The sequence below is a fragment of the Thiothrix litoralis genome (assembly GCF_017901135.1).
Classification (GTDB): domain Bacteria; phylum Pseudomonadota; class Gammaproteobacteria; order Thiotrichales; family Thiotrichaceae; genus Thiothrix; species Thiothrix litoralis.
The window spans coordinates 3,158,556-3,213,671 of record NZ_CP072801.1 but is presented as its reverse complement, the minus strand read 5'-3'; the positions used below and the strand labels follow the sequence as shown (position 1 = coordinate 3,213,671).

General features: G+C 51.9%; 62 protein-coding genes and 1 tRNA gene (2 of these 63 running past the window's edge). 17 read left to right on the top strand and 46 right to left on the bottom strand.

The window, feature by feature from the left end; translation table 11 throughout:
* The 3 genes from J9253_RS15670 to J9253_RS15660 form a co-directional block, all read right to left on the bottom strand.
* A protein-coding gene (locus tag J9253_RS15670; RefSeq protein WP_210221840.1) for an ABC transporter substrate-binding protein crosses the window boundary here: on the bottom strand, positions 1-967 show its 5' portion. The gene continues 908 nt to the left of window position 1, outside the view; the window shows 967 of its 1,875 coding nt (coding positions 1-967); the start codon lies at positions 965-967; its stop codon lies beyond the left edge, outside the window.
* Entirely contained in the window at positions 967-1,917 is a 951-nt protein-coding gene (locus tag J9253_RS15665; protein ID WP_210221839.1) for a prohibitin family protein, read from the bottom strand. The genes J9253_RS15670 and J9253_RS15665 overlap by 1 nt, the downstream gene beginning before the upstream one ends.
* Before the next feature lie 147 nt (positions 1,918-2,064).
* Positions 2,065-2,295, bottom strand: coding sequence for a hypothetical protein (locus J9253_RS15660; protein WP_210221838.1), 231 nt, complete (start codon positions 2,293-2,295; stop codon positions 2,065-2,067).
* A gap of 205 nt (positions 2,296-2,500) precedes the next feature.
* Here J9253_RS15660 and J9253_RS15655 point away from each other — a divergent pair, with 205 nt between their 5' ends.
* Genes J9253_RS15655 through J9253_RS15645 form a run of 3 tightly spaced genes read left to right on the top strand, consistent with a single transcriptional unit; the run spans position 2,501 to position 4,734 of the window.
* Complete coding sequence (locus J9253_RS15655) at positions 2,501-3,085, top strand: YcjF family protein (protein WP_210221837.1); 585 nt, start codon at positions 2,501-2,503, stop codon at positions 3,083-3,085.
* A 16-nt stretch (positions 3,086-3,101) separates the two neighbouring features.
* The gene (locus tag J9253_RS15650; protein ID WP_210221836.1) at positions 3,102-3,686 is read left to right on the top strand and encodes a YcjF family protein; all 585 of its coding nucleotides are present in this window, start codon (positions 3,102-3,104) and stop codon (positions 3,684-3,686) included.
* Complete coding sequence (locus J9253_RS15645; protein WP_210221835.1) at positions 3,679-4,734, top strand: ABC transporter substrate-binding protein; 1,056 nt, start codon at positions 3,679-3,681, stop codon at positions 4,732-4,734. Before J9253_RS15650 ends, J9253_RS15645 begins: the two co-directional genes overlap by 8 nt.
* Before the next feature lie 43 nt (positions 4,735-4,777).
* Here J9253_RS15645 and J9253_RS15640 read toward each other — a convergent pair whose 3' ends face one another.
* From J9253_RS15640 to J9253_RS15595, 10 genes are all read right to left on the bottom strand, one after another.
* On the bottom strand, positions 4,778-5,509 hold the full coding sequence (locus J9253_RS15640) for a DUF4395 domain-containing protein (RefSeq protein ID WP_210221834.1): 732 nt from the start codon (positions 5,507-5,509) through the stop codon (positions 4,778-4,780).
* A 16-nt stretch (positions 5,510-5,525) separates the two neighbouring features.
* Positions 5,526-6,035, bottom strand: a complete 510-nt coding sequence (locus tag J9253_RS15635; protein WP_210221833.1) for a DsrE family protein — start codon at positions 6,033-6,035, stop codon at positions 5,526-5,528.
* Positions 6,036-6,070: 35 nt separating this feature from the next.
* A complete protein-coding gene (locus J9253_RS15630) occupies positions 6,071-8,338 on the bottom strand; it encodes an MBL fold metallo-hydrolase (protein ID WP_210221832.1) in 2,268 nt (755 codons plus the stop codon).
* 86 nt (positions 8,339-8,424) lie between these two features.
* The gene (gene soxZ, locus J9253_RS15625) at positions 8,425-8,733 is read right to left on the bottom strand and encodes a thiosulfate oxidation carrier complex protein SoxZ (protein WP_210221829.1); all 309 of its coding nucleotides are present in this window, start codon (positions 8,731-8,733) and stop codon (positions 8,425-8,427) included.
* Between the two features lie 17 nt (positions 8,734-8,750).
* Positions 8,751-9,206 carry a thiosulfate oxidation carrier protein SoxY gene (gene soxY / locus J9253_RS15620; RefSeq protein ID WP_210221831.1) on the bottom strand — a complete coding sequence of 152 codons (456 nt, stop codon included), beginning with the start codon at positions 9,204-9,206 and terminating at the stop codon, positions 8,751-8,753.
* Between the two features lie 144 nt (positions 9,207-9,350).
* A complete protein-coding gene (gene soxA, locus J9253_RS15615; RefSeq protein ID WP_210221830.1) occupies positions 9,351-10,205 on the bottom strand; it encodes a sulfur oxidation c-type cytochrome SoxA in 855 nt (284 codons plus the stop codon).
* A gap of 15 nt (positions 10,206-10,220) precedes the next feature.
* A complete protein-coding gene (gene soxZ, locus J9253_RS15610) occupies positions 10,221-10,529 on the bottom strand; it encodes a thiosulfate oxidation carrier complex protein SoxZ (protein ID WP_210221829.1) in 309 nt (102 codons plus the stop codon).
* Between the two features lie 17 nt (positions 10,530-10,546).
* Positions 10,547-11,002 carry a thiosulfate oxidation carrier protein SoxY gene (soxY, locus tag J9253_RS15605; protein WP_210221828.1) on the bottom strand — a complete coding sequence of 152 codons (456 nt, stop codon included), beginning with the start codon at positions 11,000-11,002 and terminating at the stop codon, positions 10,547-10,549.
* Positions 11,003-11,044: 42 nt separating this feature from the next.
* A complete protein-coding gene (gene soxX, locus J9253_RS15600) occupies positions 11,045-11,422 on the bottom strand; it encodes a sulfur oxidation c-type cytochrome SoxX (protein ID WP_210221827.1) in 378 nt (125 codons plus the stop codon).
* Between the two features lie 214 nt (positions 11,423-11,636).
* On the bottom strand, positions 11,637-13,055 hold the full coding sequence (locus J9253_RS15595; RefSeq protein ID WP_210221826.1) for a M48 family metalloprotease: 1,419 nt from the start codon (positions 13,053-13,055) through the stop codon (positions 11,637-11,639).
* 152 nt (positions 13,056-13,207) lie between these two features.
* Between J9253_RS15595 and gshA the strand changes: the two genes are divergently transcribed.
* Both gshA and J9253_RS15585 read left to right on the top strand, forming a co-directional pair.
* Positions 13,208-14,806 (top strand): glutamate--cysteine ligase, encoded by a 1,599-nt coding sequence (gene gshA / locus J9253_RS15590; protein WP_210221825.1) that lies wholly within the window; start codon positions 13,208-13,210, stop codon positions 14,804-14,806.
* Between the two features lie 239 nt (positions 14,807-15,045).
* On the top strand, positions 15,046-15,495 hold the full coding sequence (locus tag J9253_RS15585) for an RNA recognition motif domain-containing protein (RefSeq protein ID WP_210221824.1): 450 nt from the start codon (positions 15,046-15,048) through the stop codon (positions 15,493-15,495).
* 47 nt (positions 15,496-15,542) lie between these two features.
* Here J9253_RS15585 and J9253_RS15580 read toward each other — a convergent pair whose 3' ends face one another.
* The 3 genes from J9253_RS15580 to proC are packed head-to-tail and all read right to left on the bottom strand — an operon-like array spanning position 15,543 to position 17,264.
* Positions 15,543-15,833, bottom strand: coding sequence for a DUF167 family protein (locus tag J9253_RS15580; RefSeq protein WP_210221823.1), 291 nt, complete (start codon positions 15,831-15,833; stop codon positions 15,543-15,545).
* A 3-nt stretch (positions 15,834-15,836) separates the two neighbouring features.
* A complete protein-coding gene (locus J9253_RS15575; protein WP_210221822.1) occupies positions 15,837-16,385 on the bottom strand; it encodes a YggT family protein in 549 nt (182 codons plus the stop codon).
* A gap of 36 nt (positions 16,386-16,421) precedes the next feature.
* Positions 16,422-17,264 (bottom strand): pyrroline-5-carboxylate reductase, encoded by an 843-nt coding sequence (gene proC / locus J9253_RS15570; protein ID WP_210221821.1) that lies wholly within the window; start codon positions 17,262-17,264, stop codon positions 16,422-16,424.
* Between the two features lie 74 nt (positions 17,265-17,338).
* Here proC and J9253_RS15565 point away from each other — a divergent pair, with 74 nt between their 5' ends.
* A complete protein-coding gene (locus J9253_RS15565) occupies positions 17,339-17,665 on the top strand; it encodes a DUF3301 domain-containing protein (RefSeq protein WP_210221820.1) in 327 nt (108 codons plus the stop codon).
* A gap of 3 nt (positions 17,666-17,668) precedes the next feature.
* Here J9253_RS15565 and glnE read toward each other — a convergent pair whose 3' ends face one another.
* A complete protein-coding gene (gene glnE / locus J9253_RS15560; protein WP_228291590.1) occupies positions 17,669-20,389 on the bottom strand; it encodes a bifunctional [glutamate--ammonia ligase]-adenylyl-L-tyrosine phosphorylase/[glutamate--ammonia-ligase] adenylyltransferase in 2,721 nt (906 codons plus the stop codon).
* Here glnE and J9253_RS15555 point away from each other — a divergent pair.
* The 3 genes from J9253_RS15555 to J9253_RS15545 all read left to right on the top strand — a co-directional run bounded on the left by J9253_RS15555 (position 20,383) and on the right by J9253_RS15545 (position 23,620).
* Entirely contained in the window at positions 20,383-20,559 is a 177-nt protein-coding gene (locus J9253_RS15555; RefSeq protein WP_210221818.1) for a hypothetical protein, read from the top strand. The two genes, glnE and J9253_RS15555, sit on opposite strands and share 7 nt — an antisense overlap.
* A gap of 429 nt (positions 20,560-20,988) precedes the next feature.
* On the top strand, positions 20,989-22,143 hold the full coding sequence (locus J9253_RS15550) for an RNA-guided endonuclease InsQ/TnpB family protein (RefSeq protein WP_407701797.1): 1,155 nt from the start codon (positions 20,989-20,991) through the stop codon (positions 22,141-22,143).
* 523 nt (positions 22,144-22,666) lie between these two features.
* Positions 22,667-23,620: an IS110 family RNA-guided transposase gene (locus J9253_RS15545; protein ID WP_210221817.1), complete on the top strand. Its 954-nt coding sequence runs from the start codon at positions 22,667-22,669 to the stop codon at positions 23,618-23,620.
* A gap of 151 nt (positions 23,621-23,771) precedes the next feature.
* Here the strand turns inward: J9253_RS15545 and J9253_RS15540 are convergent, their stop codons facing one another.
* The 5 genes from J9253_RS15540 to J9253_RS15520 all read right to left on the bottom strand — a co-directional run bounded on the left by J9253_RS15540 (position 23,772) and on the right by J9253_RS15520 (position 31,379).
* Positions 23,772-26,885 carry a tetratricopeptide repeat protein gene (locus J9253_RS15540; RefSeq protein ID WP_210221816.1) on the bottom strand — a complete coding sequence of 1,038 codons (3,114 nt, stop codon included), beginning with the start codon at positions 26,883-26,885 and terminating at the stop codon, positions 23,772-23,774.
* Between the two features lie 215 nt (positions 26,886-27,100).
* On the bottom strand, positions 27,101-28,300 hold the full coding sequence (locus J9253_RS15535) for a type II toxin-antitoxin system HipA family toxin (protein WP_210221815.1): 1,200 nt from the start codon (positions 28,298-28,300) through the stop codon (positions 27,101-27,103).
* The gene (locus tag J9253_RS15530) at positions 28,287-28,532 is read right to left on the bottom strand and encodes a helix-turn-helix transcriptional regulator (RefSeq protein WP_038140858.1); all 246 of its coding nucleotides are present in this window, start codon (positions 28,530-28,532) and stop codon (positions 28,287-28,289) included. The genes J9253_RS15535 and J9253_RS15530 overlap by 14 nt, the downstream gene beginning before the upstream one ends.
* Before the next feature lie 77 nt (positions 28,533-28,609).
* A complete protein-coding gene (locus J9253_RS15525) occupies positions 28,610-30,394 on the bottom strand; it encodes an ABC transporter ATP-binding protein (protein WP_210221814.1) in 1,785 nt (594 codons plus the stop codon).
* Between the two features lie 85 nt (positions 30,395-30,479).
* Positions 30,480-31,379, bottom strand: a complete 900-nt coding sequence (locus J9253_RS15520; RefSeq protein ID WP_228291400.1) for a c-type cytochrome — start codon at positions 31,377-31,379, stop codon at positions 30,480-30,482.
* A gap of 216 nt (positions 31,380-31,595) precedes the next feature.
* Here J9253_RS15520 and J9253_RS15515 point away from each other — a divergent pair.
* Positions 31,596-31,671: transfer RNA gene (locus J9253_RS15515), tRNA-Arg, on the top strand.
* A gap of 122 nt (positions 31,672-31,793) precedes the next feature.
* Here J9253_RS15515 and J9253_RS15510 read toward each other — a convergent pair.
* From J9253_RS15510 to J9253_RS15455, 12 genes are all read right to left on the bottom strand, one after another.
* A complete protein-coding gene (locus tag J9253_RS15510) occupies positions 31,794-32,345 on the bottom strand; it encodes a recombinase family protein (RefSeq protein WP_210221813.1) in 552 nt (183 codons plus the stop codon).
* A gap of 230 nt (positions 32,346-32,575) precedes the next feature.
* The gene (locus J9253_RS15505; RefSeq protein WP_210221812.1) at positions 32,576-33,034 is read right to left on the bottom strand and encodes a hypothetical protein; all 459 of its coding nucleotides are present in this window, start codon (positions 33,032-33,034) and stop codon (positions 32,576-32,578) included.
* Positions 33,034-34,605 carry a YfjI family protein gene (locus J9253_RS15500; RefSeq protein ID WP_210221811.1) on the bottom strand — a complete coding sequence of 524 codons (1,572 nt, stop codon included), beginning with the start codon at positions 34,603-34,605 and terminating at the stop codon, positions 33,034-33,036. Before J9253_RS15500 ends, J9253_RS15505 begins: the two co-directional genes overlap by 1 nt.
* Before the next feature lies 1 nt (position 34,606).
* Positions 34,607-35,506 carry a toprim domain-containing protein gene (locus J9253_RS15495; RefSeq protein ID WP_210221810.1) on the bottom strand — a complete coding sequence of 300 codons (900 nt, stop codon included), beginning with the start codon at positions 35,504-35,506 and terminating at the stop codon, positions 34,607-34,609.
* A 52-nt stretch (positions 35,507-35,558) separates the two neighbouring features.
* Positions 35,559-35,747 carry a helix-turn-helix domain-containing protein gene (locus J9253_RS15490; protein WP_210221809.1) on the bottom strand — a complete coding sequence of 63 codons (189 nt, stop codon included), beginning with the start codon at positions 35,745-35,747 and terminating at the stop codon, positions 35,559-35,561.
* A 52-nt stretch (positions 35,748-35,799) separates the two neighbouring features.
* The gene (locus tag J9253_RS15485) at positions 35,800-36,345 is read right to left on the bottom strand and encodes a hypothetical protein (protein WP_210221808.1); all 546 of its coding nucleotides are present in this window, start codon (positions 36,343-36,345) and stop codon (positions 35,800-35,802) included.
* 56 nt (positions 36,346-36,401) lie between these two features.
* Complete coding sequence (locus J9253_RS15480) at positions 36,402-38,204, bottom strand: hypothetical protein (RefSeq protein ID WP_210221807.1); 1,803 nt, start codon at positions 38,202-38,204, stop codon at positions 36,402-36,404.
* Positions 38,205-38,214: 10 nt separating this feature from the next.
* Positions 38,215-38,562 carry a hypothetical protein gene (locus tag J9253_RS15475; RefSeq protein ID WP_210221806.1) on the bottom strand — a complete coding sequence of 116 codons (348 nt, stop codon included), beginning with the start codon at positions 38,560-38,562 and terminating at the stop codon, positions 38,215-38,217.
* Positions 38,559-39,068 carry a hypothetical protein gene (locus J9253_RS15470; RefSeq protein WP_210221805.1) on the bottom strand — a complete coding sequence of 170 codons (510 nt, stop codon included), beginning with the start codon at positions 39,066-39,068 and terminating at the stop codon, positions 38,559-38,561. The genes J9253_RS15475 and J9253_RS15470 overlap by 4 nt, the downstream gene beginning before the upstream one ends.
* Positions 39,065-39,256, bottom strand: coding sequence for a hypothetical protein (locus J9253_RS15465; protein WP_210221804.1), 192 nt, complete (start codon positions 39,254-39,256; stop codon positions 39,065-39,067). The genes J9253_RS15470 and J9253_RS15465 overlap by 4 nt, the downstream gene beginning before the upstream one ends.
* Positions 39,253-39,603, bottom strand: a complete 351-nt coding sequence (locus J9253_RS15460; protein ID WP_210221803.1) for a hypothetical protein — start codon at positions 39,601-39,603, stop codon at positions 39,253-39,255. Before J9253_RS15460 ends, J9253_RS15465 begins: the two co-directional genes overlap by 4 nt.
* Before the next feature lie 98 nt (positions 39,604-39,701).
* On the bottom strand, positions 39,702-39,869 hold the full coding sequence (locus tag J9253_RS15455; RefSeq protein ID WP_210221802.1) for an Arc family DNA-binding protein: 168 nt from the start codon (positions 39,867-39,869) through the stop codon (positions 39,702-39,704).
* A 115-nt stretch (positions 39,870-39,984) separates the two neighbouring features.
* On the opposite strand from J9253_RS15455, the gene J9253_RS21350 reads away from it, so the two are divergent.
* Complete coding sequence (locus tag J9253_RS21350; RefSeq protein ID WP_210221801.1) at positions 39,985-40,194, top strand: Arc family DNA-binding protein; 210 nt, start codon at positions 39,985-39,987, stop codon at positions 40,192-40,194.
* Positions 40,195-40,465: 271 nt separating this feature from the next.
* On the opposite strand, the gene J9253_RS15445 is transcribed toward J9253_RS21350, so the two are convergent.
* From J9253_RS15445 to J9253_RS15420, 6 genes are all read right to left on the bottom strand, one after another.
* On the bottom strand, positions 40,466-40,651 hold the full coding sequence (locus J9253_RS15445; RefSeq protein WP_210221800.1) for a hypothetical protein: 186 nt from the start codon (positions 40,649-40,651) through the stop codon (positions 40,466-40,468).
* Positions 40,632-41,153 (bottom strand): hypothetical protein, encoded by a 522-nt coding sequence (locus J9253_RS15440; protein WP_210221799.1) that lies wholly within the window; start codon positions 41,151-41,153, stop codon positions 40,632-40,634. The genes J9253_RS15445 and J9253_RS15440 overlap by 20 nt, the downstream gene beginning before the upstream one ends.
* Positions 41,154-41,183: 30 nt before the next feature.
* Positions 41,184-41,741 (bottom strand): hypothetical protein, encoded by a 558-nt coding sequence (locus J9253_RS15435; protein ID WP_210221798.1) that lies wholly within the window; start codon positions 41,739-41,741, stop codon positions 41,184-41,186.
* A 487-nt stretch (positions 41,742-42,228) separates the two neighbouring features.
* A complete protein-coding gene (locus tag J9253_RS15430; RefSeq protein WP_210221797.1) occupies positions 42,229-43,251 on the bottom strand; it encodes a tyrosine-type recombinase/integrase in 1,023 nt (340 codons plus the stop codon).
* Positions 43,244-44,590, bottom strand: coding sequence for an IS4 family transposase (locus tag J9253_RS15425; RefSeq protein ID WP_210221796.1), 1,347 nt, complete (start codon positions 44,588-44,590; stop codon positions 43,244-43,246). Before J9253_RS15425 ends, J9253_RS15430 begins: the two co-directional genes overlap by 8 nt.
* A 13-nt stretch (positions 44,591-44,603) precedes the next feature.
* Complete coding sequence (locus J9253_RS15420; RefSeq protein WP_210221795.1) at positions 44,604-44,861, bottom strand: DUF4102 domain-containing protein; 258 nt, start codon at positions 44,859-44,861, stop codon at positions 44,604-44,606.
* A 133-nt stretch (positions 44,862-44,994) separates the two neighbouring features.
* On the opposite strand from J9253_RS15420, the gene J9253_RS21180 reads away from it, so the two are divergent.
* The gene (locus tag J9253_RS21180; RefSeq protein ID WP_266097344.1) at positions 44,995-45,126 is read left to right on the top strand and encodes a hypothetical protein; all 132 of its coding nucleotides are present in this window, start codon (positions 44,995-44,997) and stop codon (positions 45,124-45,126) included.
* A 189-nt stretch (positions 45,127-45,315) separates the two neighbouring features.
* Here J9253_RS21180 and J9253_RS15415 read toward each other — a convergent pair whose 3' ends face one another.
* Both J9253_RS15415 and J9253_RS21175 read right to left on the bottom strand, forming a co-directional pair.
* The gene (locus tag J9253_RS15415) at positions 45,316-45,624 is read right to left on the bottom strand and encodes a transposase (protein ID WP_266097396.1); all 309 of its coding nucleotides are present in this window, start codon (positions 45,622-45,624) and stop codon (positions 45,316-45,318) included.
* A 17-nt stretch (positions 45,625-45,641) separates the two neighbouring features.
* Positions 45,642-45,785, bottom strand: a complete 144-nt coding sequence (locus J9253_RS21175) for a hypothetical protein (RefSeq protein WP_266097343.1) — start codon at positions 45,783-45,785, stop codon at positions 45,642-45,644.
* 297 nt (positions 45,786-46,082) lie between these two features.
* Between J9253_RS21175 and J9253_RS15410 the strand changes: the two genes are divergently transcribed.
* Positions 46,083-46,472 (top strand): SseB family protein, encoded by a 390-nt coding sequence (locus J9253_RS15410; protein ID WP_228291399.1) that lies wholly within the window; start codon positions 46,083-46,085, stop codon positions 46,470-46,472.
* Here J9253_RS15410 and cysQ read toward each other — a convergent pair.
* A complete protein-coding gene (gene cysQ / locus J9253_RS15405) occupies positions 46,464-47,255 on the bottom strand; it encodes a 3'(2'),5'-bisphosphate nucleotidase CysQ (RefSeq protein ID WP_210221793.1) in 792 nt (263 codons plus the stop codon). The two genes, J9253_RS15410 and cysQ, sit on opposite strands and share 9 nt — an antisense overlap.
* A gap of 121 nt (positions 47,256-47,376) precedes the next feature.
* On the opposite strand from cysQ, the gene J9253_RS15400 reads away from it, so the two are divergent.
* Positions 47,377-48,321, top strand: a complete 945-nt coding sequence (locus J9253_RS15400) for a DNA cytosine methyltransferase (RefSeq protein ID WP_210221792.1) — start codon at positions 47,377-47,379, stop codon at positions 48,319-48,321.
* A 68-nt stretch (positions 48,322-48,389) separates the two neighbouring features.
* Here J9253_RS15400 and J9253_RS15395 read toward each other — a convergent pair whose 3' ends face one another.
* The 3 genes from J9253_RS15395 to J9253_RS15385 are packed head-to-tail and all read right to left on the bottom strand — an operon-like array spanning position 48,390 to position 51,723.
* The gene (locus J9253_RS15395) at positions 48,390-49,058 is read right to left on the bottom strand and encodes a hypothetical protein (protein WP_210221791.1); all 669 of its coding nucleotides are present in this window, start codon (positions 49,056-49,058) and stop codon (positions 48,390-48,392) included.
* 41 nt (positions 49,059-49,099) lie between these two features.
* Positions 49,100-49,651 (bottom strand): ADP compounds hydrolase NudE, encoded by a 552-nt coding sequence (nudE, locus tag J9253_RS15390; RefSeq protein ID WP_210221790.1) that lies wholly within the window; start codon positions 49,649-49,651, stop codon positions 49,100-49,102.
* 14 nt (positions 49,652-49,665) lie between these two features.
* Complete coding sequence (locus J9253_RS15385) at positions 49,666-51,723, bottom strand: beta-propeller domain-containing protein (protein ID WP_210221789.1); 2,058 nt, start codon at positions 51,721-51,723, stop codon at positions 49,666-49,668.
* A gap of 50 nt (positions 51,724-51,773) precedes the next feature.
* Between J9253_RS15385 and yrfG the strand changes: the two genes are divergently transcribed.
* From yrfG to J9253_RS15370, 3 genes are all read left to right on the top strand, one after another.
* Entirely contained in the window at positions 51,774-52,442 is a 669-nt protein-coding gene (yrfG, locus tag J9253_RS15380) for a GMP/IMP nucleotidase (RefSeq protein WP_210221788.1), read from the top strand.
* An 83-nt stretch (positions 52,443-52,525) separates the two neighbouring features.
* Positions 52,526-54,901, top strand: coding sequence for a hybrid sensor histidine kinase/response regulator (locus tag J9253_RS15375; protein WP_210221787.1), 2,376 nt, complete (start codon positions 52,526-52,528; stop codon positions 54,899-54,901).
* A gap of 100 nt (positions 54,902-55,001) precedes the next feature.
* Positions 55,002-55,116, top strand: the 5' portion of a protein-coding gene (locus tag J9253_RS15370; protein ID WP_210221786.1) for a response regulator transcription factor. It continues 593 nt past the right edge of the window; only the first 115 of its 708 coding nucleotides appear in the window; its start codon is at positions 55,002-55,004; its stop codon lies off the right edge, out of view.

The following is a 55,116-nucleotide window of genomic DNA, read 5'->3' as shown; positions in this document are numbered from 1 at the left end:
GTAACATTAGGGAGTCGTAACCCTGGGCTGCGTTGAAGTCGGGCTCCACACTATACTTGTCTTGGTATCTCTTGATGAAATTTTGGATGATGGGGTTGTTTTTCTGTGGTGAATACACGTCCGGGATGATGGTATTTTGGCTGCTTTCCCCGGCTATTTGCAGATAGTCTTTAGAATTCAACAGGTCACTGCCAAGAACTGGCTGGTTGACGCCCATTTCCCGTAATTGCCGTACCATGGTGGCAGCAGGTGCGGGGGGGGCCGCAATGAATACAGCATCAAAACCTTTGCTGCTAAATTCAGAGATAATGGGACGGTAGTTGCTTTCCTTTTCAAAAAAGGATGAGCTGCTGATAATTTCGATATTTTGCTTAATGACGGTATCTTCAACCAGAAAAGCCAGTTCGCGGCTGATTTCATCACGGGCATAAAGCAGAACTATTTTCTGGTAGCCGAGGGTCTTTGCGACGCTGGAGAGTTGCTCCGCTATGACGGTATTGCCAGGAATCATGCGGAAGACGTATTGGAAATTATGCCCGGTCAGCCCTTTGGCTGTGGAGAAGGGCGGCATGAAAATAACTTGACTGCGTTCATAGATGACGGAGGCGGGGATGACGACGCCGGATTGGCGATGCCCCAATACAGCCGTAATTTTGGGGTTGGCGGTGATACGGCGGATGGTGGATTTGCTGGATTCAAAGTCCTCACCATCCTGTTCGATATGAACCTGTACATTGCGCCCCAGCAGTTTGCCGGGGCGCTGGTTGATTTCCTCTGCGGCCAGTAGTATGCCGTTGAGAAAAGCTGTCTTATTCGTATCCTGAATGGCGGCAATGTGGATGTCGCCCTGATTTTTTTTGCTGAAAGCGAGTCGTTGTTCCGCCATATGCTCATAGTCGGGGTTGCATCCGGTCAGCCATAAGGCTGGCAGACAGAGCAAAATGGGGAACAATAGCAGCCTGCGCATTATGGCTGGCTTCCTGTGGGTGGGCTGGCCGCTCCTGTTTCCGTTTCAGCGTCTTGCGGTTGGCTTTGGGTCTTGTTGGGTAGCGGGGATGTCTGGTCGGTATTCAGGATAAGTGGCAAGCCATCTTTACCACTGCCAATCACAACAACCTTGGCGTTGGGCGATTGCGCCAGCTCTTTGGTCGCTTCAATACCGCTGTTCCGCAGGATGGCTTCGGTCAGGGATTCGTTGATGAGGTTGTGGTATTCCCTTATCCCGTTCGCTTCGATTTTCAGCCTGTCCGCCTCTTTTTGGGCAGTTTGCAGACGGAATTCGTAGGACTTCATGTTTTCTTCCTGTTTGAGCTTATCTTCGATGGCAGTGACGATTTCCGGTGGTAGCGTAATGCTGCGGATAATGATGTCTTCCACTTCGACATAGTTGCGCCCCACTTCGTCCAGTGCGGTCAGGATGGCATTGGTGAGTAACCCAGCTTCATTGGTATAAATTTGTTCTGCCGTATAATTGCCCAATTGTTTGCGCATGACAGATTCGATTTGTGGCAGGATGACACGAGTCAGGTAGTCAGGGCCAATACGCTGGTGCAGGATGCCGAGTAGCTCGTATTCGGGGCGGTAGCGGATAGCCAGTGACAGCCGGACAGTTAGCCCCTTGTTGGTGATAACATCAAAATCATGGTAAGCAACCTGTTTGCGTACTTCATAGATGAAAAGGGTATCCAATGGGCTGAAAATGTGTAAGCCTTCTCCATAAATTTTGTCGATTTCTGTGCCACTGAAACGCCGAAACAAAATGCCAGCTTCGCCGGAGTCGATAGTGATAACAATTCTTTGCCAGAAGAAGACCGTCACCAAAGCGCCGATCAGAAAGAATACGATTAATAATGGTAACTTGCGGCGCAGCCACTGTCTGAGTTGTACGCTAACGCTGGGAATTTCGCTGTTTTCCACAAGGACACTCTAGTTTTTGTTAAGGATACATGGCGTAGGGATATGTATTTTAAACCCCAAATAATGATTTGACGTGATACAAAAACTCCCGCGAGGGGATAACCACAGGCGGGAGCACTGGGAGCACTAACAGATTGTGTGCTTTTATCAGGCAGCAGCCGGAGCGGCTTGCATGGAAACAACATCCTTTTTCCTGAACATTTTACCGATGGTGTAGTAAGCGCCTATTCCCAGCAAAGCACCGCCAGCGACAGCCATACCCATGGGATGGACGAGTACAAAAGCCTTTGCCGCAGTACCCAAACCACTCAGCGAATTGCCGATAGATGCTAGAGAACCGCTAGATCCTGCTGTTGCAGATGCTACTTCAGCTTCCATGATTTACTCCTTTTAAACAATAATTATGAAGAGTACATTATCGAGTTGGGCTGAAAATTAAGTCAAGCCGCTAGGGGGGTAATCGTATTCTAAAATTGTTAAGTTTTGTTAAGACGCGGGTGTAACACCTGGCATGATCTCCATATATGGTAAAATCAATGGCAGGTCGAGCAGGTTTATTGATTGATTTATGGAGATAAATTTAATGGCTCAGGAAGAATTGCTGGAAAAAACGGGTACGCACCGTGTAGACCCCGAGGTTGAGATGGCATCTGTGACGAGCCAGCTCAGTGATATTGCAGCCAACAATATTGTCAAAAATCACATGATTGCCAGTATTGCTTTGGGGTTAGTGCCCGTACCTCTGTTTGACCTTGCTGCCTTGATTACCACGCAGATGAACCTGCTGCGTAGCCTGAGTGAGCATTATGGGGTGGGATTCGACGACAGCAGCAGTCGACCCCTGATGATTTCGCTGATTGGCGGTTCACTGCCGGTCTTGGGCGTTTTGGGATTGAGCAGTTTTGCCAAACTGATTCCCGGTGTTGGTACTCTGATCGGCAGTGCTAGTCTAAGCATTAGTGCCGGGGCTGTGACCTATGCGGTTGGGCAAACGTTCATTATGCACTTCGAGGCTGGCGGTACGCTGGATGATTTTGAGCCTAAGCAGGCACAGGCATTCTTTAAGCGCGAGTTTGACAAGGGCAAGGCATTTGTGAAGGAAGTTCGGGATGAATTGAAAGATTCCCCTGCCGAAGCCAAGCCGGATGCGCAGACATCGACACACTAATCAGCAGGAATTCAGCATGGTGGATGATGAAGACATTGCCCAGTTTTTACCCTCTGACTCACCTTTGGTGAGGCAGTCTGAGGCGGTACGTCTACAAGCTGCGAAAGGCCGGGTGCGGGCTGAAAAAATAGATAGCATCATCAAAGCCAATATCATTCAGGCAGTAACGATGGGGCTGATACCGGTACCCTTGCTGGATGTACTGGCTCTGACACATATCCAGTTCAAGATGCTGGATGAGCTGGTCAAGCTATACGATATCCGCTATACCAAAATTGAGCGCTCTGTGGTGAGAGCATTTATATTGGGGAGTTTACCGGTAGCGACTGTTACCGGGTTGAGCAGTGTACTCAAAGTAATGCCGGGAGTCGGTTCTTTCATTGGCGGAGCCAGTGTTTCTGTCAGTGCGGGAGCTTTGACCTACGCGACAGGAAAAGTCTTTGCCCGCCATTTTGAGTTGGGTGGCACGCTGGATGATTTCAATCTTGAGAAAGCCAATCGCCAGTTTCGGCAGGAATTCCGTCACGGCAAGCAAGTGGCTCAGGAACTGGTCACAACACAAGCCTTAACTTTCACAGCAGAGTTCAAGGAAGATGCTTAAAATTCTTTTTGTCAGTCTGATTATTGCCTTTACGCTCGCCAAGCCGATGGATGAGCTGGATCTGGAAACGGAAAACCAGCAGAAAGTCGTGGTTTACAACTGGTCAAACTATATTCCGAAAGGTGTGCTGGAGGATTTCAGCAAAGAAACCGGTATCAAGGTGGAGTATTCCACCTATGACAATAACGAGATTATGTATACCCGGCTCAAATTGTTGAAAGGCAGAGGGTATGATGTGCTAGTACCCTCTACCAGCCTAGTCGGGAAAATGAGCAGGGAAGGTTTGCTACAACCACTGGATCATACCCAGCTTGAGCATTTTGAACAGCTTGACCCTGACTTGATAAACAAGTCGTATGACCCGGGTAATAAATTCAGTGTTCCTTATCTGTGGGGGACTACCGGCATTGCTGTTAATACTGATGTTGTGGATGTGGCTAAAATCAAAGGCTGGGCTGATTTATGGGACAGACAATGGCGTGGCAGGCTGTTGCTGACCGATGATATGCGTGAAGTTTTTAGTATGGCTTTAACGATCAATAAACATTCCCCTAATACGATTGACCCGGACGAAATCAAGCAGGCTTACGAGAAACTGCGCCGGTTGATGCCGGGTGTCAAGGTCTTGAGCGGGGAGCCCCGTGCCGAATTCCTATCAGGCAATGTGGATCTGGGACTTGTCTGGAATGGCGAAATTGTTGTTGCCCAGCAAGAGAAGCCTGCCTTGCAGTATATCTACCCCGAGGAAGGTGCTAACTTCTGGGTCGATAGTTTTGTGATTCCTGCCCGTGCAGCCAACGTGGAAAATGCCCACAAGTTCATCGACTACATGCTGCGCCCCGAAGTGGCTGCACGTTGTGTGAAAGAATTGGGTTACGCTACTCCCATTCTCGCTGCCAGAGCGCTGTTGGATACGGGTATTCGTAATAATCCGGTCATTTTCCCGCCGTCTGAAGTGCTCACGGGAGCTACATTTCAGGAAGATGTTGGTGACAAGGCCATGGATCTTTATAACCTGTATTGGGGGAAACTGAAAGCGGGGAAGTGATAGGGAAAGCTGCGTAGTGGGTTTGACCCACTACCCAACATCCTTACGGGTGCGGCTGGCTTTTGCTGGCAGCATCACCCCAATCAAGATTATTGCAAGCTTCGCACTCTTCCTCTAACACGCCCATCCACACCAGCAAGGCATGGACTTTGCAGCCAGCGCAAAAACCCAATACCGTTTCCATCCACATAAAGCCGAAGCAGACCCACACCATCACCAGCGGAATCCAGCGCGGCATGTAGTTTTCGGTAGGCGGTAACACTTCATGACCCGCAAGGCTATTCACCCAGCCCGCCAACACTTCAGGGTTAAAAAATACCAAACAGACCACAATGAAACTCGCGCCAATCGACCAAGCAAAGCGCTTGGGGGTTAACGGCTTCCACACCGGCCTGCTGCCTTTAGCCAGAAAACTGCTGAGTAGAATGGTCGGCGACAGACGTGAGGTTTTCACCGACATGCCCGCGAGCATTTCAAACAGCGCGTAAAACAACACCCAAGTCTGCGTGGAGTAGTCCAGCGTGCGCTTGATAGCTTCCACACCGTAGATAATATGCCCGTCAAAATCCGTTTCCAGCGTATCGGTGATCACGTCACCCGTGACCACCCAGCGTGAGCCGAAAATGGCAACATAGAGTGTTAATGCCATGTACATCGGGATAGCCATCAGCAGGCCAGCCCGAATCCGCACAGCCGTATCGTTAATATAAGGCTTCTCCTCATTGAGGTCGCGAAACCAGAGATTTTTGCAGCAAGATACAAACCAGTTAACCATTAGCGACACATCCTTGTTACGGTTTCAGTAAACGATAGCCTTGCGCTTCTAAACGGCCTGCTTCCGCCACACCTGACGGAATCACGTCTTCCGGCTTGGCATCGTACAAGTCCTCGAACTTGATCTTACGCCCCATCAAGGTGTTGTAGCACACCTCGAATTTCACGCCTTTTTCCTTCAGCTCAGTAATTTTCGTCGGTAATTTAGCATCGGCGTTCATCTCCACTTGCTTGGCTGTCGTCAGTAAACCGAGGCCGTCGCCGTTCATCACAATGATGGCATCGGTTTTCTTGCCAGTTGCATCCAGTGCCTTGATGTAATTGCTGACGTTACCCAATACGCCCATGTACTTATTTTCATCACCCTCCATACTGACATGGAAGATAACTTTTTCCGCACCTGCGTAATAATCATCGGCGACCTTGGGCGCTGGTACACCGGGGTCGAATTTCGCCTCCTCTGCGCTCGCCACCTGCGTCAGCAAGCTGCTAGCCATGAACATGCTGAATAGTATTGGTTTTAGCATGATTTTCTCCTCCTACGGTTGATAAAATTATCGTCTTATTCAAATTCCATTTCGCGAAACACCATGCCAGCATTAGCCAGCGATAGCTCGTCGAACGTATCAAGGTGGGCAAAAGCACTTTGGTCGATCTTATAGGCATCTTGTAAGGTGCCACCGTTTTCGAGCACCTCCCCGACCTTGGTGCGTAGGTATACCAAATAATCTTTAGTGTATTGCGTGACTTCCGCCAAGTTGGTGGGGCTGCCGTGTCCGGGAATAATGTGGGTGGGTTTGAGCGCCTCGAGTTTTGCCCAAGTGTCGATCCACGCATCAGTATCGGTATCTTCAAACAGGGGCAACAGGCGTTCATGAAATGCCACATCACCGCTAATCAGCAATTGCTTATCAGGCATCCATAACATAATGTCACCGGGGCTGTGTGCTGAACCGATACGTAAGGCTTGTATTTTCCATGAGCCAAGGCTTAAGTCCATGCTGTCTTCGCTGAGGATAACATCAGGCTTGGAAAGCTCGGTGCGGTAGGCTTTATCACGGCTACGGGCACGCATTAAGGCAATCAGGTCTGCACCACGTTGCTCGACTTCGTGCCATGCATCTTGGTGCATAATGACCTTCGCCCCCTGCTCCTGCCAATAATTCATACCAAGCATGGCGTGGCCTTGCCCATTCTCCAGCAGCACGTATTTGACGGGTTGATCGGTGCGTTGTTTGATTTCGTCGTGCAGGGCTTGTGCCAACAGGTAATTGTCACCAGCATTCATGACCACAACACCTGCATCCGTAATCACGAAGGAAAGGTTATTGTTGTGCCCGCTATTGTCGTAGGAAGGCGGAGCGGTTGCGCCAATCGCTGACCATACGCCGGGAATGACTTCGATGGGTTTGCTATAAAGGAATGAATCGAGGGCTTTGTCGTTTTCTTCGACGGGCAACCCAGCGTCTTTCCATGCAAAAAAGCCATCAGCGTAGTTTTTAACATTGGTGTAGCCAAGTTTCATTAAAGTATCAGCGGCGAGTGGGCTGCGTTGGTTTACGCCGCAATACACCACGATCGGGATATTTTTATCGGGTAACTGCTCGGTGGCGTGCATTTCCAGCCAACCGCGCATGAGGTTACGGTGACGTGGCGCATCAATACTGCCACCCAGTAGCGTGATTTCTTGTGGGGTACGAACGTCAATAAGCTGGGTTTCGGGGTGCTTTTGCAACAACGCCTTAAGTTCAGCCGTATTGACATTGGTGATGCGTTGATTGACCTCATCCAGCAGTTGCTTGGCTTGTTCGGTGAGAGCCGGGGCTTCACGCACGGCGGTGGCAGCGGGCGTGTCGGCACTGGCCTTTTCGGCCTCAGGCGGCTGCATCCCTTCCTGTTCCAGCGACAGGTAAACCTGATAAGCATTACGACGGTTAGCTTCTGCAAACGCTGGCATGTCGATAAACTCACCCCAGTCGGTGGCTTCATAGGCTTCATCAAACGGGGTCATATCTTCTACGGCCTTGCCCATTGTTTCACGCAAGAATTCGATGTAATGGGCGGTGGTTTTGATAACCTCTTGGGGTTTTTTGGACATCGGGCCGTGACCGGGAATCATTGCTGTCAGCTTGCCTTGCGACATTTCCTTGAGACGTTCCAGCCAAACTTTGGTATTGGCATCGCCGACATAGGGCACGCGGCCTTCAAAAATCAGGTCGCCGATCAGCAATACACCATCCGGCTCAACCAGCACGCTTTGGTCGCCGTCCGAGTGCGCTTTGCCATTGAAAATCAGTTTGAGGGTAACGCCACCGAAGTTAATCTCTTCATTGCCTTCCACATAACGGTCAGGCTTGACGAGGCGGGTATCAGCATTCACCCACGGGGCAAGCGAGGTACGGCGCTCTTCCAGTGTGGTGACGGCATTTTCGGAATTGAGGTAATCTTCTGCGCCTGCCGGAGCGATGATTTCCGCGCCCATGTCCTTGAACACTTGCAAACCGTAAACGTGATCAGCATGGTAATGACTGACAATGACCTTTTTCACCGGCTTGTCAGTGACTTTTTTGAGTTTTTGCAGGAAGAGCTGGGCAAGCGCAGGGGAACCGAGCGTGTCAAACAGGATCACTCCGTCATCGGTCACAATTGCCGCAGCGTTGGAAATAAAGCCGTGATTTTGGGTAGCTGCGCCGGGCGCACCCTGCACATAGTAAACGTGCTCGGAAACTTTGATGAGTTCCATCACGACCGGCGGAAGTTTGTCGTCAGCACGGGCATTCAGCCCCAGCAACAAACAGAAAATAGTGATAAATGCGGCAATGGCTCGCATGATTCCTCCGGCCTTGAATGAGAGGAAAATGACACAGTAGAGACGCAATAGCTTGCGTCTCTACGAATTAACCAACAGTAGCGGGTTTAGGCAACATCAGTTTCGGCGGAATCTGTCTCGCCTTTGTTGTCTGTCCACGCCAGTTTGATTTTGTCGCCTGCCTTGCCTGCGTAGCTGAACGCGAGGTAAGGGTTTTTGGAGACAGAGCCACCCCAGTTAGCCGTCAGGATGGTTTTATCGCCCGCCGTGACAATGATTTCCTTGATGAAATGCGCCGGAACCATTTCCCCGGTTTTTTTATCCTTGCGCTGCCCGGTTTCCATCGGGTGGGTCATCAGGGCTTTGACTTCGACCGCGCCGTCTTTGGCAGCCGCTTTGAGTTTAATGCTAGACATGTGTTTGCTCCTCTGAATTAGCCGCCGCAGCCGCCGATGGTGACCTTAACTTCCTGCTTCGCGGTGTAGGCTTTATCGCCTGCTTTGGCGATCGCGACCACGTTGGCTGTTTTGCCCATTTTGATACGGGTGGAAACTTCAGGGGACGTGCCTTCTGGCAGGATAAAAGTCGCTGCCAGTGGCGTTGGGTTGCCGTCAACCAGAATACTGATTTCGGTAGTACCCGCGACACCTGAAGTGACGGTCACAGGTACAACTGCGCCGTTTTCAGCAATTTCAGGGGCTTTGATTTTGATGTCACCGGAATCTTCCGGGGTGAGTGCCATGACTTTCAGCGCCTCTTCCATCGACTTGGCATCGAATGCACCGCCGCCTTCTGCCATAACCATACCCGGTGTCAACAGGCCAGCGCTGACCGCAAGACCAGCCGCACTGGCGGCAAGTGTGCCCTGCAAAAATGTTCTACGTTTCATAAATTCCTCTCTAGAGATGTGTTACCAACATTCAGGTGATAAGACGCAATCCGCCCTGAAAATATTCCGTTTTTTTGAAAAAATTTTAAAAAAAACCCGGCACGAGGCCGGGTCTTGTCGATTGTCAGATCGAACACAAGTGTGTTACTTACGTGAGCCAGGGCCGTTCCATTCTAGGCCGTTGGACATATAAGTCAGGAAGTATTCCAGTGCCTTATACTCGTCACTTTGTGGTTTGAGACTCGCGGCACGTACCATGGTATTGCAGCCCATGAAACGGTCATGCAAGGTGCGGGTCTCGCCCCAAGCAGAGCGGTATACCGGCCAATGGGTAACATGCCCCAAAGAAGGGCTAAGCAGATCGGCACGGATATATTTACCCGCGTTGTTGGTATGGCAATCGGCACAAGACATATTCAACTGACCACGTTTGGCGTAGTAGTAGTTTTGGCCTTTTTCATACCAGTCAACCGCTTTGCCTTCGGGTGTAGGCACAGCAATTTTGCCGCCACGATCTTCCATCGCGATGTAAGCCATCAACTGGGCAATATCACCTTTATTCAGTAACGGCTTGCCTTTTTTGTCGACGAAACCTTCACCATCACCCGCTTTCTTGCAAGCATCCAGCGCACCTTCTACGGTAACGATGGTGTCTTTTTCTGCATCATAGGCTGGGTATTTGCTACGAATCGCCTTAATATCACCCATGCAATCAGCATAGGTTTTACCATCTTTGAACGGTTTTTCCCACATCTCCTTGCCCGCATCAATATCGGGGTCATAGGGTGGGAACTCTTCCATGGACTGCCACTGCTCTTTCAAGCCTGCATCCAGGGCATAAGCACCGTCTTTGAAATCTTCAAAAGGCACATCTTTGAAGTTTGTTTTGAAATAATCCTGATAGGCTGTCAAGTCTTCTGCCGGGCCAGCTTGCACTGTACCAAACGCAGAAAATGTCAAAGCCAAGGCAACGGCTGCTGCGGTAAATGCTTGTTTCATAGGAACCTCCTCCCGTTAGGCAACATCAGTTTCGGCGGAATCTGTCTCGCCTTTGTTGTCTGTCCACGCCAGTTTGATTTTGTCGCCTGCCTTGCCTGCGTAGCTGAACGCGAGGTAAGGGTTTTTGGAGACAGAGCCGCCCCAGTTAGCCGTCAGGATGGTTTTATCGCCCGCCGTGACAATGATTTCCTTGATGAAATGCGCCGGAACCATTTCCCCGGTTTTTTTATCCTTGCGCTGCCCGGTTTCCATCGGGTGGGTCATCAGGGCTTTGACTTCGACCGCGCCGTCTTTGGCAGCCGCTTTGAGTTTAATGCTAGACATGTGTTTGCTCCTCTGAATTAGCCGCCGCAGCCGCCGATGGTGACCTTAACTTCCTGCTTCGCGGTGTAGGCTTTATCGCCTGCTTTGGCGATCGCGACCACGTTGGCTGTTTTACCCATTTTGATACGGGTGGAAACTTCAGGGGACGTGCCTTCTGGCAGGATAAAAGTCGCTGCCAGTGGCGTTGGGTTGCCGTCAACCAGAATGCTGATTTCGGTTGTACCCGCGACACCTGAAGTGACGGTCACAGGTACAACTGCGCCGTTTTCAGCAATTTCAGGGGCTTTGATTTTGATGTCACCGGAATCTTCCGGGGTGAGTGCCATGATTTTCAGCGCATCTTCCATCGACTTGGCATCGAATGCACCGCCGCCTTCTGCCATAACCATACCCGGTGTCAACAGGCCAGCGCTGACCGCAAGACCAGCCGCACTGGCGGCAAGTGTGCCCTGCAAAAATGTTCTACGTTTCATAAATTCCTCTCTCCAAGAATTCAGTGAATATTATTTAATAAGTTACAGGGTTGAAATGAAGTCAACGACCTTATCAAGCTGCTCATCGTTCAGGATACCCATCGGGCCGAACGGAATCATGATGGTATTGGGGTTAGCAACACGGGAATCATAGATTTGCGCTTTCAGCTTGGCTTTGTCCGGGAAACGGGCAGCCATCGCAATCAATGGCGGGCCAATATTACCCGGCAGCTCGCCGCCCGCGATCATGTGACATGCCAGACAGTTACCTATGGCACGGTCAAAGGCCAAGTCCTTACCGGTTACTTCTTTTTTGGCTTCTTTTGCATCATCCGCTGCATACGCAGACGAGAATCCTGCCCCCAGAGCCAACACGGAAACCGCTGTTGACATAACTAAAATGCGAAAAAGTTCCCGCATAACTACCTCCTCTCTAACAGAACCATTATGATCAAAATAACATATCACTATTGAAGTAAAGTGCTGCTCTCCTCATGTCCACAATACTTGAGATATATCAATAGCCGGACTTGGAGCTTAACCGATTGTGGTAAAACACGCAAAAAAACTTTAATGAAACCAATTACTTAAAATAAGAATATAATAATATTCTTATTTGGCATGAGCAGACAAACTAAAACCTATCCAGTTGCTTTTGCCGGGATTCCATCTGTTCGATGTCACGCGCCATGGCTTGCAAACGAGCGCTGGTCTGTGCCGGGCTACCCGGCAAGCGCGAGGCTTGCTCAAGAATGGCACGAGCGTGCTTGTATTCCCCCATCCGCAAGCTACGCTCGGCAGCAGAACGGTAGGCTTCGACTGGCTGCCCTGCCTGTTCGGCGACACGCTGGCGAACTTCAAGGAATTCCAGACTGGTTTGTTCGGTCAAGCGGGTGCGGTTCATGAGTTGCCAAGCCTTTGCCGCCTGCTGGTTGGCAAGCAATGCTTCCGCCAGTAACACCAAAATATCCTCCTGACCGGGGTAAGCATTGGCCAGCGGGGTCAACAGGGCTTCAGTATCTGCGTAACGTTTCGAGATATTGAGGGCTTCAGCAATCGCCAAGGCAACCGGTAGCTCCCGCGATTGTGTGCCCAAGGCTTGCAACACCGCTTTGGCGTTGCCACGGCGCAACTGGCTGACGGCCTGGGCATATTGCGTCAGTTGCGGGTTGCCTTTGGTGGCGGGCGGGGAACCGGGCGCAGTCATGGCTCGCAGTTTTTCCCGCGCATACAGGTAATCGCCATCCTCGCGCACCGGGCGCTTGCCCAACTGGTTGGCGCGTTCGCGGGTATCACTGAGGCGGTCAATGCTTTGCGGGTGGGTACGCAAATACTCGGTAATATCGCCATTCAGGTCAGAGGTGCGCCGATCCAGCTTTTCCATAAACAGCGGCATGGCCTGCGGGTTCAACCCCGACCCGGCAAGGATGCGCAAGCCGGTGCGGTCGGCTTCGGTTTCCATCTGGCGGCTAAAGCTCAATTGACGATGGAGCTGGGTGGCAATAGTGCCGGTAATAATCGCCTGGGCAGCTTCCGGGCTTTTGCTGGCAGCGGCAGCACCCGCGAGAACACCCAGCCCGGTAAGCAAGGGATTACCTTTTTCCCCGGCCATCATCCGCGCAATGTGGCGCTGCGAAACGTGGGCAATTTCATGAGCGATCACTGCCGCCAACTCACTTTCCGAATCGGTATTGATAATTAACCCCGAGTGGATAACCACCACCCCACCCGGCATGGCGTAGGCATTGATTTCAGCGTTCTTGACGATCAGGAAATAGTAATTGCCACCACCGGGCGCGTGTGCTGCCAAACGATTGCCCAAAGCGCGTAACCAGCCGCTAAGTTCAGGGTCTTCCACCACCGGCTCGCTGCCGCGCAACTCGCGGATCAGCTTGAGGCCGAGGACAGCCTCTTCAGTACTGCTCAGCGTATTGTTAGCAGGGTCGCCGAGATCGGGAAGATTCATGCTGGGTACGTCCAGATCGAGGGCTGCGTAAGCGCTGGCACTCAAGGCAAGCGTGATCAGGCTGGTCAATATCAGGTGTTTCATCATCAAACTGGCTTCCGTATGCGATGCCTTAACTATAATAGCAATGCGCTGGAAAGTATGTTTTCCCGTGCCGAAGCAGGTATTCGGTCACGGGAAATTTGCATTATGGTGGTTCTATGCTGTAATCCCCGTTTGGCCTGAACAGGAACCTGCCCGTGTACCATCTGCTGGAACAACGCCTGCGCGAGATTGACACCAATCAACTGTACCCTTACCTGCGCAATGCCCGCACGGGGCTGGAAAAAGAAAGCCTGCGCGTCACCCCCGATAACCGTCTTTCCCAGCGTGATCACCCCAAAGTACTCGGTTCTGCCCTGACCCATCCGTGGATCACCACCGATTACGCCGAATCCCTGATTGAATTGATTACCCCACCGCAGGAACGGGCGGCGCAAGCGCTGGATTTCTTGCTGAATATCGAAACGTTTGTGTACCAGCAACTGGATGACGAACGCCTGTGGACGACCAGTATGCCCTGCGTGCTGGCGGGTGAAGACGACATCCGCATTGCCGAGTACGGCAACTCCAACGCCGGGCGCATGAAGCATATTTATCGCGAAGGGCTGGCATGGCGTTATGGCAAAGCGATGCAAGTCATCGCCGGGATTCACTTCAACTACTCCATCGACGAGGCTTTCTGGCAACCCTGGCAGCAAGTGCAAGGTGATCAAGGTGAGTTGCGTCCCTTCCGCGATGCACAATACATGGCACTGGTGCGTAACCTGCAACGTTACGGCTGGCTGATCATTTACTTATTCGGCACTTCCCCGGCAATTTGCAAAAGCTTCCTCGGCAATCGCCCCGCCCCAGAAGGCATGGAGGCTTTCAACGAATACACCCTGTACGAGCCGTTTGGCACCTCCTTGCGGATGGGCAATATCGGTTACACCAATAGCAAGGAAAACAAAACCGGCGTCAAGGTGTGTTACAACACACTGGAAACTTACATCAGCAGTTTACGCCGCGCCATTACCACGCCCTGCCCCATCTACGGGGAAATTGGCGTCAAGGTCGCAGGCGAATACCGCCAGTTAAACGCCAATACCCTGCAAATTGAAAACGAATACTACAGCACGGTACGCCCCAAGCAGCCCTTGCAAGGTTTCGAGAAGCCGACCGATGCACTGGAAAAACGCGGCATTGCCTACGTGGAATTGCGCTCTATTGATGTCAACGCCTTCCACCCCGCCGGGTTAACCCGCCGCCAACTGTTTTTCCTCGAAGTCTTCATGCATTTTTGCCTGTTACAGGAAAGCCCGCTGGTCTCTGCCGAAGAGTTTGAGGTCATCAACCACAATCAGATGCTCACCGCGCATCGCGGACGTGACCCAGAAGTGCGCTTAAGCTGTCTGGGCAAGAGTGTATTGCTGCGTGACCATGCACGGGACTTACTGCAAGCCATGCGCCCAGTGGCGGAAATGCTCAACACCGTCCACGGGGAAGACTGTTACACCGATTGTCTGGATAGCCAGATCCAGCTTGCTTACAACCCCGACCTTACCCCGTCAGCGCGGATGCTGGAAGAAATGCACGCCAAGCAGGAAAGTTTCTTTGAATTTGCCCAGCGAAAATCTGACGAGCACCGTGATTATTTCTTGAAACGTGAGCTTGATCCGGCGTTGGCAGAGGAATTTCAACAACTCGCGGCAACCTCGTTAATCCGCCAGCAAGCTATTGAAGACAGCGAAGAAATGGATTTTGACAGCTTCCTGAATGCCTACCTTTCGGGGACTTTGGCTGACATAAAAAATTAACCAAACAATCATCCGATTTTTGTTACCAGCAACAGAAAACTGGGGTACACTCCAAATGACTTGCCTGATACTTGAAAGTTTCGTGCGTTTTGCCATCCGCTGCCACGTTTTGACTTGCAGGTTTCACAGCGCATAACCCATCGAACCACAGTGGTCGATCGTTATCAGGTAATTTGGTGTGACTGATTATCTATAACGTAAATTCCCGAGCAGCACACGCTTTTATGAGATGACAAACAGTGAATATTTACGTTGGCAACCTGCCCTATAAAATTACCGAAAACGACTTGCGCGACCTGTTCTCCGCTTATGGCGAAGTAACCAGCGTTAGCATGATCAAAGACAAAATGACGGGGCAATCCAAGGGCTTCGGTTTTGTTGACATGCCTGACGGTGCTGAAGGCAATGCAGCTATTCAAGGTCTGAACGAGCAAGCTGTTCAAGGCCGTAACATCAAAGTTAACGAAGCAAAACCACGCGAAGATCGTCCACGTGACGGCGGTGGTCGTGGTGGTTTCGGTGGCGGCAGCCGTGACGGCGGCGGTAGCCGTGGTGGTTTCGGTGGCGGCGGTAGCCGTGACGGTGGTGGTAGCCGTGGCGGTTTCGGCGGCGGTAACAGTGGCGGTAACAGTGGCGGTGGCCGTGGTGGCGATCGTGGCGGTTTCGGCGGCGGCGGTGGCTACCGTTAATCTCCATTAAGCGATAACTGTTTCGCTGGGCAGGCTCAAGGTTTCCTTTAGCCTGCCTTCTCAATACCTGCCGGTAAGCAAGCCGGGCATTCGATAGACAAATGTTTATTTCTGCCGGTTTCGCCGTTGATGATCTGCACCTTTGATTTGGCAACACCACACATTTTTGCCACAAATTTCACAAGGTGTGCGTTAGCTTTGCCATCCACGGGCGGGGCTGTAATCCTGATACGAATCCGATCTTCCTGCACTTCAGCAAACTCATCCCGACTCGCTTTGGGCTGCACCCGCACAAACAGGTGCAACACCTCATTTTCCCAGCGGTAAAAGTCCGCCATGTCTTACAAGCCGATTGACTGAAGCACAATCAACACCACATACAACAGCAGGATAGCCACCATCGGTGACAGGTCTACCATACCAATGGTCGGTACCACGTTACGGATCGGGCGTAACAAAGGATCCGTCAGGCTATGCAACACATCCGCCAGCGGATTACCATAACTGTTCCCCACCCAACTCAGCACGGCCTGAATGATCAGCGCGAAGATGTAAATATTGATAACGGTGCGCAACAAATCCACGACCGCATAGACCAACACCACCGGTAAACTGGCATCACTGCCCTGTAAAGCCACCAGCAGGAGAACCTGAATAACTTTCAAGCCCAGCGCCAACACAATCGCCGCCGTATCCAGCTTGCCAATCGCCGGAATAAGACGCCGTAACGGCACCAACACCGGGTTAGTAATCTTGACCAGAAATTGTGACAGCGGGTTGTAAAAATTAGCGCGTGACAAGGCCAACAGGAAACGGATCAGCACCGCCCCGATATAAAGCGAGAATAAGGTTTGCACCAAAAAAACGCCGACATTCTGTAAGGCTTCCATGTAAAACGATCCCCAATAAATATGGATGAGTAATGATTAACTGTTGGCGGCTGCCAATTCTCGGGAACGGCTTTCTGCCGCCTGTAAAGCCTGTACGAACAAGTCCTGCAAACCACCACCGGTCAACACCTTGAGGGCTGCCTCGGTCGTACCGCCTTTAGAGGTGACCTTCTGACGCAGTTCGGCTGGCATATCGCCACTTTCCAGCGCCAGTTTGGCAGCGCCCAAGGCGGTTTGCATGATTAGCAAGTGCGCGTCTTCCGCACGGATTCCCAATTGTTCAGCGGCGGTTTGCATCGCCTCCATCACCAGAAAGAAATAGGCCGGGCCACTGCCAGAAATCGCCGTGACTGCATCCAGCTTGATTTCATCGTCAAACCACAAGGTAATACCGACCGCACGCAGGATGCTTTCCGCCACGCTACGCTGCTTTTCAGACGCCTGCGGGTTGGCGTAAAGACCCGTTGCACCGGCCTGCACCAATGCGGGCGTATTCGGCATACAACGCACAATCGCCTGATTACCGCCCAGCCAGCGGTTCAGCGCTGCTTCGCGGATACCGGCGGCGATGGAAATAAACAACGGGCGGCTGCGTTGAGCCGCTTCAGCCAGCGTTTCGGTCACGGCACGCATGATTTGCGGCTTGACCGCTAGCACTACCACATCCGCGCCTTGCATGGCTTCGAGATTATCAGTCGTGGTCAGCACATCCGGCCAGTGCTTGCGGATAGCATCGAGTTGTTGCTGATCAGGGTCAGCCACGCGCAAGACGACGTTCGCCTTGTCTTGTAACAGGCCAACAATCAGGCTGCGAGCCATATTGCCAGCACCAATAAAGGTAATGGTGGTGGGTTTTTGTGTGATTTGAGGTATGTCCATGTGCGCTCTTTACTTTGTGTCGGTTAGCGGATTTCCGTAATAATGGGTACATTCTACTATTTTCAAGGACAATAATGGAAAATCTGCTTTTACTGGGGTTACTTGGCTTGGGTTTTTGGTTCTGGATCGACTCAATGAATGCCAAAGAACGGGCGGTCGCGGCTGCCATACGTGCCTGCCGCGAGATTGACGTGCAGTTATTGGATCAAACCGTGGCGCTGGAAAGCATGAAGCCTGCCCGCAACCGTCAGGGGCATCTGGTCTGGCGGCGCATTTACGGCTTTGAATACAGCAAGCGCGGGATTGAACGGCGGCACGGACGAGCCATCCTGCGTGGTCGTGTGCTGGAACAGGTGCAAGTCGACCGGGACGATGGCACAACGATTGAGCAGTATGAATAACACCTACACCTGCAACATCCACTCTTTCCAAGCCGCCTGCACCACTGCCCGTTCCCGTGCAAACTGCCCCGCCTCTACCGTCGCCCCCTGTTCCTGCAAGGCCAGTTCATGCAGGCGATCACGCAAGCTGCGGTAAGCATCGGCCAAGGCTTCCGCCTGCACTTCCGGCAAGATGCCTGCCTGATGCAGGGATTTCAGTTGGCGGATATTGTCACTCCAACGCACCAGTTGCGGGTGTTCGTGCGCATGGGCAAGGATCAGGAATTGCACGATGAATTCGATGTCGGTAATGCCGCCAGGGTCTTTTTTCAGGTTGAACACGCTGGCATCCTTACTACCGACGCTTTCCCACATTTTCTGGCGCATGGTGCTGACTTCCTTGCGTAAGGCAGCCTTGTCACGCGGTTGGCACAGCACAGCGTGGCGTACCTGCTCAAATTGCGCCCGTAAGCTTGCCGAACCCGTCACCACACGGGCACGCAACAACGCCTGATGTTCCCACACCCACGCTTTTTCCTGCTGATAGGTGCGGAAGGCATTCAGGCTACTGACCAGCAAGCCGGAAGCACCACTGGGGCGCAAGCGCGTATCGGTTTCATACAAACGCCCTGCCGGGGTGAAGGTGGTCAGGGTATGGATAATCTTTTGCGCAAAACGCGCGTAGAACACCGCATTTTCCAGCACTTTGTTGCCGTTGGTTTGCTGCGCCTGTCCTTGGCTGTCGTGCAGGAAAATAATGTCGAGATCCGAACCATAACCCAGTTCCAAACCACCCAGTTTGCCGTAGCCGATAATGGCAAAACCGGCCTGATGGGTTAAACCTTCTAGCTGGTAACACGGCACACCTACTTGCGCGGTCATCGTCTCCCACACATGACGCTGGGTTTCTTCCAACACTGCTTCGGCAACCCAAGTGAGCTGGTCGGACACCTTCATCAGTGGCAACACCCCAGTGATGTCGGCCGCTGCGGTGCGTAATACTTGCGCCTGCTTGAACTGACGTAAGCGTTCCATCACCTGTTCGGTATCGTTGGCGTCAATGCGCCCCAGTTCCAGCCGCAAAGCTGCCCCGAGTTCCTCCCGGTTGAGCGGGGCGTAAAGCTGGTGCGGGTCGAGCATCTGATCGAGCAGAATCGGGTGCAAGGTCAACTCGCTGGTAATCCACAAGCTGTCGCTGACCAGCCGCACAAACTGGTCGAGTGCGCCGGGGTTATCCGCCAGCATCGCAATATAGCCGGAACGTGGCGCAATCTTGCTCACCACCCGCAGGCAACGTTCCAGCGTGTCTTGCGGGGTCGCGGTGGCATTGCACACATCCAGCAACGCAGGCAGCAAGCGCTTCAGGCGGCTGCGCCCGGTATCGGTGAGGGATGCGTACAAACGGCTATCCAGCAAAGCCTGAATCGCGGGGTGTTCCGGCATCGGGCGCGACGCCTCTGTTTCGAGGGCAAACACCCGCTGGAAAATATGGCTCACACCTTGCTGATGGCGATTGAGTTCGGTGCGGAAACGCTCCCAATCGGCAAAGCCCATGCTCGCAGCAAGGCTGGCCTGCTGCTCCGACTTGTCGGGCAGGGAATGAGTTTGTTCGTCATGCCACATTTGCAGGCGGTTTTCGGTGCGCCGCAGGAAATGGTAGGCAAGGTGCAACACCTCATATTCTTCCTCACTCAGCAGTTGTTGTGCCAGCAAGGCTGCCAGCGTCAGCAGCAGGTTGCGCTGGCGCAGTTCGGGCACAGGCCCCCCGCGCATGAGCTGGAACACTTGCGCGGTGAATTCGATTTCGCGGATGCCACCTGTGCCGAGTTTCACATCCTGATACTTGCCACGGCGTTCGGCTTCGCGGTTGATCATCGCTTTCATGTCGCGCAATTGTTCGACTGCGCCGTAATCGAGGTAGCGGCGGTAAACGAAGGGGCGCAAACGTGCCATCAGTTCCGCGCCGCTGGCTTGGTCGCCTGCGATCACCCGCGCCTTGATCAGGGCGTAGCGTTCCCATTCGCGCCCGTGGGTTTCGTAGTAATGCTCCATCCCGTCGAACGATAGCGCGAGTGCGCCGACTTCGCCGAAGGGGCGCAAACGCATGTCGACGCGGTAAGCAATGCCGTCAGCGGTGGTTTGCCCCAATACCCCGATCAGGCGTTGCCCGACGCGGGTGAAAAATGTCTGGTTGTCGAGCGAGCGTTTGCCGTCGGTATCGCCCTTTTCCGGGAAGGCAAAAATCAGGTCAATGTCAGAGGAAAAGTTGAGTTCGCGCCCGCCCAGCTTGCCCATGCCGAGAATCACCAGTTGCTGCGGTGCGCCGTCGCGGCTGCGGGGTATGCCGTGTTTGGCGCTGAGTTCGGCGTAACACCAGTGGAGCACGGCATCCACCAAGCCATCAGCAAGGTCGGAGGTGGTGCGCAGGGTTTCAGCCAGTTCTGCCATCCCGCTGAGGTCGCGCCAAGCGATGCGCACGCTTTCGCGGTGGCGGATGTTGCGAACAACATGCAGCAGGGTGGTGTGGTCGGGGATGTCGCGGATTTCAGCGGCGATTGTCTGGAAAAGTTCGCCGTCGCAGTAAGGCTGGCTGGTGGCGCACAGGGCTTGCCAGTTGGGGTGGCGAGCGAGCTGGTGCTGGAGGTAAGGGCTGGCGGAGAGGATGGCTTCGGCTGACATGGTTGTTCTCGCGTGACTGGTTCTCCAGCTATTATATGCCCCATTTTGGGGCGTGGGGAATGCTATTTGTTGGGTTGGCTGAGACGGGCTTGGAGTTCGGCGAGTTTGGGGGCGCGGCGATGGTAGCCGGTTGCGTTGATCAATTTGGCGGCGGCTTCGATGTGGTCTTGAAGAGAAAGAGGGCGTATGCAATACGCCCTACGTCTGCCAGCATCAACCGCGTCATCTCCAAATGATAATCCGTCAAAAACAGCCGCATCCCACCTGTTCCAGCCATTCCCCGGCCTGCTGTAGTAGCTTGCCCTGCAAGCGATGTTCTGGGGAAGAATCGCCAGCAGGGCAGGTCTTCCTGAATTTGGTATTGAAGGTTTCAATGCGGTAAAGGATATTAAAACCACGGGCAACCAACGATCAAGCCATCTAGTGCTAAAATCGCGGGAATGCTAATTTACAAATAGCGGGTAGTCTATTGTTAAAATCGCGGGGATTTATGTTATAACAGCTAAAACACTCAGGATCTCACTCATCAGTCGTGCGCGAGATACCCCTGCCTTTAGGCATGGGGAGGGATAGCGCGTCGGCGACAGCCGACCCTCTTCTCGCTCCTCCGTTTGGTTTGCTATCTTCGGTTGTTGACTCTTCACGAAATATACGATATTTTGTGAATAATAAAAACTAAACGCGCCTACCAATTCCGATTCTACCCAGACCCACAACAAGAAACGTTGCTGGCTCAGACGTTCGGTTGTGTGCGCTACGTTTACAACAGCATCTTGCGTTACCGCACGGATGCCTACTATCAGGCTCAGGAAAAAGTTGGGTACACGAAAGCGAGTTCCCAACTGACTGCCATCAAAAAACTGCCTGAAGCTACTTTCCTGAACGACGTTTCCAGTGTTCCGCTGCAACAATGCTTGAGGAATCAGCAAACGGCGTTCAAAAACTTCTTTGAAGGTCGGGCAAAATACCCTGTCTTCAAATCTAAAAAGCACCGCCAATCGGCTGAATTCACGTACCGCGCGTTCAGCTACCGTGACGGTGAATTGAAACTGGCGAAGTGCGATAAACCGCTGAATATCAAGTGGAGTCAGGCACTTCCGGCTGACCCCACCACGGTTACTGTTTCCAAAGATCAGGCCGGACGCTATTTTGTGTCTTGCTTGTGTGAATTTGAACCCACGCTGTTGCCCGTCACCGATAAAAAGGCAGGCATTGACGTGGGCATCAAGGATTTGTTCGTTACCTCTGACGGTTTTAAATCCGGTAATCCCCGCCACACCGCACAACACGCGGCTAAACTCGCGAAGTACCAACGCCGTCTTGCCAAGAAGACACTCGGCAGCAAGAACCGGTTGAAAGCTAAACGCAAGGTCGCCCGTGTTCACGCGAAAATTTCCGATGACCGTTCGGACAACTTGCACAAGTTGTCCCGCAAACTGATTAACGAGAACCAAGTGGTTTGTGCTGAAAACCTCGCCGTGAAGAACATGATTAAGAACCCAACGTTAGCCAAGCACATTGCGGATGCAAGTTGGGGTGAGTTCACTCGCCAGCTTGCGTACAAAGCTGGCTGGTACGGGAGGACATACGTTGAGATAGGGAGATTCTTCCCGTCCACTAAACGCTGTTCCTGCTGTGGGTTCGTGAAAGAAAACATGCCGCTGGACGTGCGATCGTGGGAGTGCCCCGAATGCGGCACAACCCACGACCGTGACGTGAATGCAGCACGTAACATTTTAGCCGCCGGGCTGGCGGTGTTAGCCTTTGGAGAGAATGTTAGTGGCGATGGCATTTCGGTGTCGTCGTCCTGTTCTCGGTGAATTAGGAATCCCCCGGCTTTAGCCGTGGGGAGTAGTCAACGTCGAAAACGAAGACGGTGATTTGCTGGGTATTGAAATCAAGGCGGGGTCAGCCGTTAGCAAAGATAGTTTCAAACACCTGTATTGGTTTCGTGACCATATGGCGAAGAGCAGGCGGTTTGTTGGAGTGGTGTTGTATACGGGGGAGCATGTTGTGCCGTTTGGAGTGGGGATGTGGGCAGTGCCGATTAGTGTGATGTGGGGATCGGAATAAATTAAATTATTCTTGTATTTGCCAACTGAGATCAAGTGTTGCATTCAGGCAAAGATCCTTACTCCGAACCGTTCCCCCCATCCCCAGCCCTAGTATCTGGGAAGAATCATCCCGGATGTACTAAACAAGGAGTTTTCAGGATGTGGCAGGCCGCCAGCCCTTTGGGTGAACCCCGTGGGGAAGCTTGGGTCGCCACATCCAATTCTTGAAGAACCCGAACAGTTGCCAGGGAACAACCCGCATCATCGGCTAGGATGGGAGTACAGGAACATGGAACAAACCCAAGAAACATTTATCGGCATTGATGTTTCCAAAGCACATCTGGATGTTCATGGTTTGCCTTCTGGCGAAGCATGGCAAGCAGATAACACCAGCACCGGAATAACCGGATTGGTCGAAAAGTTGTTGCTTTGGAATGCCAGCCTGATTGTCATGGAAGCGACAGGTGGATTGGAAACGCCCATTGCCTGTGCCTTGATGGAAGCTGGCTTACCCGTTGCCGTAGTGAATCCCCGGCAAGCACGGGATTTTGCTAAAGCAATGGGGCAACTCGCCAAGACGGACAAAGTGGATGCGCGATTACTGGCCTTATTCGGAGAACGTATCCGCCCCGAAGTCCGTCCTTTGAAAGATGCTGAGCAGCAACTTTTTAGCCAATTGCTGGCACGTCGCCGTCAGTTGGTGGAGATACGAGTTGCCGAACAAAACCGTTGGTTTATGGCACAAGGTAGCGTCCGTGGGAATATCGAACAGCACCTTGAATGGCTCAAGCAGCACATTGACGATGTGGACAAAGACTTGGGGCAATTCGTGCAGGCCAGCCCCGTATGGAAAGCGAAGGAAGACCTGCTGAAGAGTTTCAAAGGTGTGGGACGTATTGCCAGTTTCACCTTGCTAGCCTCCCTACCGGAACTGGGGACGCTCGACCGGAAAGAAATAGCGGCCTTGGCAGGTCTCGCGCCCTTCAACCGTGACAGTGGCACGATGCGCGGAAAACGTGCTATCTGGGGTGGACGGGCTGAAGTAAGGAGTTTGCTGTATATGGTGGCGTTAGTAGCATCAAGGAGTAACAATACCATCAAGAAATTTTATGAAAAACTTGTTCAGGCAGGCAAACCCAAGAAGGTTGCACTCACTGCCTGCATGAGAAAAATCCTGACCATCCTGAATGCAATGGTCAGGGATAATCAACCTTGGAACCCACAAGGGAAACAACATGCTTGACATAACATCAAGACAGTTGCTTCCCCCGCAAGGGGTGAAGGGAGCAAAAGGGGGAAAATCCTCCCCCAACCCCTCCTTTTGCAAAGGAGGGGAGCAAGAGGGCGCGGTATATTCTGGCTTCCCCCTTTGCAAAAGGGGGATTGAGGGGGATTTACTTGTCGCAAGACAAGCCCCTTTGCGAGAGGATGTTTTCGATGATTCCGGCTTCGGGGATTCGCAGGCGGCGGGCATCGCTCAGTGCCAAGCACAGTAATTCTTGCACACGGGCTGCGTTAACTGCTGCATCCATTTGCCACAGCAGCATGGCAAGTTTGGCACGACCAACCAGCAGCGAGTGCACATCGCCGAGCTTCTCATAGACGGGGAGCGTTTCATTCAGCGTGTTGAGCGCCTCGTCCAGTTGACCTCGCGCTTGCAGGATGTCCGCGATCTTTCCCATCGTCACCGCTTTTTCGCGCACAGCGCCGAGCTTCTCATAGACGGGGAGCGTTTCATTCAGCGTGTTGAGCGCCTCGTCCAGTTGACCTCGCGCTTGCAGGATGTCCGCGATCTTTCCCATCGTCACCGCTTTTTCGCGCACAGCGCCGAGCTTCTCATAGACGGGGAGCGTTTCATTCAGCGTGTTGAGCGCCTCGTCCAGTTGACCTCGCGCTTGCAGGATGTCCGCGATCTTTCCCATCGTCACCGCTTTTTCGCGCACAGCGCCGAGCTTCTCATAGACGGGGAGCGTTTCATTCAGCGTGTTGAGCGCCTCGTCCAGTTGACCTCGCGCTTGCAGGATGTCCGCAATAATTCCTTGAAACACAGCAACATCTTGAATCGCTCCAATTTTTTCCATTGGAGGAATGCAGCGTTCCTGTAAAACCTTCAACCCCTCATCCAATTGACCACGAGCAATAAGAATGTCGGCAATCTTACGTTCCGTCACCGCTTTCGAGCGCACATCGCCGAGCTTCTCATAGACGGGGAGCTGCTCTGTCTGCCGAATGTTGAGCGCCTCGTCCAGTTGACCTCGCGCTTGCAGGATGTCCGCGATCTTTCCCATCGTCACCGCTTTGGAGCGCACATCGCCGAGCTTCTCATACACGGGGAGCTCCTCTGTCTGCCGAATGTTGAGCGCCTCGTCCAGTTGACCTCGCGCTTGCAGGATGTCCGCGATCTTCCCCATCGTCACCGCTTTGGAGCGCACATCGCCGAGCTTCTCATAGACGGGGAGCTGCTCTGTCTGACGAATGTTGAGCGCCTCGTCCAGTTGACCTCGCGCTTGCAGGATGTCCGCGATTCGCCCATAAGCAACAGCTACTGAGCGAGTATTTCCGACCTGCCGAAACATTGGCACAGCAAAGTCACGCAAACGTTTCTCCGCTGAAGCCAAATCACCCCTTGTATGCTCAATAGTTGCCAGAATGGAATGAAAGCTAGCCTCCATATCCAGATTTTTATGTTTTTTGCATAGACTTAATCCCAACTGGACAAGCTGTTCCGCTTTGCCATACTCTCCAGCATCTTCCTGTACCGTTCCATAAAAAAAACACAGACTTAAGCCTTCAGCCGTAGCAGGGATTGGCGAGTCATCCGCCACCTGCCACAGTGCATCCCAGTCCCCACCCACATAGTTCGCCTGAGCGGGCACATCCCGCAAACTACGCTGGTAAAAGCTGAACCACGCCCGGCAAATGGCGCGGCGGCGCGGCATAGGCCACACCAAGTGATGCTTCCGCATAATTCGACTGAGTGTGGCAAGCGACAACTCGCCGCTTTCCAGCTTATCCAGCACATGCGCCTGCAACTCTGCCGCGAATTCGGCTTCGACTTGCCATGCCAGGCGTTCGCGCAAGGCTTGGGCAACGGCACGATCAGCGTGGTTTGCCAGCCGCAACAGGTAAGCAGCCTGATTACGGCTCGGCGCAGGCCAGCGCTGTTGCAACCAGACCAACAGTTTCTGCGCCAAGTCCTTGCGCGTGGCAGGGTCGGCAATCAGCGCAGGTAACAACGGGCTGTGAAAACGGTATACCAGCCCTTGCCCACTCATCCCGACAAAACGCCAATCCATGCATTGCAACAGCGCGGGGCTGGTGTTGACGTACACATCATCCAGCACATCAACCAGATCATCCCGCTCATCTTTGTTGTCGATTTCCAGATAATCCAACAGCACATCGACAGGAATCCATTCACCCCCCAATGCCGCCAGCCCGAATAACGCCCGTAACTTGGCTTGCAGCTTGGCGGGTACACGTTCCCAGCGTGACAACCAGAGCGCTTCGATATTCTTACCCACGACCGAGCGCCACGCTGCCAGATCATCCGTGGAAGCAAACATCCATTGATCATCCACTTGCCCCAGCAAGCCCTCATCCATCAACGTGTCGAGCAATTTACCCAAGTGTTCAGCATCCACCACCCCGCTGTGCAGCGCCGTATGTGTCAACAGCCATTCCACAACCGCATGGCTGGCGATGTCATCACCATAAGTTTCACGCAAAGCCCGTAGCACCCGCTGCGATGACAACGGCAGTACAGACACCAGCGCATAACGCTCCCGCGCCCCCAGCAATTCCCGTAACGGATAAGCAGACGTAAACGAGAAGGCCAAGCCCATGAAACCCGTTTCGGCGGCGGCTGCATCATTCAGCCATTTCACGGTATGCCACAGCTTTTCCAGCAAGCCCTGATCCAGTAATTCGGCATTACGCACGTGCAGAATGAGGTGGCTATCGCGTAGTAACTGTCGGAAACGCGCCTCCATCTGCTTGAAAGCATCCGCTCCTTCCTCTTCCTTGCTTTCCTCGCTACCCGGCAAAAACAACCATGCCATGAGCTTGTTTAAATCTAGCGATATTTCCGCTTGCCCAACGTTAAGGGGTAGCTTGGCCTCCACTACCTCGCCCAACTGTTTCAGCTTTGCCCACAATGAAGCGTTGTTCACCTCAAGCTGTTGCTCAAAATTTTCTAGCTTTGCCTGCATGTGTTCAAGTTGTGCTTCCCGATTGGGGGCATCCCGCAACTCCATATCCCAATGGAACACCACCACGGGCAAGCCATCGCGTGTCTGCCTGAAATGTGCTGCTTCCAATAGATAACGCCTGCCAATCCCGATTTCACCTTGCAACACCAATGGGTAAACCTGATGCTGTTCACGGAACTGTTTCATGCTCTCAGTGAACCAGTCGCGCACCCCCTGCGCTTCCGAAGCAGGATGGAAGTTCAACCAATGGTATTTTCTAGCTGTTTTGTCAGCTTGCCCAAAGAAAGGTGAGATCATGATGTTTCCCAATAAGCCCAAGGAAATGATTGCTTAAGAGTTTAGCACGACACAAAACGTTCTATGTGTAATCCACGTCACAATACTGCAAGACAAATAAGACCATCCGCTGTAGGGGCGTATTGCATACGCCCTCTTTGGGAAGTTGTTTCGTACACGCTCCTAAGCAATTGCCGGGGCGCTTCCGGCTAGCGGGTTCTACCAATATCCAAGCATTACGGCAACGGCGTTAGCAACAAAGTATGCAAACCTTCCCCAATCGGCGCAAACCCCGCATATTGCTGCTGCAACTGCTCCAACAGTGGCAAATTTTGCCCGATAGCCCACTCCACCGCCGCCTCAATTTCGCCAATTTGTTGCGCAGCAAGCTGGCAATGCTGCTTGGCAAATGCCTGTAACACCTTGCGCTTAGGCCAACGCTTTGAGCCAGTCAGCGTCAAGGCCATCGTGTCGTGTGGCAGGTAGGGAACGGTGCTAACCAAATCAAATACCGGCGCAAGCGTGCGCGTGACGCTTGGCACTTCGCCACGCCGAAAAGCGTGCAAATCGCGGTACAACACCCCCAGATTTTTCAGGTGGGCATCGCCGTTCCTGATCCTGACATTGAGGTAGCTGAGTTTGTACCAATCCGCCAAAGCTTGCGCCTGATGTTCGGTGGAAACGAATTGGCGGATGGTGTTGGCGCAGCTTTCCAGCGAACTGTCGTACTTTTGCTTCGTGCCTTTGGCTTGCAGCACGCAAAAATCTTCAAAGCCCAAGGCTTCGCCGTTGCTATCAATGTCAAAGCGCTGGCTGATCAACAGCTTGGCATTGTCGCTGAGGTGGAAAACTGGCACGCTCAACCCGGCATCTTTAGCAATGCTCATGCACAAGTATTCGTTACAACCCAGATGCGGGTAATCCGCCCCCCAGCTCTTGACGATGTAATGTTCCAGCGGAAAAGTCAGATGCCCTTGCAGGTCGAGCAAGATTTTGGGCTGCACGCCCGCAACCCCGGATTGTTGGGCATAACGTTGCAGCAATTCGCCAAACAGATTGGCATCGTGGCTATGCAACAAATCATCCAGCCCCAGCGGTTTATCACCGGGAGTGGGCAGCGGCTGGTCTGCCAGTGCGTAAGCCATGCGCCCGATTTGATGTGTACCGAGAATGGTCAGCAAGGTCAAATCGTCACTGCCGTATTGTTTAGCAGTCATGCGCTCCAAGGCTTCACGCAATGCACCTTCGGGCAGGTTCATCTGGAAGATGGGGTGCAATTGTGCGTGGCTGTAGCTTTCGTGACGGAGTGGCATAGTCAGCGACAAGGCTTCGGGCGCATCGTGGCGGTAGCTGAAATGGTATTGCTGTTGGCTGGCACTCAAGCGTCCGGCGGGTGAGGGGCGGTGATGCCCGGTGTACACATCAACCGCCGCCATACTGCACCTTCAACTCATCCAGCGTTGGCAAGCCCGCATCCTGGGTGGTAAGGACTTTGCCCAGCACCATGAGCACCCGATCTACCTTGCGGATACCAATATCGTTGTAAGCATTGCGCTCAAGTGCACCGATGGTGGTACGGTCAAGATGACACAGGTCGGCAAGCTGTTGCTGGCTCCAGCCCCGCGCTTGGCGGGCGGAGCGGATGGTTTCACCGATGGCTTCTAACATGATGGATATATTCATCAAAAAGTGGATTTAAGCCATTATTGATGAATATATTCATCATTTCAAGCCGAAAAATACGCCTATCCGTACAGCTTCCGGTACAGACCATCCTGCGCCAGTAATTGCTGATGACTCCCCTGCTCACTGATACCGCCGTCTTCAAACACGAAAATGTGATCAGCCTGGCGCACCGCACTCAAGCGGTGTGCCACGATCAGGGTAGTGCGTCCCGCTAAGAATTCACTCATGGCAGCGTGTAGCTTTTGCTCCGTTGCCGTATCCAGCGCCGACGTCGCCTCATCCAGAATCACCACGCTGGGGTTCGATAAAATCATCCGCGCAATCGCCAGCCGCTGGCGTTGCCCGCCGGAAAGCCGCATTCCTTGCCGCCCGACGATCGTCTCCAGACCTTGCGCCTGTTCGCGAATGGTGTCGTCGAGTTGCGCAATGCGTAACGCTTCCCACAACTCCGCGTCGCTGGCATCGCGCCCCAGTGTCAGGTTGGCGCGTACCGTGTCGTTGAACAGCGCCGGTTGTTGCAATACCGTGGCGACGTGTTCACGCACCACATCCAGCCCTATTTCTGTCACGGGCACATCATCAAAATAGAGTTGCCCTTGCTGAGGCTGGTACAGCCCTAACAGCACTTGCACGAAGGTGGATTTGCCGCCGCCGCTGGCTCCCACCAGTGCAATTTTCTGCCCCGCCTTGATGGTGAGGTTCACATCACGCAAGACCGGCGGCTTGTCACCGTAGGCAAAGGTAATGTGTTCCGCCCGCACGCTGACCGTGGTTTTGCCTGCAAACGGGTCGTGGAGATGGGGGTAATGTGGCTCGGGCTGCATCGCCAGCAGGGTATTAATGCGCTGCAAGGCTGCTCGTGCGCCAAACCAGCCGTATTGGATCGCCAGCACTTCTTGCACCGGCCCCATCATGAACCACAGGTAGCTGAATACCGCGAACATTTCGCCAATGCTCAGGTCGGAAAAGACTACCATCAACATGCTGCCAGCGCGGAACAGGTCAAACCCGGCGATGAAGACGGTAAACGACAAGCGGCTGGCTGCATCGCTGCGCCACGCGAATTGCCCGGCATGCTGTTTCACCTCCTGCGCATGGGTGGTCACTCGCCCGAAGAAACTGCTGGCGCGGTTGCTGGCGCGAATTTGCTGGATGGTGTCGAGCGTTTCGGTGAGGGCTTGCTGGAACAGTTCAAACGCGCTGTTTTCCTGCTTTTTCAGATCCTTGACGTAACCGCCGAGCTTGGTGGTCAGCAAAATCACCAGCGGGTTGAGCAGCAAGATGAACAAGGCCAGTTGCCAGTGCAGCCATAACAAGATGGCCGTCACGCCGATCAGGGAGAGCACCGCCACAATGAATTTGCTGATACTGATGCCGAGGAAGTTGTCGATGGTTTCCACATCCACCACCAGCCGCGAGCTGACCGTGCCACTGCCGAGGGTTTCGTATTCGGTCATCGCCACGGTTTCGATATGCCCCAGCAAGCGACGGCGAATGCTGTAGGTGAGTTCCTTGCTGATCAGGGTGAATTCGCGGTTTTGCCATACCCCGGCAAGCAAGCCCGCCAAGCGCATGATGACCGTTAGCACCGTGATGAAGGTGATGTATAACACTGGCCCATGCCATTCAGTGGGGAACAGCTCATTCATCCTCGCTACCAACCAGCCGGGCTTGTGGAGCAGGACTTCATCCACCAGCAGCGGAATCAAGAGCGGGATCGGCACACTGATCAGTACCGCAAACAGGGCGACAAGGTTGGCGATCACCAATTCGCGGCGATGCCGTAGCATTTGCTGGAACAATTCTTGCCAAGTGTAGGCGTATTGGGTGTCAGGTGTTTTCATGTGGGCATACTACCCGGATTTGGGTGCGCCGCAAAAAAGAAAGGCGCAAATTGCGCCTTTCTTTAACTGTTATGCCATGACGACATTACTGGGATTTACCCACCATGAAATCGACAGCAGCCTTGACTTCATCGTCAGACAACGCTGGGTTGCCGCCTTTGGCAGGCATGACATTTTTGCCGTTGATCGCGTTGTGGTACATCGCGTCATTACCTGTAGCGATACGTGGAGCCCAAGCGGCTTTGTCGCCCAGTTTCGGGGAACCAGCAATACCCACATCGTGGCAAGAGAAACAAATACCTTTGTAGATTTTCTCACCATCAATGGCAGCAGCAGCGACCGGAGCAGCGGCTTGTTCAGCAGGGGCTACGGCAGCTTGCTCAGCAGCAGGCGCTTCTGCCGGGGCAGCAGCTTGTTCGGCGACTGGTGCAGCTTGCTCAGCAGGGGCAGCAGCTTGTTCAGCAGCGGCTGGAGCGGCACTTCCCGGAACCTGCCCTTTCGCGTCAGCCGACAAATCAAAACCGGCTTTACCTGTCATGTACACGATAGTGTTGACCAGTTCTTCATCCGTAATCGTAGGATCACCCCCACGAGCAGGCATGGAACGGATACCATTGGTCGCATGATCCAGCAATACTTTCAGGGTTTGCGCTACCCGTGGTTCCCATGCGCCTTTATCATCAAGCTTCGGAGCACCCAACACGCCCGCAGCATGACAAGAGGTACAAACCGCATTGTAAACTGCTTCACCAGAACGTGCTTCCTTGACGATGGACTTATCGACAGTAACCACAGAACCGATCGGGGCAAGGTTGATGTCAGCAGCCGCTGCCGCCATCGAGGTATCTTCAGCGCCTTTGGTCGAGTTCCTGTCAATTGTGCTGAACAAGTTGGAAACCAGTACAAAAATCGTCGTACCGATCAAGGCAAGACCACCAATCAGTACTGGCTTGGCCATAGGGTCTTTGTGTGTAGAGTGAGCCACTTTATCCTCCTGTAGACTGGGCGGTAGCTGCCCGACAATCTGTGAATCTAAGCATTAGAAAACCGTAAACCCGCAGATTATATTCACAAATACTAATATTCGCTATGTGTTGGTCGATAAAACTTGACCTGAATCATACTAAAAAATGCACTTTCCCGCACTTTAAAGTGGCAATAGACTCAGAGACAAGGGTTGGGTATGATGCGCTTTCACAATGCACCCGTAGCTCAGGGGATAGAGTATCGGCCTCCGAAGCCGAGGGTCGCTGGTTCGATTCCAGCCGGGTGCGCCAATAAATTCAAAGACTTGCGAGAGAGTATTCACACGCTAGAAATAGCGAGTCACCATAGAGTCACCACCAGAAAAGCCGCAACTTGTGCGGCCTTTGGTCTAAGTGGTTAAAACTTGTTGTATCTATGCGGCTTTCAGCACGTTGTAAACGCTTGCTACCGATATCCCCAATGCTTCAGCAATCTTCGGTTTACTCATTCCCTGACTAAGTAATGTTTCAACTTCAGCACGTTTTGCTTGCGCCGTTGGCTTGCGTCCAGTGTATGCGCCTTCCTTTTTCGCCTTAGCGATTCCTTCAAGTTGCCGCTCTTTGCGGATGTTGGTTTCAAATTCGGCGAATACTGCCAGCATCCCAAGAAACGCCTTGCCCGCTGCTGTGCGGGTATCAATTGCTTGGTCAAGTGCCATTATGGATACGCCTTTCTCCTCAAGTTCGTGAACCATGTTGTGTAGATCGCGCTGGGAACGCGCCAAACGGTCTAACTTGGTGAATACCAGTGTGTCGCCTTCACGAATCCAGCCTAAGCATTCATCAAGCGCCGTTCTGCCCTTTTGAGAAGTACCGCTTTTTTTCTCGCTGAATATCTTGGTGCATCCCGCCGCTGTCAGTCGTTCAATCTGTGTGGTGCTGTCTTGGTCAAGTGTGCTAACCCGTGCATATCCTACCAGTGCCATGTTCATTCCCCTGTTTTGTTGCCTGATGTATGTAAATGTTCCTAAATGTTCTAAATAGCATTTAGATGTTGTTAGAATACCCTCTAAAAACTACAAAAACAACCCTATTTAGATGGTTTTTGAAGGGTGTTTGAATCTCTAACATGGGTATACCCTTTTTATAGGGGTGTAGGCATTCGGTTTTATGGAAGACGCAAAAAAGCCGCATCAAGTGCGGCTCATTCGTTGGGTTATCTGATAGATCGTCGGTACTCATCCATTGCTACAACATTCTTAGGCTTGTCTCGCCCCCACCAGTAAGCAGACCTCTGCATGTGAGTGAATGCATACCAGCGAACCGCCTGCACAATGCCCGCCATTGTTACGCCACCATTCCCAAATTCTTGCAGGTCATGTGCAAAGAATGCTTCGAGTTCTGCCAGTGTGACGGGTAGACCTTGCGCCGCTACTGCCAGCTTCTCTATGCCCTGCTTTTTCAATTCTGGCGCGTTGCTATTGCTATTTCTGCTATTTCTGCTATTCCTAGATAATTCACCTTTAGAATCAGTGATTTGCATAATAGCAGGGTTTGCTATTTCTGGTGCTAGTCTTGCTATTCCTGCTATTTTTAGATTACTTTTTGCACAAATAGCAGGTTTTTCAGTAGCAAGCGGGTCGTAATCGGGGTTAAGCCAGTCTTTCAGTGCCATTATTTGCCACCTTCCAGCAATGCCGGGTTAACTTCAATGATTGCCGTTTTGCCTTCTTTCGTTTGGCGGATACGGTTTGCACGCTCCATGTGACCAAGTGCCTTATTCAGCTTGTCAACCTTGCGCAAACTTGCAGGGGTTACGCGCTGCAATGTGCTGGTTTTGCCCACTGCATTGCTTCCAGTCGCTTTGCATTCAGCAATTAGCCATGCATCCAGCTTGACCGCTTCGAGGTCATCTTTGGGTAACGCGATTTCACCGAAGAATCGGTGCGCTTCGTACAAGTGCCAGCTTGCCAGCCTGCAAGCTGCTTTCATGGTTTCGCCGCTGATTGCATCCAGAACATGCCCACCATTAAACAAATGGAACAAGCCAGCTAATCGCGCCGCGCTGTTGGGGTTCTTGCCCGCAATCTTCCCTTCCCCTTCAAAATCGCATCCAGCACCTAACGCACTTTCCACCGAATTAAGATACTTTACCCATATTTCTAGGGCTTCCCGCGATAACGGAAGCGTTGGCAAATTGTCAAATTTACCGCCTTTCCCGTTGGTGTATTGCTGTTCAAGTATTTCATGTAGTTGCTTGCGGAATTTTTCAATGTTTGGCGTTTCGGATTCAGTCAGTAGCGTTTCAACGTCTTCCATGCGTGTGCCTTGCGTTGTTTCAGGGAATGACAATAGCCAACGTCCAAAGAAGCCCGAACCCGTCGCCCCCCTTCCGTTCGTCTCGAAAAACTCCCGGATAAGATCGGGTTGAATGGCAAGCCCCATTGAAAACCGCGCACCAGTAAGGGTAAAGCTATCCTCTTCGTTACTGCGGGTTACTTCGATCTTGCCCGCTTCCCACATTTCATTAATGCGGGAAAAGTTGCGCATAGCTTTATCCTTTGCCATACCATGCCCGCCAAACACAGCGCCCGCTTCAGCCGCCATATTGCACAAGCTAGGCCATTTATTCATGCAGTGCTTAGCTATGCCTTCGGGTGTTGCGTCCTTAGTGGTCATTTTTGGCGTGTAAACCTTGGCGGGTTCGTTTTGCTCTAGCCATACAAGTTTTTCTTGTGCCTCTTGCATCTTTTGCAGGCTTGCCGGGTCGCCCTTGGATGCCGCGCTTTCAATGGCTTTCTCTAATCCGCGCTTTTGAGCGTTCCAGCTTGCAAATTCAGCCTTGTATGCTTTTAGGTCGGGTTCAAGGTCTTGCGTTTTGGTGTCGCACCATTCGCCGATCTCCTCCGAAAAGAAGTCATCAGCCGCGCTTTTGCGTTCGTTGGGATCTCCAATCGTGACCATAATCAAACTGAGGGGCGACGGCTTCTTTAGTCGTGGGTTTGGCTTGATGTTTGCAACACCTTGGCAAGCTGTCGCCAGCACAGACAAAGCAGAGTTTGCAGCGAGTGCAGGCGGGCATTTAACGATTTCCACCACCTCACGAATTGCGCCGCCGATAATGCCCGGTAGTGCATCCATCGGGTACGGTGCTGCATGACTTTGTTGTGTGAGTGGTTCGGGTGCATCCCACTGATACGCGGGTTTTTCGATAGTTGCCATTTGCAAGATTTTCGCGTTAATCATGTTATGCCGCCTCGCTGGTCATCAGGTCGTTAAAGTCGGCTTTAACGCTGGTTTTCGGGGTGAGTAGATAGCCATTGCAGGCAATAGCGGCTTGTTTCGCAAAATGAACGCCGGGGTTTTCGATTTTGCCAGCCGTCACGCCTAAGTCATTGTCAGCAGCAAACACTAAATCAGCGTGTGGGTAGCGTGTGCGTATTGCCATCCCAACGGGTTCAAGGTTGCCCGCGTCGAACGCAATAACGACACATTGCCCGGTGATCTGGCGCAGCGTTGCGCCGGTTGCGTAACCTTCGCAGATGTAAACCGTATCCGTTGGGGTTTCAGGCTTGCCGATGTGGTGGAAGTTGCCGCGCTTGCTGCCGAATATCTGCTTATCGGATAGCCCGCCGTCTGCCATTTCGCGCTTCACTGGGTAGATGTATTGCAGGGCTTGCAGTTGCCCGGATACGTCACGAATGGGGATAAGTAATGCGTTGCCAGATTGGCGGATACCGAACGCGCCTACCTGCTTTCTGAGTAAATACGGATGTTCGGGATTAGCAGGCTGTGAGGTTGCCCACGTTTGCCGCTGTTGGGCGATACGTTGCGCCCTTGCCAATGCCGCAGCTTCCTGTTGCCGTGCGTTGTGTGCGTCAATTTCGGCTTTTTTGCGTGCGTATTCTTCGGGGGAAAGGCGCGTGTTGTCAGTACCCCATGATTTCCATGTGTGGTAACTCTCACCTTGGCGGTGATCGTGGTAACGGACAATCACGCCTTTAACGTGCTGGATAACGATGTAACGGCATTTGCCCTTGTTGGGGGCGTTGCCGCCGTCGTGCCACAAGCTATCCTCTTTCAGGTTGTCAAAGGAATAGCCTATATTTTGGTGCATGTGGTTTAGCAGGTCTGTATAATTGGTCATGTAACTTATTCCTTGCCCGGTACGTGTTGGTAGCACTGCTGGGCATTTTCGTTTATGCGGTTTTGCCTACGGTTTGCGCAGAAATGTAAGCGTCTAAATCCGCCTTGCTGTAACGAACTAACCGACCAATTTTAATAAACGGGATAGCCCGCTTAGTAACGCGGTCAAGCTGCAATTTGCGCTTGTTGACTGAGAGATAAGCCGCTGCATCGTCGGTGGTCATGATTTCGGGGTTTTGCATTTTGGTGTGTCCTGTTGTTGCTAGATGTCGCTAGAATGCATTAATAGGCATTTCAAAAGGGGAAACCGCTAAGCGATTTCCATTTCTCTATCCAGTTGCCAACCTGTCGTTCAGTAACAGAATGCTTACCAGCAATATGCTTTTTGAACGCGATGCTCTCCTTTTTTGTCATGCCGTCCTTCCACTCCTTACGCGCCAAATGCTCTTTGGTGTTAGTTTCGTAATTTGCTTTCGCGCTTCTTCGGGCATTCCGGCTTCTTTCTGCATTTTCACTGCTTTCAATCAGAAAATCAGGCAAATGCTTCCTTAATAATTCTAGTCGTTTTGCTTGTGGCAATGCCGCTATTAATGACAATTTATTCATTGCTTTTAATTCAAGCTCATTGAAAAGCCATAATACCGAAGAAGCATCAAGCCCCTCACCTCCCAATATTTCCATAATCTTGTCATTTCGGGTTTCGGCTTTCTTGCCTTCGATTAATAAGCGCTGCTGTCTTTCTTCTTTGGTCAAATCTTTTGAAACCCATGATTCAGGCTCAAACGCATCTGATAAAAATATCTCTGCGATTGCTGCAATTTCTTTACTACGATATGTCATAAAACATCCTTTTAGTTAAATGGGCAGAGGGTTATTAATCCCCTGCCCTGTTTCAATTAAGCAACTAACAAGTATTTAGCTTGACGGTTGCCGGGTTGATATTTCGGGTTAGCAGTCAATACGCCATCACGCGCCGCCCGATCTTGCCAGTTCAGCCAGATGCGCCCCATTTCCTGAATAGTCAGGCCGTATTCGTCCGCGCCGTTTTTGGTGGCCTGACTAATGAAGCGTTTTGCATCACGCGCCCCTGCTGTCATTTCCTTGCTTTGCACCGCATCCAGCCATGCCGGGTACAGGTCGGTTTCTGCCTGTTTTGCGCTACCTGTCAGCTCCACCATTACAGGCTGTTCTGACTGTGCGGGCACAGTGTTTGCAGGCTGTGCGTGCTGTTCTGACTGTGCGTCTGTGCGTGCCTGTAATGACTGTGCGGGCACAGTAGAAGGGCGGGTCTGTGCGTGCTGTTCTGGCTGTGCGGGCACAGACTTTTCCACCAGCTTTTCCGCCATGCGCTCAAGGATAACGTCATTCAGTGGGGCAGGGTTTGCCATGCCTGCATACGCATCAAAGACCGCTGCCTGAATCGCCGCTGGTGAGTTCGCACCGCTGGCCTTCACACTGGCTTGGATTTGCTTAACCGTATCCGCTACGCTCATTTGATTAGCTTGACGGGTAGGGTAGGTAATAACAGGTTCATCCAATGCCCCAATGGATACGATTTTATCCCCATCCCTTAATGACTCCCGGAATGTTTTAACAGGGGCAGAGGGTTTATTTAAACCATCCAGCTTATCAGCCGCTACCTGATAAACATTTTCACGGGCAGTTTGAGCGCGTGAATATTCAGTAGCGATAACCTCTGGTGAGGCTTTTAAACCCGCTTCCACTTTCTCGGCATATTCACCGACAGTTTGGCGGGCTGAATTAGCCATGCCAGTGAATGCTGATGTTGGCGCGTATTCATTGCCGGAAACACCCAATGGGGCAGGGGATACGTATTCAGTTCCCTGCTGGTTATGGCCTGCTTTGCGGTTAATCCGTGCCAGTGCGTTGGCATAGGCAAACAGCGCCATGATGTGCTGAAGCTCAAACACGAAGATCAGCAAGCCCACAACCATTAACATGCCTGAGTTGTTATCTGTGCCAGTCGCTTTGCCAATCGCCTGAAACATGGGCTTATCAAAGTGTTCGCGGATTTTCAGCATACCCTCCACTTTGTTATCCATCGTGGCCTTCGCAGCAGTGGTGGCGAGCTGGTTACTCATAGCCATGCTTTCACGCACAGCATCAACGCGGGCTTTACTGCCTTCGCAGTGCTTTTCCTTGCCTTGCTTCAGACGTTCTTCACATTGTGCCAGCTTCATTTGAGCACTGGCGAAACTGTCGGCGAGGGTAGCGCCACCGATCAAGGATACATTCGTACCTTGGATGGATTGCATCATGCTGGATTGTTCCGCCGCCGTGTTGGCAATGTGCTGCTGATTGTTGGTGGTGCTGAACATTTCAAACAGGATGCCGCTGGACAGGAACAAGCCCATAGCCGCGTATTGGCTTGGCTTTAGCTTCCAGCCCTCTGATCGGTGAATAGCAATGTCTTCGTAAACGGCTTCCTTGCTGGATGCGAGGAAGAATGCCAGCACAAAGCTGATGAAGGAGAAGATAGCCAAGGCTATGTACTCATTGCTGTTTTTCTCCACGAAGGAGGCGATACCCCATACGTCAGAGACGTACAGCATGAACACGGCGACGATATACAGCCCGAAGGTAGCGACTTTCGCCCACTGCATCAGACGATGGTTTTTAATGGCGCGGTGATGGTCGGTTGGCAACATGCCACTGGATTTTGGAAGTTGGATTTTCATAAATTACCCCTTAGAAACTATTCGCTAAAATGTACATACCGATGGATGCCATCATGACCCTCAGGCCGTCTGTAGTGCTCCACACAGTCATTAGGAAGAACAACCCGATAAGGAGTTGCCCCACGAAGGCAAGGGCTGAAAACCCGAAGTAGTGGGCATAGAACAGAAACGTGCTCAACACGTACAGGAAGCCCGCCGCATTCATGGCGATAGCCGCACGGATGAATAGCTTGTTCCAGTCAACCCGATCGACCAGCGCCGATAGGGTGGATACAGTGCTATCCAAACTGGGGTGGTGGTAGCTGCGTACCGCGTTGATGTGTGCCTGTTCGGATGCGGTTAAGAGTGGATTACTCATGACTTGCCTCCTTCGATCAGCAGGGCTTCCAGATACTCACGACCTTGATAGCCGTGCTTTGCTGCATATTGCTGGTATTCCATCGGCAAGCGCCCACGACCAGACCACAAGCATTCCACGCCACCCACGATCAGGCGGTAACGGGGTGGTGCTCTTCTGGCGTGTGGCAAGCCTTCGGGCAACTTGATTCCTGTAACAGTTTTCAAGTCATCATCGGGCAACTTGATTTCTGTAACAGTTTTCAAGTCTGGATGACGGTAATCAGCAATCAACTGCTGAACCGCTGCCAAACACCCCACAGGTACGCGAACGACTGCCGTTTTTTCCGCTACGGATTTGCGCCCACTGCCTTGACGGTTGCCGCCGTGTGGGGCAGGTAGGTCAAATAGCTGGATTTGGTCTAACTTGATTTCTGTAACAGTTTTCAAGTTAGCTTGCGCGGTCTGGTTTTCAGCTTGTAGGGCGACAAGATCGGATAGTGAGAAAGGTTTGCTTAGGTTGCTCATTGTTGCGCCCCCATTGCATCAGTCAAGCCAGCACGGATACTTTCCGCTTTGACTTCATGCGCGTTGTCAGTGTAGACCGCACTGTATGCGCCTAATCCCCAATGAGTAGTGGCATAGTCGGGGTCTGTGGTGCATCCAGTGATTAGGCGTAACCCGTTGATAAGCTCAATTTTGATGAAGAATTTCATGGTTGCACCTCCGGCAAATCCGCACGGACTAGCGCCCACAAGGTTTGCAGGTTGGCTAATTCAGCTTCCATGCCTTCGAGTGCGGCTTGTTTCGTTGCAGGTCGGGTGAAGAATTGCCCCAATACGATGGAATGCGACTTCATGCGGGTTGCTGCATCAGAAAGAGCGTCGAGACGTTGTTTCGGGGTGAGGGTGGCGTATGCGCTAGATAGACCGTTATTCACCATAGTTTCAGCGAAACGCGCTAATGTGCGTTGATTTTCTGGACTCATCAGGGGAATCGCCCCAAGGATGCGTGATTCAAACTGACTGTAGTTTTCAGTTTCAGTTGTGTTAAGATTTGCCATTGCTGGACTTCCTTTTGTATGGGTTTCAGTAACTTGGCTGAAAGGGTGGCTCAATACCCGATTAGCCCTTAAATGCCCCGTAACAGGGGCGTTTTCGTTTATGCCGTTTGCGCTTTCCGTTCTGCCTCCTGTTTTTCCGATTTCATGCCTTTCTGAACCAGCTCCAAAAGCTGCCCATTCATTGAGCGGTTGTTTTCGCGTGCCTGCCTTTTGATCTCTTTGAACATTTCGGCTGGCAAGCGGATTTGCGTTTGCTGTTTTTCCATTTGCTTATAATCCTAATAGGCTATTTCAGTACAAGTAAGACTGTATCAGCCTATTTTGCTGATTGCAATCACCTTAGTTTAGAATCGTCTATTTCAGTACATAGAAGGTTGATAGATGGCGGATCAGAAGGAATTCACACAGACACAAATCAGGCTACCATCACCACTGTATGAGGAATTGAAGGAATCAGCAGATAGGAACTTTCGCAGCATGAATGGTGAATTGCTGTACTGGATACAAGTTGGACTTGGAAGGGCTACGCAACCACTATCAGCAGAAGAGACACGCCGTATTGTGGGAGAGGAACTAGACAAACGTGGGTGAATCTTTGAGAGTTTCGCGGGTAATCGCCCCAAAGATTCGCCCACGTTCGCCCAATTGTGAGTAGGGGTCACATTTGAAATTCCGCCCCATTTCCTCAAAATGAATGCGGGGAAATCCCGTATTTAGTCCAGGAACGGCATAAGTTTTTGCTAATATTCAATTGGGGGGTAGGGTATGCGTTAAAGCCATGATCTTATTAAGAAATTCGGGTTTTATTTTCGGTACGCCAGACGCAAGAAAGCCGGAATGAATCCGGCTCTTGGAGTTGTGGTTATCGCCTTGGGCGTGTGATCTGGAATTTTCCAACCTCAAAAAACAGCTTTGCTAGTTCCACATGAACCGCTGCACCTTCCGCCGTTGGGTCTTCAAGTAATTCCTCTGCAATGTCCATAGCAAGCTCAATAAGCCTATTGCCACTGTCGATGTAATCAACGTACTTAACTTGCTGTTTTTTCATGGTGTCTTGCTGCCTTTGCTTCGTTGATTTGCTGTTCAAGTATCACGCCACGTCCGACTAATGCCGCTTCTTTAGCCGCCATTTCTTCCGAACCGATTTGGTACAGAAGTTCGAGCTTTTCAGTGTCGATGACACGGTATTCAGGTGTTTCAATGCCAAGCTCTTTCATTGCCAGCATTTCAACGATTTTGGGCAATGCCGCTCCCGCTTGTGCAATCTCTAGCGCACAATCAGTTGCGGTGAGTTCGCCACTCTTCAACCGTAAAATGATTGGTTCAAGGTCTGCATCGTTCATGATTTTAGGTTTTCCATAGCCACGATCTAGCAGGGAGTTTGCCGCTATCGCCCGTTGGGGTGATTCAGGGTTAGCCACAAGCTCCACAAGCGCATTAATGGCTACTTGCGTATGTTGCCGTGCCAATTCACGAACGCCGATTGTAGCGGCATTCAATGCGCCTCTCTTGCGTCCTGCACCTTCACGTTTTCCGCCTCGCTTTTCCATTTTGAATAAATCCTCTGGAATGATTGTTTATCAAACGCCGTAATTCAGGCTGTACATGTTCTGCGGTCGCTGGCAACCGCTACCAAAGTCTTCATAAGATTCAAATAGTTGTTGGGCATTCGGTGGCAAGTCGCTTGCTAGTCCCGTTTCAGAAAATGACACCCATTCAGCTAGTTCGCTTTCCAGAGGTTCGAGCTTTTGCACGGCTTCGGTAGCGTCATAATCAGCAATAATCCGCTTGGCTTCTTCGGCTTGAATGCCAGAATCAACCAATGCTTGACGCTTGCGGTCAACAGCCGCTTGACCGTTGGCAATCTCGCTACGCAAACCACGTATTGAGCTTGGAAGTTCGTGAAACTGTCGATGTGTGCGAATCCCGATGAACTTATCAAGCAATTCCTTACGGTCGGCAATATCGAGCGTCAAAGCTTCGAGTTCCTGCGCTCTTGCTTCGATAATGCCGTCAACACCTTTCGTAGCAACATTGTATTCTGCCAGCGTAGAACGGCATTGGTGCAGGGCATCCAGCTTGCTGGTGAGTTCGTGACGTTTCAGGCAAACGCCCTTGAATGATAATGGTGCGGTCATTTTTAAAATCCAGTTTGAAATAAGCGAATAGTTTGAATGTTTATCAGAACTTGGCTTGATGCGGTTTCCTTGCGCCACACTGCATGGTGAGGGTTCGCCACTGGGTGTTGAATGCCTGCTTTTCAGGAATAGCAGAAATAGCAGAAATAGCAATAGCAAACGTGTGAAAGTGAAAACAGGGTGTTATGAAATTATAAGTTATTGATTATATTATATATGTATATTTATTAATCACTTATACTTACTCAATACTGATTAGTAATTAACCTAAAAATAGCAAGAATAGCAGGAATAGCAAAAAATCAGGGTGGAAATAGCAAACCACTGAGAATTCATGAATAGCAGAACTGGCAAGAATAGCAGGCTATCCAATCCCCAATGGTGAGACACAAAAAAGCCGAAACAATGCCCGGCTCTTGATGGTTGTTCGATGCTGGAAGTTATGCCGCTTTTCGATGGTTAGCAATGTAGCCTTTCAATGCTTCATTTAGGCCGTTTGCTTTTTACCCAGTGGCACTACCTCAGCACTGCCAGACTTGCCCGCTATGCCCGTCATCCGTTGGCTTGTGCCTTCCAGTGCATCCCGTAAATTGTCTTGTGCAAAGCGTGCGTAGCGTTCTGTCGTGCGCAGGTCTTTATGATTGAGAATCTTACCCACCAAATACAGCGAATTGCCCGCCTGTACAAGCCAGCTTGCAATGGTGTGGCGTAGATCGTGAATATGCACATCTTCCAGCCCTGCCCGCTTCCTGATGCGTATCCACGGCTTTTTCAGGTCTGCCAGATGCGCCCCTTCTTTCAATCCGGGGAATATGTGCGGGTTGCCCTGTAATCGCGGGATACCCTCAAGGATTGCCATTGCTTCAACTGTCAGGGGCAAGTAGTGAGGCCGCCCGCCTTTCGAGTCTGGAAGGATGAATTGACGGTTTTCAAAATCCACTTGTGACCATTTGGCGGATAGTAGTTCTGTTTTCCTGAATCCCGTTAGCAGATACAGCCAAAACGCTGAACGCGGGTAAATATCCTCTTGTTCAAGCGATTCAATCAATGCTGGCAATTCTTCGGGTGTTACATACCGATCGCGGGGAAGTTCACGAAAAAAACTGATGCCCTTTGCAGGGTTGGGCGTGCCAGCAGGTACAACACCCCACTTTTCCGCCTTGGTGAGCATTGCCGATAGGATTTTCACAACCCTGTTTGCGCCTGCCGGGTATTTACCACCAATCTCAAGATGAACGCTTGTTACTTGGTCATGGGTAATATCCACCACTGGATAATTCCCGAAATGCTTTATCAGGTGTAGCCGGATTCGGCTTATCTCTTGCTTGTAGCCTTTATGGTGCGGCATGACTTCCCGCGTTATGTAGTCCTCTGCAAAGTCCTTAAACAGCATGGCCTTACGTGATGCGTCACGCTTTGCGCTTGGGTCTTCACCGTCCAGCAACATAGACAAGTCTTTCCTTGCACGGTCACGCGCCTGTACCAGCGTTAACGCCATCTCTTTATACACAAATCAGTCCTTCCCCCAATTCACTAGCCATCTGAATCCCATAAATACAGTCCAGCACCCTTGAGTAGCCCAACCAGATACTTTTAGCTCCCGGTTCGCCATCGCATTTTCTGCCCAGAAAGCCCCCCAGTTCTGCCAGATTGCGGATCACTTGATTGAGGGTAGGTATGCCATCGGGCAGTGCTTTTTTGCCGAGCCGGAAGGATACTTTCCATTCCAGCGGGTCAAACACCAGCTCAGCCGGAAGTTCTGGGCAGGTACGCCCCAACCGCATCAGAAACATAATCCGCCAGGCCACCATGATGTAGAGCGCGAGGGCTTTTTCGATGCGCTCTTTAGTGTCCAGTTGCAGTTTTTCGACGCGACAGCCAACTTTCAGGACATCAAAAAACATTTCGATTTCCCAACGCGCCCGATACCAGTCGATGAGTTCACAAGCGGCATCGGCGGTCTCTACACAACGGTTGGTGACTAAACGCCAAATGAGGGGCGATTTTCCGGCGGGTGGGTTGATTTCTTTGGCTTGAACCAAGGTCAATAGCATCGGGTGCTTGCTCTTGGGACGCAGGGTATAACGTAACACCTTGATTTCCTGTACCACTTTGCGGGCTTTTTCACCCTGCTTGCGCGGTTTGGTAAAGGTGATGCGGGTCAACGCCTGTTGTTGCTCAATGGCATCCCACAGTTTGAGGTCATCTCCTAAGGCACGGTTATGTTGCGCCCGTATCAGCAGGTCAGCCGGGTAATCCAAGGCTTGTGCCCGTTTGAGCAAGTCGTAAAAGTCGCTTTCACGGTCGCCCGTATAGATGAGCCGGTGTCCGGGGCAGCGTGCCGCCAGTTCGGCTACCCGTTCATACCCTTCGATCCAGCGACGGCTTTCTTTGATGCTGGGGTTCGCTTGGTCGGCGGCTTTGCTCAAGCCCCGTGACCACATCCACGTATCGGTGATGCCCAACGGCAGGCGTTCCGGGGTGATACACAAGGTCGGATGCAGGTACATCCCGCGTTGCTTATCGTAGGATAACCGCCCCAAGCCCTCGGTTTCCTGTCCATTGAAGTCCAATTCGGTGGTGTCTTGAATGCACAGGATAATCTTCGAGTCTTGTTGACGGATTCGGCACTCTGTCGCTTCAAAGTGGGATGCCATCAAAGCATCATGGCTCACCGCCTCATTCCAGAAGAAACGGTACGTCGCCAAGGTACTTGACCAACTCTGGCAAGCCTTGGGGAGGCTGGATTGGGGCGCTTTCAGCATGGCATTGAGAATATGGGCGGCGCGTGTTTCGAGGCGCTTGTCTCCCAAATCAAGATCGGTGAGTTCGCTAGATGACCAGTTCATAGGTGAAAATTGCTTATCTTACATCAGCTTGGGACTTGTGTATAAGGAGATGCGTTAACGCACCATGCCCGCCGATGGTCTTTAAGCGTTTAATTCGCCCGTGTCGGTAGGAAATCACAAACACCTTTTTCCCACTGGGATAAATGCGGATACCAAAGCGTTCAAGTTCAGTATCCCACCATACATCCCGCTCATTTTTTGCCGCGTCTTTGCCGTAAGCAATGCCCTTTATAAGCGTTTCTGTGAGTTTCGCTCTTTTCTCTTCATCCATAAGTCACCAAGGCCAAAATTTGAATGAGTCACCACAGAGTCACCACGATAAACGAATCTAGGTGTATTCAGGTGTTCTTAGTGAAGAGAATAACTTGTTTTAAATGTAGGTGTTAGCATTTAGGTGTAGCTAGATGTTTATGCATTCTCAGCTCTCCGAAGCCGAGGGTCGCTGGTTCGATTCCAGCCGGGTGCGCCACTTTGACCGCGACAATAGCCGAAAACTACCGGAAACACAAACCGGGCAAGCCTTCCAAGCCTCCTAGCGTCATGCCGTTTTTTTAGCAGTTTCCGTTTCCGTAGGGCTTGAAACAGTTACTGTAAAACCTAATCGCACCTATCCAATACTATCCATTTTGGATAGATTCTGAAAAGATCAAATAGTAGCAGCAAAAACACCGTCGACTAGACAACTATCACGATACGCGAGTGCTGGTTTTGACATCCTCCTCGCCCTAGGCACACGTCCATTCTCTTATTCCAAGTCCTGCTCTACCTTTCGGACTGTTGACAGAAATACTGCCGCAACACGAGCAAGCTTGGGTAGTGTACGCTTCGTTGACTTCCTCAAACACCACTGACCGCGCGATCGCTTTGTATTTCAGTTGGGTTTTCAGCATGAACCAGCCTGCATCCAAGACGCTTTTCGCCATCGTGGTTTTGGCTAAGGCGGAACTGCTGACGTTGCCGACAACGATGAATTCATTCTCACACACCCGCTTGGTGGTGAACTTTTGTAGCGCATCTTTACGCTTGTTTTTGATCTTGGCATGGATCGCTTTTACGCGCTTTTCTGTTTGGCACGTTGGGCAATGCCTAGCTTTGCTTCGAGGTTGCGGTAGAAATTTCTAGCCACCGCGTTGTCGCCATTGCTGCACGTCATAGAACACCATTCAGCGGTTTCCTGATTCGCCTCAAATGCCATGCGTGACAGAATCGCCGCGTGTTTGTCGCGAACTCTGACCGATAACGTTTTGAGGGATGTTGTAGGGGTAGTTATCAGCCGATGATGACCCGTTTAGGTGTGAGTGACAACGGGAAAACCGTATGAAAGGCAGGAGATACGCCACCAACGGATAGGTTAGCTAAAGACGCTTATATCCCCGACCTGAAGGACAGGGTTTTACGCGAATATTGGTAAACCTATACTTCTTGCGGGTCATTGTGCTGGGCGATGGTATTCATTACTCTTTCAGGCATTTACTACGGGAAGGACAAGCTCATGCAAACAATGAACGAAGCGGAAGAACTGTTGGTGAAAGCGCAGTCCGGTGAGCTGGATGGTGATGCTTTCATCCAGAAGTTGATGGAAGTGACGCTGTTCATGCCGATCTATGAAAAGGTTCAGATTGGCGGCTTGCAACCGACCACCAGCGATCAGGCCGTACCGCTGACGCTGGATGATGAATCAGGCAACAAGGTGCTGATCTTGTTCACCAGCCCGGACATGGCGAAAACCTTTGTGAAAGGTTTCCCCGGTTACGGCGGTGGCCTGCTGGCTGAGTTCAAGTGGATTATCGAGAAAGTCGGCGTCGGTTACAGCATTTCGATCAACCCCGATCATGAGATGGGGATTGATCTGGAAGTGGGGATGTTGCAGGGCTTACACTAAATACTGCGACCAGTCGCGGTAATCACGCCCGAACACGAAAAAGTACGGGTTGAGCAGGGAGTCCTTGGTGTTGTAACGCATGGGCTGCATGTCGGTGCGGGTGAAATGCCCGCCTGCTTCTTCCACAATGATTTGCGCGGCGGCGGTGTCCCATTCCGAGGTCAGCCCCAGACGCGGGTAAATGTCGGCGGAACCTTCTGCCACCAGACAGGCTTTTAAAATACTGCCCATCACGGCGTATTCATGTTCCCCAATACGTTCCAGAAATTGCGGCATCACCGGGTCGCGGTGCGATTTGCTGCCCATGACTTTGAGCGGCGTGCCCGTGGCGCGGGTGCTGATCGGGAAGGTTTCACCGTTGGCTATTTTGAATGCGCCACCGCCTTGGTGGGCAAACCACGTTTCATTCAGCACGGGGGCGTGAACCACGCCGAGGATTGGCTGGTGGTTGTGTACCAAGGCAATCAGGGTGCTGAATTCGCCGTTACGTTTGATGAATTCGCGCGTGCCATCGAGTGGGTCAACTAGCCAGTAAGTTTGCCATTGGCTGCGTTCGCTGAACGGCAGTTTGGCGGATTCTTCCGACAGTACCGGGTATTGGGGGGTCAGCGCGGTCAGTGCATCCACGATATGGTGGTGCGATGCCATGTCAGCCGCTGTCAGCGGGGAATCGTCTTGCTTGTGTTCCACGCCAAAATCAGCGGTGCGGTAGACCGCCATGATCTTGTCGCCAGCGTCTTGGGCAATGCGAACGGCGGCGGGTAGAAGTGTCGCTAAATCCATGGGGTTTTTCCCTGTTATTTGGTTTGGTGTGACGGATGGCATGGCTGGGCAGACAGGGCATTCTTGCCTTGCTTTGCGCTTGGAGGCTATCATGCTCGGATAGTTTTAAGCAAAAGTTGTTATGTTAAAAGTTGCGTCGTTTTTTGCTGGAATTGGTGGTTTTGACCTTGGGATGGAACGTGCTGGTATGGAAGTGGTGTTTCAGTGCGAGGTGAACCCATTTTGCCAGCAAGTCCTGAATAAACACTGGCCAACAGTGCCGCTGTATGCGGATATTAATACCGTGCAGCCATGCGATATTCCTGCCGATACGCAAGTTTGGTGTGGCGGCTTCCCCTGTCAGGACTTGTCTCTGGCAAACCAGGGCAAACGTAAAGGATTAGAAGGTGAACGCAGTGGATTGTTCTTCCAATATGCAGCACTCATTGCCGCTCGAAAACCCCGTTGGGTCATCATCGAAAATGTCCCCGGTCTGCTTAACAGCCATGAAGGCAAAGATTTCCGGGTTCTCCTCGAAAAGTTGGATGAATTCGGGTACGGCATTTCGTGGCGAGTATTCGATGCAAAATATTTTGGAACACCCCAACGCCGTCGTCGCGTCTACCTTGTCGCAAGTCTTGGCAACCTCCGCTCCGCCGAAGTACTTTTTGAACGAGGGCCACTTGCAATCGCTTATCGTGCGGGCATCGGCCAGAAAGAAGCCCTTGCCGGAGAATCTGGAGAGGGCGATCAGGAAACAGATTGCTACGCTATCCAACACGCGGGTATTGGCAGAAAGCCCAGTGCAGGCCCCCAAGCCAAAGGCTACCGCAACGACGGTGAGTCCTACACCCTTGACAGCCGGGGAAGTGCCGATGCTGTATGTCAGGCGATTGATGCCTTCCGAGTGCGAGACGCTTCAGGGGTTTCCGCCGGGGTGGACGGAAATCGTTACCGGGCAGTAGGTAACGCGGTATGCGTCCATGTGGTGGAATGGATCGGGCGGCGCTTGCTGGCTGTGGATGCTGAGTGGCAGGCCTCACTCCAACGTGATGTAGGGTTCAGCAAACAGGCTGTTGCAGGGTGAACCTTGGTTGGTGATGGCTTGCACAAAAGAGCTGTAGTTGGTGAATAGCGAGCGTCCCATGTCAATTTTTAGTGCCAAGGAGTGAGGGGCGCATTCAGGCCGAGTGGTTTCGGTCGGGTCTTCCACAAATGTGAGTAATGCCAGTGTCCATCTTGCTGTCTGCGCCATGCGTTGGTGACTAGCGGTGCAGTTTTTTTGACTGGCTGGGTCAGAATTTCCACGTTGGGCGATGACAGTTTTTCCCATTGGTCAATGTGGCGGGTCAATTCACCTGTTGCAGTGGTTTCGCCACCGCCCTGCATTTCCAGAATTACCGGGCGGTCTGGTGCTGCCAGTGTTGATACGTTAGGGTTGCGTCGCCACATGACGTAATCAGCGGAGTAACTGCTGTCCTCGGTGACGGGAATGGTCGTTTCGCGTTTGACCAGTACGTCTTGTCTGGCAATCTCCGCTGTGAAAATGGTTTGTGCAACTGAATGCAAAATGATTTTTTGGTGTTCGTTTAAGGGTTGGTCTTTGGGGGATGTGGCACACAGACGATGTGAGCAAACAATCCAGAGTTCACGTGTGTCGGCATTCCAAACCGAGCAAACAGGTTTGTTGCCACGGGCAGCTTTGTCACAGTGGGCATTTCGGAACGGGCAGGGTATTCTGGGGCGCGATGTAACCTGAATAGGCGTGATGGGGACGCCCGTATCGGTTCTGACGCCCAAATATTCTGCAACAATAACGGTCATAGCCCTTTCCGTGAGGTGGTTTTGTCCGACCGATTATTGCACTAATGTTGGTGTTTTCCTAGCCAGTCTTGCGCCAGATACAGCGCCAGCAGGCTGCGGCCTTCGGTGAAATCGTCCTGTGCCAGCAGTTCGGCGGCATCGGCAAGTTTCCACGGCACCACTTCCAGTGGTTCGGGTTCGTCACCGTCGACCCGGTGCGGGTAAAGGTGGCGGGCGATGATCAAGTGGGTGTGGTGTTGCATGTAGCCGGGGGAGAGGCTGACGCGCCGCAACAGGTGCAGCTCGTGTGCGCCGTAGCCAACTTCTTCCATGATTTCGCGCTTGGCAGCTTCTAATATATCTTCGCCGCGTTCCACCTTGCCTTTGGGGAAACCGAGTTCGTAACGCCCGGTTCCCGCAGAATATTCGCGGATCAGCAGCATCGTGTCGTCATCCAGCATCGGCACGATCAACACAGCGCCATGCCCACGACTGGCAAGGCGCTCGTAAATGCGGCGTTCACCGTTGCTGAATTCTAAGTGGAGTTCTTCCACATGGAACAGGCGGCTGCTAACAACAGGTTGGATGGTGTGTATCGTGGGTGGTTTTTGCATCCGCCGATTCTAACCTACCACGCCTGACTTATCACCTTGTCGCCGTGCAGGTAATGGATGAATTCGCCAATCATCACCGAACGGTCATTTGACCATTGGTAGCTGGAATAGCCGTAGTTGGGTGACGAGGGCGCGGTTTCGCTGACAATCGGCGCCAGTGCCTGCATCGTGCCGGTTTGAGTGTTGATGTTCAGACGGTATAGCTCATCCTGTGTCCAGTTGTAGTAAGTGCTCGCACCGGAAGGGTAATTGGCAGCACCGTCATGCAGACTGATCGGCAAGGCAACTTGCAGGTTGTTGCCTTGCTGCAAGGTGGTTAGCGCGTGATGGCTTTGGGAAACGGCGGTTTCCGTGCCGCGCTTGCCGATGATGATTTTTTGCTGTTCGGAAGGGTTCGCAGGGTCAGTGATGTTAATCAGGGAAAGTTTTACGCCCTGATACCACGCACCACGCCCGCTGTCGCCACCGTCAACCGCAATCGCATCTTTGCCAATGCCCAGCAAGTAATTGTCGCCAACCGGGTGCAGGTAGTCGGAATAACCGTCAATTTGCAATTCGCTGGCAATGTACGGGTCGGCGGGGTTCGACAAGTCCAGCAGGTACAGCGGGTCGGTGGTGCGGAACGTCACCAGATAGCCTTTGTCGCCGAGGAAGCGGGTGGCGTAAATCTGTTCACCGGGTTTACCCAAGGCTTGCGGACGGGTGTTGTTAGGCAGTGTCGCGAGGGTATCGAGTGACTGGTTCGCGGTATTTTCTTGCAAGGTATATAGCCGCGCAGGCGATGGGTTGGTCGTTAGGTTATTGTCACCATTGTAGGTGATGACGCGCAGCACATCCTTGTATTCGCTCATGCGGAACGGCTTCTGCTCTTGCTGCCCGCCCAGATGTCCGTCAACACGCCCGGAACCTCGGTAGTTGATGCCGCCTGCCAGCGAGAATTTGTGCAAGTCGGTGGTAATGCTGGGTGGGTAATAGGCGATGCTGCTGGATGCAGCGGTGTCGCTGGGGTAGCTGTAACTGGTGGTCGCCAGATAAATCGCATCGCTGGAAGCATACAGCGTTTCGGTATCACCCGCGAAACACTTGCCTTGTGGTGTCGGTGTGGCACTGTTCATGTCAATCGCCAGCAAGCTGATGATGCTGCTCTGGTAGCTTTTCTTGGCAGTGTATTGCGTCATGAAGCAATCCGTGCCGCTGAAAATGGCGTTTTTACTGCCGTCATTGAGTTGGTAATCAGGCAGGAAATCGACCAGCGTGGCGTTGTTGATCAAGGTGCGGTTCGCGGCGGCTTCCGCTTCGGTGGTGGGGTATTGCACCAGACCGACCAAGCTGGGGGTCGAGCGGGTGGCCAGATACAGGGTGGAACCGATACGGCGGCTGCTGATGACTTGCCCATCCACGGTCAGTTTGGCGGTCTGGGTAGGGTTTTCGGGGTTAGCAACGTTCAGCAAATACAGTTGGCTTTGCTGGTTTTGCCAGAAACTAGGCATGAACCAGCGGCTCCAAATGCTGTATATCTGCTGCTCTTCTGCGAGGGCTGCCAGTGTGTTGCTATCCAGATACAGCCCGGTCAAGCGTATGTTGGTGTCATTGCCTAATGGCAAATCTTTTACCAGTGTGTTGCCTGCCCCGTTTGTTTTGAAAATGCGCACATTGGCTTGGTCTGTGGCAGTGGTGTAGAGGTATGTGCCATCGGTTTTGATGCGGTCGGCTTCGTCGACATCTGTTTCCTGTGTGTTGGTGCTGGAAACGCTCTTGGAGGTGTCGGCTGTGGCTGTCGGAGAAGTCGTGGCGGCAGCTACGGGTACTGCATAGCAAAAATCACCGCCACAGCCGTTGTAGATGGAGTGTGCCGTGCCGTACATGTCCAACATCTGCTGTTTGAGCAGGCTTTCCAGCTCGGCGTTGGAAGCGGCTTTCAGGGCAGGTTTGCTGGCAGTAGTGGAGACATTGGTATTATCCGTATTGGTCGTCGTATTCGTGCTGACGGTGGTGCTGGAACCGCCGCCACCACAGGCACTGAGTAGTAAGGCGATGAAAATGCTTAACCCTAATGAGTGCAGATTTTTCATAATACCCTCCGGTATGATGCAATTTTTAGTAATATGTGGAAGCCCATAATATGAATTATAGCGCAATAGATTTAAATTGGCATGACATTAACACCGTGTTTTTAGACATGGATGGCACGCTGCTGGATTTACATTTCGATAACCATTTCTGGCTGGAACATCTGCCGGTAAGGCTGGCGGAACAGCGCGGGGCAACCCCGGATGAAATCCGCAGTTACCTGCACGAGCGCTATACCGAAATGGAAGGGACGTTGGATTGGTACTGCCTTGATTTTTGGCAGAATCATCTAGGAACTGACTTGGTAGCGCTGAAGCATGAAATTGCCGAACGCATCCAGATCCGGGCGCATGTGGAACGCTTTCTGGAATCCCTGCACGCACGCGGCAAACGGGTGGTGTTACTGACCAATGCCCACCAGAAAAGCGTGGGGATGAAATTTGGCTACGTGGTCTTGGAGCACTATTTTGATCGAATTATTACCTCGCATTCGCTGGGTTTGCCCAAGGAACACCCAGATTTCTGGCAGAAATTAAGCGAGGTAGAAGTGTTTGAGACGGCACATTCGTTGTTCATCGACGATAACCTGCATGTGCTGCGGGCGGCGCAGGCACATGGGGTTAAATACTTGCTGGCCATTCATCAACCGGACTCGCAACAACCGCCCAAAAACACCGAGGAATTTACAGCGGTGGAGTGTTATACACAGTTGATGGGGTGAGAAATTTTTTAGTCGTAACGACATCGCGTATTACACTCACGACGGCTACACCAATGGCTAGCCAGCAAAACAGTGATGCCTTCATGAAACATGGAAACAGCTTGGTGTTTATTGGGAAAACTTGGCAACGTATTTGCCTGTTGCTGGCATTGCTTCTGCTTCCAGTAGCGACTGCTTATGCTGAGCCGTTGATATTGACGGATGAACTGGCCAGCCAGCAAGAGTCAATTCAATTACTTGATTATGCCGAAATCATGGAAGATTCTGATGGGCGTCTGAGCCTGTCAGCAGTATTGTCCGCCGAGGGGGTATTTCAACCGGGAACTGCTGTTGATGGCAAGCTGGATTTGAACCTGACCCCTTCGGTCTACTGGCTACGGATGGATATACGTAACCAGTCGAGCAAGGAAGACTGGTATTTCACCCTGTCAGGCTCGCTTTCCCGCAATGTGCAGGTCTACCTAAGTGTCGAGGGGGGGAGGCAGCCGTATGTGCAACAAAGCTTGTTGTCCCATTCCCGATCCAGTGCCTACCAATTGTCGCTGTCTGCCAATACTGTGCACCGATTGTACATCAGAGTGTATGACCGTCATGCGCCACTGGTGATAGAGCCGCGTCTGCGTTCGTCCGAACAGATGCTGACAGAGGTCATGATCATGTATCCGTTGTACAGCTTTGTGATCGGTGGGTTGTTAACACTGGCGGTTTATAATCTGTTGTACTTTTTTTACTTGCGTGACAAGAGTTTTCTAGCGCTATCGATTTTCATTCTTGGGTTTGTGTTGGAGCTGGGTAACCATTCCGGCGTGTGGTATTACTTCAGTTTTTTCCGGCAGTACTTGTCTGGGGTCGGTGTGAGTTTTGCCTTCATCGGCATTGCCGCCAGTATCAGTCTAGCCAGTAACTGGTTAGAAGTACCGGAGTATTTGCCGCGTTTGTCTATGTTTTTCCGTGCCGCATTCTGGACAAGCTTTCTGATGATTCCGGTTCACCTGTGGCTAGGGTACGGTACGGTTTTTGCTGGTGTACTGGCATTGATGTTAATTGTGCTGTTTATAACAGCGACCGTTATCCGGTACAGTCAGGGCTTTTATTTTTCATTCCTGTTGCGGGTCGGTATTTTGTTGGTACTTATCAGTTTCATTCCATCCCTGTTAAGAGGAGCGGGTTTGATCGGTGATGTACCTGTATTGACGGACGGTATGTATTTCGTACTACTGGTTGCGCTGGTTATGCTGTCGCTGACTCAGGCTGAGCAAGTACGCATGAAAAGCGAGCAGGCTGAGCGTGCCGCAACAGCCAATAAGGCCAAGGATGAATTTCTCACGACCATGAGCCACGAACTGCGCACCCCGATGAATGCGGTGGTGAATGCAGGGCGTTTGTTGCAACAAACGGCTTTGACAGATTCCCAGAAGGAATATGTGGCGCGCTTGAATACCTCATCTCAGCACATGCTTTCTCTGATCAATGACATTCTTGATCTGGCACGGCTGGATAGAAGCCTGTTGCGCATGGAGAACATTCCATTCCAGTTGGCCGCTATTCTAAAACAGGTCGAACAGCTTTTGATGGAACAGGCACGTAGCAAGCAGCTACGATTGGCGTTGGATAATCATTTTCATCTTCTGACAAAACAAATTACTGGTGACCCTACCCGTCTGAAACAGGTGCTGTTGAACCTGTTGAACAACGCGATCAAGTTCACCCCGCAAGGCGAGGTAACACTAACGATAACCCCGCAGGATGTGACTGACAAAGATGCCAGTTTGTTGTTTGAGGTGCGCGATACTGGTATTGGCCTCTCAGAGAAGCAACAGCAAAAGCTGTTCCAGCCTTTTTCTCAGCCGGATAGCAGTACTGCCCGCAAGTATGGTGGCTCCGGTTTGGGGCTGGCAATCAGCCAGAATCTGGTGCGATGTATGGGAGGCGAGCTGAAAGTGAGTAGTAAACCGGCGCGGGGTAGCCGTTTTTTCTTCACACTGACCTTTCCATTACAGGATGTTGCGGTCGAGGAGAAGACGGTCGAGTCAGTGCCAGAACCTTCCACTTCGCTGGAAGGGATTCATGTCCTGCTGGTAGATGATCAAGAAATGAACCGGTTTTTTGGTAGCAAGTTAATTGCGTCATTGGGAGTGAAGGTTGCGGTCGCTGACAGTGGGGAAAAAACACTCCAATTATTGGAAAAGTATGCATTCGATCTGGTGTTCATGGATGTCAGTATGCCGGGCATGGATGGCTACGAAACTACGCAGCGTATCCGTTCAGACAGCCGTTTTGTCAGTTTACCGGTGATTGCTCTGACTGCTCATGCAATAGTTGGTGAGCGTGAGCGTTGCTTGGCCGCAGGTATGGATGATTACCTTACCAAGCCGTTTGAGATTGAACAGTTACAAATAGTAATCTTGCGGCATCATTGTAAGGCCACCTCCGGGTATAATCAGGATAAGAACGTTTGACTGCATGATTGCTGATGGAAAGTTTATACTAGACGTCAAGCATGGGAGATGCTGTTGTTTATTATAAGATAATATGGATAGATAAGGACATGGTCACGGCATGGATATATTTGAGGGGAAGTCAATAAAACGTCTTCTGATTGTCGAAGATAATGAAGTTCTATGTCATTTTTTGCAGAAAAGTTTACAACATGATGGTTATGAGGTTGAAGCGC

Bases quoted from the DNA above. Each gene is read 5' to 3' on its own strand.
- J9253_RS15500 (WP_210221811.1), bottom strand. From the start codon at position 34,605: ATGATTAACGCGAAAATCTTGCAAATGGCAACTATCGAAAAACCCGCG.
- J9253_RS15465 (WP_210221804.1), bottom strand. From the start codon at position 39,256: ATGAAATTCTTCATCAAAATTGAGCTTATCAACGGGTTACGCCTAATC.
- J9253_RS15490 (WP_210221809.1), bottom strand. From the start codon at position 35,747: ATGCAAAACCCCGAAATCATGACCACCGACGATGCAGCGGCTTATCTC.
- J9253_RS15485 (WP_210221808.1), bottom strand. From the start codon at position 36,345: ATGACATATCGTAGTAAAGAAATTGCAGCAATCGCAGAGATATTTTTA.
- J9253_RS15655 (WP_210221837.1), top strand. From the start codon at position 2,501: ATGGCTCAGGAAGAATTGCTGGAAAAAACGGGTACGCACCGTGTAGAC.
- J9253_RS15580 (WP_210221823.1), bottom strand. From the start codon at position 15,833: ATGGCGGACTTTTACCGCTGGGAAAATGAGGTGTTGCACCTGTTTGTG.
- J9253_RS15495 (WP_210221810.1), bottom strand. From the start codon at position 35,506: ATGACCAATTATACAGACCTGCTAAACCACATGCACCAAAATATAGGC.
- J9253_RS15475 (WP_210221806.1), bottom strand. From the start codon at position 38,562: ATGAGTAATCCACTCTTAACCGCATCCGAACAGGCACACATCAACGCG.
- soxY (WP_210221831.1), bottom strand. From the start codon at position 9,206: ATGAAACGTAGAACATTTTTGCAGGGCACACTTGCCGCCAGTGCGGCT.
- yrfG (WP_210221788.1), top strand. From the start codon at position 51,774: ATGAATTATAGCGCAATAGATTTAAATTGGCATGACATTAACACCGTG.
- J9253_RS15650 (WP_210221836.1), top strand. From the start codon at position 3,102: ATGGTGGATGATGAAGACATTGCCCAGTTTTTACCCTCTGACTCACCT.
- soxA (WP_210221830.1), bottom strand. From the start codon at position 10,205: ATGAAACAAGCATTTACCGCAGCAGCCGTTGCCTTGGCTTTGACATTT.
- J9253_RS15375 (WP_210221787.1), top strand. From the start codon at position 52,526: ATGAAACATGGAAACAGCTTGGTGTTTATTGGGAAAACTTGGCAACGT.
- J9253_RS15455 (WP_210221802.1), bottom strand. From the start codon at position 39,869: ATGGAAAAACAGCAAACGCAAATCCGCTTGCCAGCCGAAATGTTCAAA.
- soxY (WP_210221828.1), bottom strand. From the start codon at position 11,002: ATGAAACGTAGAACATTTTTGCAGGGCACACTTGCCGCCAGTGCGGCT.
- J9253_RS15595 (WP_210221826.1), bottom strand. From the start codon at position 13,055: ATGATGAAACACCTGATATTGACCAGCCTGATCACGCTTGCCTTGAGT.
- J9253_RS15575 (WP_210221822.1), bottom strand. From the start codon at position 16,385: ATGGAAGCCTTACAGAATGTCGGCGTTTTTTTGGTGCAAACCTTATTC.
- soxX (WP_210221827.1), bottom strand. From the start codon at position 11,422: ATGCGGGAACTTTTTCGCATTTTAGTTATGTCAACAGCGGTTTCCGTG.
- J9253_RS15525 (WP_210221814.1), bottom strand. From the start codon at position 30,394: ATGAAAACACCTGACACCCAATACGCCTACACTTGGCAAGAATTGTTC.
- J9253_RS15640 (WP_210221834.1), bottom strand. From the start codon at position 5,509: ATGGTTAACTGGTTTGTATCTTGCTGCAAAAATCTCTGGTTTCGCGAC.
- proC (WP_210221821.1), bottom strand. From the start codon at position 17,264: ATGGACATACCTCAAATCACACAAAAACCCACCACCATTACCTTTATT.
- J9253_RS15395 (WP_210221791.1), bottom strand. From the start codon at position 49,058: ATGACCGTTATTGTTGCAGAATATTTGGGCGTCAGAACCGATACGGGC.
- J9253_RS15510 (WP_210221813.1), bottom strand. From the start codon at position 32,345: ATGGCACTGGTAGGATATGCACGGGTTAGCACACTTGACCAAGACAGC.
- J9253_RS15535 (WP_210221815.1), bottom strand. From the start codon at position 28,300: ATGGCGGCGGTTGATGTGTACACCGGGCATCACCGCCCCTCACCCGCC.
- J9253_RS15505 (WP_210221812.1), bottom strand. From the start codon at position 33,034: ATGGCACTGAAAGACTGGCTTAACCCCGATTACGACCCGCTTGCTACT.
- J9253_RS15410 (WP_228291399.1), top strand. From the start codon at position 46,083: ATGCAAACAATGAACGAAGCGGAAGAACTGTTGGTGAAAGCGCAGTCC.
- J9253_RS15565 (WP_210221820.1), top strand. From the start codon at position 17,339: ATGGAAAATCTGCTTTTACTGGGGTTACTTGGCTTGGGTTTTTGGTTC.
- J9253_RS15470 (WP_210221805.1), bottom strand. From the start codon at position 39,068: ATGAGCAACCTAAGCAAACCTTTCTCACTATCCGATCTTGTCGCCCTA.
- J9253_RS21350 (WP_210221801.1), top strand. From the start codon at position 39,985: ATGGCGGATCAGAAGGAATTCACACAGACACAAATCAGGCTACCATCA.
- J9253_RS15545 (WP_210221817.1), top strand. From the start codon at position 22,667: ATGGAACAAACCCAAGAAACATTTATCGGCATTGATGTTTCCAAAGCA.
- J9253_RS15385 (WP_210221789.1), bottom strand. From the start codon at position 51,723: ATGAAAAATCTGCACTCATTAGGGTTAAGCATTTTCATCGCCTTACTA.
- J9253_RS15480 (WP_210221807.1), bottom strand. From the start codon at position 38,204: ATGAAAATCCAACTTCCAAAATCCAGTGGCATGTTGCCAACCGACCAT.
- J9253_RS21180 (WP_266097344.1), top strand. From the start codon at position 44,995: ATGTTTATGCATTCTCAGCTCTCCGAAGCCGAGGGTCGCTGGTTCGAT.
- J9253_RS15645 (WP_210221835.1), top strand. From the start codon at position 3,679: ATGCTTAAAATTCTTTTTGTCAGTCTGATTATTGCCTTTACGCTCGCC.
- J9253_RS15530 (WP_038140858.1), bottom strand. From the start codon at position 28,532: ATGTTAGAAGCCATCGGTGAAACCATCCGCTCCGCCCGCCAAGCGCGG.
- J9253_RS21175 (WP_266097343.1), bottom strand. From the start codon at position 45,785: ATGGCATTTGAGGCGAATCAGGAAACCGCTGAATGGTGTTCTATGACG.
- soxZ (WP_210221829.1), bottom strand. From the start codon at position 8,733: ATGTCTAGCATTAAACTCAAAGCGGCTGCCAAAGACGGCGCGGTCGAA.
- J9253_RS15425 (WP_210221796.1), bottom strand. From the start codon at position 44,590: ATGAACTGGTCATCTAGCGAACTCACCGATCTTGATTTGGGAGACAAG.
- cysQ (WP_210221793.1), bottom strand. From the start codon at position 47,255: ATGGATTTAGCGACACTTCTACCCGCCGCCGTTCGCATTGCCCAAGAC.
- J9253_RS15540 (WP_210221816.1), bottom strand. From the start codon at position 26,885: ATGATCTCACCTTTCTTTGGGCAAGCTGACAAAACAGCTAGAAAATAC.
- J9253_RS15635 (WP_210221833.1), bottom strand. From the start codon at position 6,035: ATGCTAAAACCAATACTATTCAGCATGTTCATGGCTAGCAGCTTGCTG.
- nudE (WP_210221790.1), bottom strand. From the start codon at position 49,651: ATGCAAAAACCACCCACGATACACACCATCCAACCTGTTGTTAGCAGC.
- J9253_RS15460 (WP_210221803.1), bottom strand. From the start codon at position 39,603: ATGGCAAATCTTAACACAACTGAAACTGAAAACTACAGTCAGTTTGAA.
- J9253_RS15445 (WP_210221800.1), bottom strand. From the start codon at position 40,651: ATGAAAAAACAGCAAGTTAAGTACGTTGATTACATCGACAGTGGCAAT.
- J9253_RS15420 (WP_210221795.1), bottom strand. From the start codon at position 44,861: ATGGATGAAGAGAAAAGAGCGAAACTCACAGAAACGCTTATAAAGGGC.
- J9253_RS15400 (WP_210221792.1), top strand. From the start codon at position 47,377: ATGTTAAAAGTTGCGTCGTTTTTTGCTGGAATTGGTGGTTTTGACCTT.
- J9253_RS15435 (WP_210221798.1), bottom strand. From the start codon at position 41,741: ATGACCGCACCATTATCATTCAAGGGCGTTTGCCTGAAACGTCACGAA.
- soxZ (WP_210221829.1), bottom strand. From the start codon at position 10,529: ATGTCTAGCATTAAACTCAAAGCGGCTGCCAAAGACGGCGCGGTCGAA.
- J9253_RS15660 (WP_210221838.1), bottom strand. From the start codon at position 2,295: ATGGAAGCTGAAGTAGCATCTGCAACAGCAGGATCTAGCGGTTCTCTA.
- J9253_RS15630 (WP_210221832.1), bottom strand. From the start codon at position 8,338: ATGCGAGCCATTGCCGCATTTATCACTATTTTCTGTTTGTTGCTGGGG.
- J9253_RS15555 (WP_210221818.1), top strand. From the start codon at position 20,383: ATGCTATTTGTTGGGTTGGCTGAGACGGGCTTGGAGTTCGGCGAGTTT.
- J9253_RS15440 (WP_210221799.1), bottom strand. From the start codon at position 41,153: ATGGAAAAGCGAGGCGGAAAACGTGAAGGTGCAGGACGCAAGAGAGGC.